Below are 55,980 nucleotides of genomic sequence, written 5' to 3' on the forward strand. Positions count from 1 at the left end.
GAGCGTCTCGACGATCACCCTAAAGAATAGCTTTACGACCATAGAGCGTTGGAACCACCTGATTGATCCCATCCCGAACTCAGTAGTGAAACGATGCATCGCCGATGGTAGTGTGGGGTTTCCCCATGTGAGAGTAGGTCATCGTCAAGCACCTATACCAAACCCCCGATCATCGAAAGGTGATCGGGGGTTTGACTTTGCGCGGATGAAAATCGAGTCGACCTTTCATGCAGCAGGGCCCAGTCGTTAAGTCCTGCACCCCATCCCTTTTCTATGCAACCCAACAGGGCGCCGCTATGATGCCTGCCTCGTAAAGAGGCTGAGCGTTATGTTGAATCTGATACGTCTCCTTCAGGATGGCCAGTTTCATTCCGGAGAGTTCCTGGGGGAGGCGCTTGGCATTTCCCGTGCTGCTGTCTGGAAGCATCTGAAGCACCTTGAGGCTGCTTACGGCCTGGATATCCATAGGGTCCGGGGAAAAGGTTATCGCCTTGCTTCTCCATTCGAGCCTCTTTCCCAGGAGCGTCTTTTCGCCCTAGGTGAGCCGTGGCCAATCTTTATCCATGAGAGCATTGACTCTACAAACGCGGAAGCACTGCGCTTGTTATCCCAAGGCGTACAGGCGCCATTTGTTGTCTTGGCGGAGCACCAGTCTGGTGGGCGCGGTCGTCGAGGGCGAGCCTGGGTGTCGCCCTATGGTGAGAATCTCTATCTCTCATGCGTAATCAGGATAGATGGAGGCGCCAGACAGCTGGAGGGAATGAGTCTGCTGGTTGGTGTTGCCGTGTTGCGGGTTCTTCAGTCGCTAGGTGTGAGTTCCGCGCAGCTCAAGTGGCCCAATGATGTTTTGGTGGCGGAGCGGAAGATTGCCGGAATTCTCATCGAGCTCGTAGGAGATCCAGCTGATATCTGCAATGTCGTTATTGGTGTCGGGCTCAACGTCAATATGTTGAGCCGACAGGCAGAAATTACCCAGGAGTGGACGTCCGTCCGTTCCGAGATTGGATCCCTTCAGGATCGCACGCAAATTGCTGCTGCTCTTCTATGTGAGCTCCGCCGTTGCCTGGGAGAGGGGTTCGCTGCTGTTCGGAGGGAGTGGGAGCTCCATCATGCGTGGACCGGAAGGGAGGTATCCGTACTAACCGCCAGCAAGCGTGTGGACGGTGTGGTTCTTGGTATTGATAAAAGTGGCGCTCTTCGCCTTGATGTGGGGGGCACCGAGTTGCTGCTAAACGGGGGAGAGCTCAGTTTGAGGTTGCGAGATGATTCTAGAGCTTGACTGTGGCAACAGCTTCATCAAATGGCGCCTGCTTGGCACCGACAGTGAAGGAGCGCTCATTTCAGGTGTTGCTGCTGATGGCGACAATGTCATCCAGGCAATTAAGGCCTCCGACTACTCAGGCATTCAGCAGTGCCGATTAGTCAGTGTGCGCTCGGAGGAGGAAACTTCCGCGCTGCTGCAGGCTCTTGAACAAGCGTTTCATGCAAGGCCTCTGCTCGCATCCTCTTCGAAGGTATTGGCGGGAGTCGTTAATGGCTATGAGGATTTCCACAAGCTTGGACTGGATCGATGGCTTGCTGTCGTTGCCGCCTACCACGTCAGCAAGAGCGCATCGCTCGTGCTTGATCTCGGTACGGCGGTAACCTCCGACTTCGTAACTTCCAGTGGCGTGCATCTCGGGGGATATATATGTCCAGGAGTGCCACTCATGCGTAGCCAGCTCAGAACGCATACGCGACGAATCCGGTATGACGACGAAGCTGCCGCTCAAGCGGTGGCGCACATGAAGCCAGGGCGGAACACCGCTGAAGCCGTTGAGCGAGGTTGCCTTTTGATGCTCAAGGGGTTCGTGCGCATGCAATTGGATCTGGCCCGACAACAGTTGGGAGAGGATTTCTGCATTTTTCTCACCGGAGGGGATGCTGCATTGGTAAAAGAGGAAGTGCCCAATGCGAGATTGGCTCCTGATCTGGTTTTCTCCGGGCTTGCGATTGCGTGTCCATTTGACTGAGGTTGTCCATGCGCTGGCTGTTCCTGCTCTTATTGGTGCTGAATCTCTTCTATTACGTTTGGCACCAACAACAGGCCCCTCTCCAGGTCAAAGAAGTCGAGACACTGTCTCTTTACAGGGGGGGGCAGCAAGACATTCGTTTGTTGAGTGAGTCCAAGGAAAATACTGCCCCTCGTGCTCAGCAGCAGTCAGCGCCTTTGCCTGATGCTCAGGTTTGTCTGTTTTTGGGAGGCCTGGATCGTGAGGAACAAGTGAAGGGTGTTGAGCAAAGGCTGCTAGCCCTGAATATCCAGAGCAGCATTCAAAGTGTGGATGCTGCTGCAGGCGTTGACTACTGGGTCTATCTCGCTCCGCTTGCCTCCAGGCAGGCATCTTTGCGGCAATTGAAGGAGCTCCAGGCTCGCAAGATCGACAGCTACCTGATCAGTCAGGGCGACCTGCAGAACGGCATCTCACTTGGGATTTTTCCAAGACTTGACTCGGCCGAGAGTGTAATGACGCGTCTCAAAGATGCGGGGTACGAGCCTCTTATGCGTGAGTTGCCACGCGCTCACCGCGACTACTGGGTTCGCGTGGATGGAGAGGGCCGTCGACTTGTGGATGACGCTTTGCTAGCGACGCTTGTGAAAGATTTTCCGGGTCTTCAGCACAAAATTATGCCCTGCCAGGGTGTTGCATCTCGCGAATAGTTTGCATAGAATAGCGGCCGCTTCGCAGGCAGGCCTAAAGAGATGTTTGCCGAAGCGCTGTCAAAAATAGCTAACCTCAAGATTTTAATGAGAAAAAGCTTGACAGCAGAGGTGGCTACGATGAAAATGCCGCCTCCCGATTGGAGGGATTCCCGAGTGGCCAAAGGGATCAGACTGTAAATCTGACGTCATAGACTTCGAAGGTTCGAATCCTTCTCCCTCCACCAGATTCAAGCGTGAGCACCAGGCTCCGCGGGTATAGTTCAGTGGTAGAACCTCAGCCTTCCAAGCTGATGATGCGGGTTCGATTCCCGCTACCCGCTCCAGGTTTGATGTTTGTGCAATGTGTTTGGCTCATGTAGCTCAGCTGGTAGAGCACACCCTTGGTAAGGGTGAGGTCAGCGGTTCAAATCCGCTCATGAGCTCCATCTTACAAAGGCAGATATGAAAATATCTGCCTTTGTTTTAATGGTGGCGTGACTCGCTCAATTCATTGATGGGAGACGTTTTCGATGGCTAAAGAAAAATTCGAACGTAACAAACCGCACGTCAACGTCGGCACCATTGGTCACGTTGACCATGGCAAGACCACTCTGACTGCTGCCCTGACCAAAGTCTGCTCCGAGACCTGGGGTGGTTCGGCTCGTGCGTTCGATCAGATCGACAACGCTCCGGAAGAGAAAGCTCGCGGTAATCAACACCTCCCACGTTGAGTACGATTCCGCTACTCGTCACTACGCTCACGTTGACTGCCCCGGTCACGCTGACTACGTGAAGAACATGATCACCGGTGCTGCCCAGATGGACGGCGCGATCCTGGTTTGCTCCGCTGCTGACGGCCCCATGCCGCAGACTCGCGAGCACATCCTGCTGTCCCGTCAGGTAGGCGTTCCCTACATCGTCGTGTTCCTGAACAAGGCCGACATGGTTGATGACGCCGAGCTGCTGGAACTGGTCGAGATGGAAGTTCGCGATCTGCTGAACACCTACGACTTCCCGGGCGACGACACTCCGATCGTCATCGGTTCTGCGCTGATGGCGCTGGAAGGCAAAGACGACAACGAAATCGGTGTCTCCGCTGTTCGCAAGCTGGTAGAGACCCTGGACTCCTACATTCCGGAGCCCATTCGTGCCGTTGACCAGCCGTTCCTGATGCCGATCGAAGACGTGTTCTCCATCTCCGGCCGTGGCACCGTTGTGACCGGTCGTGTTGAGCGCGGTATCGTTCGCGTTCAAGAGGAAGTTGAGATCGTTGGTATCCGCGCTACCTCCAAGACCATCTGCACCGGCGTTGAAATGTTCCGCAAGCTGCTGGACGAAGGCCGTGCTGGTGAGAACGTTGGTATCCTGCTGCGTGGCACCAAGCGTGACGAAGTAGAGCGTGGTCAGGTTCTGGCCAAGCCGGGCACCATCAAGCCGCACACCAAGTTCGAGTGCGAAGTGTACGTGCTGTCCAAGGAAGAAGGTGGTCGTCACACCCCGTTCTTCAAGGGCTACCGTCCGCAGTTCTACTTCCGTACCACCGACGTGACTGGCAACTGCGAGCTGCCGGAAGGCGTTGAAATGGTAATGCCGGGTGACAACATCAAGATGGTCGTCACCCTGATCGCTCCGATCGCCATGGAAGATGGCCTGCGCTTCGCAATCCGCGAAGGCGGCCGTACCGTTGGCGCCGGCGTTGTCGCCAAGATCATCGAATAAGTAGTTGATCTTGCGTTATCAGGCCGGCATAATGGTCGGCCTGATTTTGTTACAGGCCAGTAGCTCAATTGGCAGAGCGGCGGTCTCCAAAACCGCAGGTTGGGGGTTCGATTCCCTCCTGGCCTGCCAGATTTCCCGGTCCTGGGATCTGGCAATCTCCACACAAGGTCCTTTCTAATGAATGCCAAGCTTGAAGCCAAAGAAACTCGCTTCGATGCGTTGAAGTGGATCGTTGTGGCTTTTCTGGTTGTTGTGGGGGTTGTGGGCAACCACTACTTCGCTGCTCAGCCGATTATCTATCGCGTCCTTGCTCTCCTGGTTCTGGGTGGTGCTGCCGCTTTTGTTGCGCTGCAGACCGTCAAGGGGCAGGCGTTCTTTTCTCTGGCCAAAGAAGCGCGTGTCGAGATCCGCAAGGTGGTCTGGCCGACTCGTCAGGAAACTACTCAGACCACGCTGATCGTGGTTGCGGTTGTTCTTGTCATGGCGCTGCTCCTGTGGGGCTTGGATTCCCTGCTGGGTTGGCTTGTTTCGATGATTGTTGGTTAAAGGGTGCCCCGTGGCTAAGCGTTGGTACGTTGTTCACGCGTATTCCGGTTATGAGAAGCATGTCATGCGTTCTCTCGTTGAGCGCGTGAAGCTTGCGGGTATGGAGGATCAGTTTGGTGAGATCCTCGTGCCGACCGAAGAAGTGGTCGAAATGCGCAATGGTCAGAAGCGCAAGAGTGAGCGGAAGTTCTTTCCTGGATATGTGCTGGTCCAGATGGAGATGAACGAAGCCACCTGGCACCTGATCAAGGACACTCCCCGTGTCATGGGGTTCATCGGTGGTACTGCGGACAAGCCCGCTCCCATCACTGAGCGTGAGGCTGAGGCGATTCTTCGCCGTGTTGCTGATAGTGGTGACAAGCCGAAGCCCAAAACCCTGTTCGAGCCGGGCGAGACTGTCCGTGTCATTGATGGTCCGTTTGCGGATTTCAATGGTGTGGTTGAAGAGGTTAATTACGAGAAGAGCCGCATTCAAGTTGCTGTGCTCATCTTCGGTCGCTCCACTCCTGTCGAGTTGGAGTTCAGCCAGGTCGAAAAGGTCTAGCTGTAGATGCATCCCATACCCCGCAGCCAATGGTTGCGGGGTTTTGTCGTCACTGGGATAAACGCAATGAAATCGGGGAGCCCTTGGGCGCTTGAACCCGCAAATGGAGTCATAAATGGCTAAGAAGATTCAGGCTTACATCAAGCTGCAAGTGAAGGCTGGTCAGGCCAACCCTTCGCCGCCGGTTGGTCCCGCTCTCGGTCAACACGGCGTGAACATTATGGAGTTCTGCAAGGCGTTCAACGCCAAGACCCAGGGCATGGAGCCCGGTCTGCCCACTCCGGTGATCATCACTGTCTACAGCGACCGTAGCTTCACGTTCGAGACCAAGAGCACCCCGGCTTCCGTGTTGCTGAAGAAGGCGGCTGGCATCACCAGCGGCTCTTCCCGTCCGAACAGCCAGAAGGTTGGCACCGTTACCCGTGCACAGCTGGAAGATATCGCCAAAGCCAAGCAGGCGGATCTGACTGCAGCTGACCTGGATGCGGCCGTGCGTACCATCGCCGGTTCCGCTCGTAGCATGGGCCTGAACGTGGAGGGCGTGTAAATGGCAAAGCTGACCAAGCGCCAAAAGGCAATTGCTGCCAAGGTTGAAGCCGGCAAGCAATATGCATTCGAAGATGCAGCCAAGCTTCTTGCTGAGCTGTCCACCATCAAGTTCAAGGAGTCCGTGGACATCGCCATCAATCTCGGCGTTGATCCTCGTAAATCCGATCAGGTTGTTCGTGGCGCCACTGTCCTGCCGAATGGCACTGGCAAGAGCGTTCGCGTTGCCGTGTTCACCCAGGGTCCTGGTGTCGAAGCCGCTCTGGCTGCCGGCGCTGACAAGGTTGGCATGGACGAACTGGCTGCCGAAATGAAGGCTGGCGACCTGAGCTACGACGTTGTGATCGCATCTCCTGATGCAATGCGCGTTGTCGGTCAACTGGGTCAGGTTCTCGGCCCTCGTGGCCTGATGCCGAACCCGAAAGTCGGTACCGTTACTCCCGACGTGGCTACCGCAGTCAAGAACGCCAAGGCCGGTCAGGTACGCTTCCGTACTGACAAGAACGGCATCATCCATGCTTCCGTTGGCAAGGTTGATTTCGAGCCGGTCAAGCTGAAGCAGAACGTCGAAGCCCTGCTGTCCGACCTGAAGCGCCTCAAGCCGTCCACCTCCAAGGGTGTGTATGTGCAGCGCGTGACCCTGAGCACCACCATGGGTCCAGGTCTGCAGATCGATCAGGCTTCCCTGGAAGCTTAAGGAACAAAGTCGCAGTGGGCCTTGTGCCCGCTGCGCAGGTATTGGGGTCCCTGCCTGGCGGGGGCTATCCAAGACCGTAGGCGGCCATGCCTTAAACCGGGGAGCGATCCTCGAGCCTACGCAGATGGTGCTCCCGATTCGTTTACCGAATCAGACACCAAAACGCCGTCCGGCCTCGGCTGGACGAACCGGTAACATCCAGGAGTGAACCCGTGGCAATTAAACTCGAAGACAAGAAGGCCATCGTCGCTGAAGTCAACGAGGCTGCCCAAGCTGCCCTGTCCGCTGTCGTGGCTGATGCCCGTGGCGTGACCGTGGCTGCCATGACCGGACTCCGTAAAGAGGCCCGCGCGGCTGGTGTTTACGTCAAAGTCGTACGTAACACCCTCGCCCGTCGCGCCGTCGAAGGCACTTCTTTTGAAGTGCTCAGCGACGTGTTCAAGGGCCCGACCCTCATTGCGTTCTCCAACGAGCATCCGGGCGCTGCCGCCCGTATCTTCAAGGATTTCGCCAAGGGTCAGGACAAGTTCGAGATCAAGGCCGCCGCGTTTGAAGGCAAGCTGATCGCAGCCAACCAGATCGACGTACTGGCAACCCTGCCGACCTACGACGAAGCCGTATCCCAGCTGATGAGCGTTATCCAAGGCGCCACCAGCAAGCTGGCTCGTACCCTGGCGGCAATCCGCGACCAGAAGGAAAGCGCTGCAGCCTGATAAGGCCGCGCCCGTCCTTTCGCTTTATTCGATTAATTCGATGGCCGCCTGAGGCCATCCATCAATACAGGAATTAGAGTCATGGCTCTGACCAACGAAGACATCATCAACGCCGTATCCGAAATGTCCGTGATGCAAGTTGTTGAACTGATCAAGGCAATGGAAGAGAAGTTCGGCGTTAGCGCTGCTGCAGCTGTTGCTGCTGGCCCGGCTGCCGCTGCTGCTGTTGTTGAAGAGCAGACCGAGTTCACCATCGTCCTGGCTGAAGCTGGCGACAAGAAAGTGAACGTGATCAAGGTCGTTCGCGAGCTGACCGGTCTGGGCCTGAAAGAAGCCAAGGCAGTTGTTGACGGCGCCCCGGGCGTGGTCAAGGAAGGCGCTTCGAAAGAAGAAGCCGAAGCTGCCAAGAAGGCTCTGGAAGAAGCTGGCGCCAAAGTCGAGCTCAAGTAAGCGACGACCTTGCGTCTACAGCCTGAGCGGTAAGCGAAAGGCTGATGGCTGGTGGCTTAGGCCACCGGCCTTTTTCCGTTCTAGGTGGTCGCCTCGTGGCGGCTACCTGGAATGTGAGGCTCCCACCGACCAAGGTGGCGCAAACCAAGGGGTTTGCACGATTTTCTGGCTACTCCCGTCGGAGGAGCCAAATAAGCAGGTGACCAAGCTGGGGAACGCTGATGGCTTACTCATACACTGAGAAAAAACGTATCCGCAAAGACTTTAGCAAGTTGCCGGACGTCATGGATGTACCCTACCTCCTGGCCATCCAGCTGGATTCGTACCGCGAATTCCTGCAGGCGGGCGCGAGCAAGGAGCGGATCCGTGATATCGGCCTGCACGCGGCCTTCAAGTCTGTATTCCCGATCATCAGCTATTCCGGCAACGCCGCTCTGGAATACGTTGGCTATCGCCTTGGCGAGCCGGCCTTCGACGTCAAGGAATGCGTGCTGCGCGGCGTGACCTTCGCCGTTCCGCTGCGCGTCAAGGTGCGTCTGATCATTTTCGACAAGGAGTCGTCGAACAAGGCCATCAAGGACATCAAGGAACAAGAAGTCTACATGGGCGAAATCCCGCTCATGACCGAGAACGGTACCTTCATCATCAACGGTACCGAGCGCGTGATCGTCTCCCAGCTGCACCGCTCCCCGGGCGTGTTCTTCGACCATGACCGTGGCAAGACCCACAGCTCCGGCAAGCTGCTGTACTCCGCGCGGATCATTCCCTACCGTGGTTCCTGGCTGGACTTCGAGTTCGATCCGAAGGACTGCGTGTTCGTTCGTATCGACCGTCGCCGCAAGCTGCCGGCCTCCGTCCTGCTGCGTGCGCTCGGCTACAGCACCGAGGAAGTGCTCAACGCCTTCTATGCCACCAACGTCTTCCATGTGAAGGGCGAAGGCCTGCACCTGGAACTGGTGCCCCAGCGCCTGCGCGGTGAAGTCGCCGTATTCGACATCAAGGATCCGTCCGGCAAGGTGATCGTGGAGCAGGGCCGTCGTATCACCGCCCGCCACATCAACCAGCTGGAGAAGGCTGGCATCAGCGAGCTGGAAGTTCCGCTGGACTACGTCCTCGGTCGCACCACCGCCAAGGCCATCGTGCATCCGGCCACCGGCGAGATCATCGTCGAGTGCAATACCGAGCTGACCACCGACCTCCTGGTCAAGATCGCCAAGGCACAGGTCGTCCGCATCGAGACCCTTTACACCAACGACATCGACTGCGGTCCGTTCATCTCCGACACCCTGAAGATCGACTCCACCAGCAACCAGCTGGAAGCCCTGGTGGAAATCTATCGCATGATGCGTCCTGGTGAGCCGCCGACCAAGGAAGCTGCCGAGACCCTGTTCAACAACCTGTTCTTCAGCGCCGAGCGTTACGACCTGTCCGCTGTCGGCCGCATGAAGTTCAACCGCCGGATTGGTCGCACCGAGATCGAGGGGGCTGGTGTCCTCAGTCGCGAAGATATCGTCGAGGTCCTCAAGACCCTGGTCGACATCCGCAACGGCAAGGGCATCGTCGACGACATCGATCACCTGGGTAACCGTCGTGTCCGTTGCGTTGGCGAAATGGCCGAAAACCAGTTCCGTGTTGGCCTGGTGCGCGTCGAGCGCGCGGTCAAGGAACGCCTGTCCATGGCGGAGAGCGAAGGCCTGATGCCTCAGGACCTGATCAACGCCAAGCCCGTGGCTGCCGCGATCAAGGAGTTCTTCGGCTCCAGCCAGCTCTCCCAGTTCATGGACCAGAACAACCCGCTGTCCGAGATCACCCACAAGCGCCGCGTTTCCGCACTCGGCCCAGGTGGTCTGACTCGCGAGCGCGCGGGCTTCGAAGTCCGCGACGTACACCCGACCCACTACGGCCGTGTGTGCCCGATCGAGACGCCCGAAGGTCCGAACATCGGTCTGATCAACTCCCTGGCCACCTACGCCCGCACCAACCAGTACGGTTTCCTCGAGAGCCCCTACCGTGTTGTAAAAGGCACCCAGGTGACCGATGAGATCGTCTTCCTCTCCGCCATCGAAGAGGCCGACCACGTCATCGCTCAGGCGTCTGCCACGCTCAACGAGCAGGGCCAACTGATCGATGAGCTGGTGGCTGTGCGTCACCTGAACGAGTTCACCGTGAAGGCGCCGGAAGACGTCACCCTCATGGACGTATCGCCGAAGCAGGTCGTTTCAGTCGCTGCCTCGCTGATCCCGTTCCTCGAACACGACGACGCCAACCGCGCACTCATGGGCTCGAACATGCAGCGCCAGGCCGTGCCGACCTTGCGTGCCGACAAGCCTCTGGTCGGTACCGGCATGGAGCGCAACGTCGCCCGTGACTCCGGTGTCTGCGTCGTGGCCCGTCGTGGTGGTGTGATCGATTCCGTCGATGCCAGCCGCATCGTCGTCCGTGTGAACGACGACGAAGTCGAGACTGGCGAAGCCGGTGTCGACATCTACAACCTGACCAAGTACACCCGTTCCAACCAGAACACCTGCATCAACCAGCGTCCGCTGGTGCAGAAGGGTGACAAGGTTTCGCGCAGCGACATCCTGGCCGATGGTCCGTCCACCGACATGGGTGAACTGGCCCTGGGTCAGAACATGCGCGTCGCGTTCATGCCCTGGAACGGCTTCAACTTCGAAGACTCCATCTGCCTCTCCGAGCGCGTGGTCCAGGAAGATCGTTTCACCACGATCCACATCCAGGAACTGACCTGCGTCGCTCGTGACACCAAGCTCGGCCCAGAAGAAATCACCGCGGACATCCCGAACGTGGGTGAGGCTGCGCTGAACAAGCTGGATGAAGCCGGCATCGTCTACGTCGGCGCCGAAGTACAGGCTGGCGACATCCTGGTCGGCAAGGTCACCCCGAAAGGCGAGACCCAGCTGACTCCGGAAGAGAAGCTGCTGCGCGCGATCTTTGGTGAGAAGGCATCCGACGTTAAGGACACCTCCCTGCGTGTGCCGACCGGCACCAAGGGCACCGTCATCGACGTCCAGGTCTTCACCCGTGATGGCGTGGAGCGCGACTCCCGTGCTCTGTCCATCGAGAAGATGCAGCTCGACGAGATTCGCAAGGATCTGAACGAAGAGTTCCGTATCGTCGAAGGTGCAACCTTCGAGCGCCTGCGTTCCGCCCTGGTCGGCCAGGTTGCCGAAGGTGGCGCCGGCCTCAAGAAAGGCACCGAGATCACCGACGAGTACCTCGACGGCCTCGAGCGCGGCCAGTGGTTCAAGCTGCGCATGGCGGACGACGCTCTGAACGAGCAGCTCGAGAAGGCCCAGGCCTACCTCTCCGACCGCCGCCAGCTGCTGGACGACAAGTTCGAAGACAAGAAGCGCAAGCTTCAGCAAGGCGACGACCTGGCGCCGGGCGTCCTGAAGATCGTCAAGGTGTACCTCGCCATCAAGCGCCGCATCCAGCCGGGTGACAAGATGGCGGGCCGCCACGGTAACAAGGGTGTGGTCTCCGTGATCATGCCGGTCGAAGACATGCCCCACGATGCCAATGGCACGCCGGTGGACATCGTCCTCAACCCGCTGGGTGTACCGTCGCGTATGAACGTCGGCCAGATTCTCGAAACCCACCTGGGCCTTGCGGCCAAGGGCCTGGGCGAGAAGATCAACCGCATGCTCGAAGAGCAGCGCAAGATCGCCGAGCTGCGCAAGTTCCTGCACGAGATCTACAACGAGATCGGTGGGCGTCAGGAGAGCCTGGATGAACTGAGCGATCAGGAAATCCTCGACCTGGCGAAGAACCTGCGCGGCGGCGTGCCGATGGCTACCCCGGTGTTCGACGGTGCCAAGGAGCGCGAGATCAAGGCGATGCTGAAGCTCGCCGATCTGCCCGAGAGCGGCCAGATGCGCCTGTTCGACGGGCGTACCGGCAACATGTTCGAGCGTCCGACCACCGTTGGCTACATGTACATGCTGAAGCTGAACCACCTGGTCGACGACAAGATGCACGCACGTTCCACCGGCTCTTACAGCCTGGTTACCCAGCAGCCGCTGGGTGGTAAGGCGCAGTTCGGTGGCCAGCGTTTCGGGGAGATGGAGGTCTGGGCGCTGGAAGCCTACGGCGCCGCCTACACCCTGCAGGAGATGCTGACCGTGAAGTCCGACGACGTGAACGGCCGTACCAAGATGTACAAGAACATCGTGGATGGCGATCACCGCATGGAGGCCGGTATGCCCGAGTCCTTCAACGTGTTGATCAAAGAGATCCGTTCGCTCGGCATCGACATCGAACTGGAAACCGAATAACACGCGACGCCCAGAACGCTACGGCTGGTCAAGGCCGGTCGTAGCGGGTCCGTGAGGAGGAAAGGCCTTGAAAGACTTGCTGAATCTGTTGAAAAACCAGGGTCAAATCGAAGAGTTCGATGCCATCCGTATTGGCCTGGCCTCGCCCGAGATGATCCGTTCCTGGTCCTTCGGTGAAGTGAAGAAGCCGGAGACCATCAACTACCGTACCTTCAAGCCGGAGCGCGATGGCCTGTTCTGCGCCAAGATCTTCGGCCCGGTGAAGGACTACGAGTGCCTGTGCGGTAAGTACAAGCGCCTCAAGCACCGCGGTGTGATCTGCGAGAAGTGCGGTGTGGAAGTCGCGCTGGCCAAGGTGCGCCGTGAGCGCATGGGTCACATCGAGCTGGCTTCCCCTGTTGCCCACATCTGGTTCCTGAAGTCCCTGCCGTCCCGTATCGGCCTGCTGCTGGACATGACCCTGCGTGACATCGAGCGCGTGCTCTATTTCGAGAGCTACGTAGTGATCGATCCGGGCATGACCACCCTTGAGAAAGGTCAGCTGCTGAACGACGAGCAATACTTCGAAGCCCTCGAAGAGTTCGGTGACGACTTCGACGCCCGCATGGGTGCCGAGGCTGTCCGCGAGCTGCTGAACGCCATCGATCTGGAGCACGAGATCGGCCGCCTGCGCGAAGAGATTCCGCAGACCAACTCGGAAACCAAGATCAAGAAGCTGTCCAAGCGCCTGAAACTGATGGAAGCCTTCAAGGACTCCGGCAACCACCCCGAGTGGATGGTGCTGACCGTCCTGCCGGTGCTGCCGCCGGACCTGCGTCCGCTGGTTCCGCTGGATGGCGGTCGCTTCGCGACCTCCGACCTGAACGATCTGTATCGCCGGGTCATCAACCGTAACAACCGCCTGAAGCGCCTGCTCGACCTGGCCGCTCCGGACATCATCGTGCGCAACGAAAAGCGCATGCTGCAGGAAGCTGTCGACGCCCTGCTGGACAACGGCCGTCGTGGCCGTGCCATCACTGGCTCGAACAAGCGCCCGCTGAAGTCCCTGGCCGACATGATCAAGGGCAAGCAAGGTCGCTTCCGTCAGAACCTGCTCGGTAAGCGCGTGGACTACTCCGGTCGTTCCGTGATCACCGTGGGCCCGACCCTGCGTCTGCACCAGTGCGGTCTGCCCAAGAAGATGGCCCTCGAGCTGTTCAAGCCGTTCATCTTCGGCAAGCTCGAAGCCCGCGGCATGGCCACCACCATCAAGGCGGCCAAGAAGATGGTCGAGCGCGAACTGCCCGAGGTCTGGGACGTTCTCGCCGAAGTCATCCGTGAACACCCCGTACTGCTCAACCGCGCACCGACCCTCCACCGTCTGGGTATCCAGGCATTCGAGCCGGTGCTCATCGAAGGCAAGGCCATCCAGCTGCACCCGCTGGTCTGCGCCGCGTACAACGCCGACTTCGACGGTGACCAGATGGCCGTCCACGTTCCGCTGACCCTCGAGGCCCAGCTGGAAGCGCGCGCGCTGATGATGTCCACCAACAACATCCTGTCGCCTGCCAACGGCGAGCCGATCATCGTTCCGTCCCAGGACGTGGTTCTCGGTCTGTACTACATGACCCGTGAGGCGGTGAACGCCAAGGGTGAGGGTCGCGTCTTCGCTGACCTGCAGGAAGTCGACCGCGTGTTCCGCGCCGGCGAGGCGTCCCTGCACGCCCGTGTGAAAGTCCGCATCAACGAGACCGTGAAGGACAAGGACGGCGGTATCACCAAGAACACCCGCATCGTCGACACCACCGTCGGCCGCGCTCTGCTGTTCCAGGTGGTTCCGGCAGGCCTGTCGTTCGACGTGGTCAACCAGCCGATGAAGAAGAAGGCGATCTCCAAACTGATCAACCAGTGCTACCGCGTGGTGGGTCTGAAGGATACCGTCATCTTCGCCGACCAGCTGATGTACACCGGTTTCGCCTACTCCACCATTTCCGGCGTTTCCATCGGTGTGAACGACTTCGTCATTCCCGATGAGAAGGCGCGCATCATCGATGCCGCCACCGAGGAAGTGAAGGAGATCGAATCTCAGTACGCCTCCGGCCTGGTTACCCAGGGCGAGAAGTACAACAAGGTGATCGACCTCTGGTCCAAGGCGAACGACGAAGTGTCCAAGGCGATGATGGCCAACCTCTCGAAAGAGAAGGTGGTCGATCGCGAGGGCAAGGAAGTCGATCAGGAGTCCTTCAACTCCATGTACATGATGGCGGACTCCGGTGCGCGGGGCTCCGCGGCCCAGATCCGTCAGCTCGCCGGTATGCGCGGCCTGATGGCCAAGCCGGACGGCTCGATCATCGAGACCCCGATCACCGCGAACTTCCGTGAGGGCCTGAACGTACTCCAGTACTTCATCTCCACTCACGGTGCTCGTAAAGGTCTGGCGGATACCGCACTGAAGACCGCGAACTCCGGTTACCTGACCCGTCGCCTGGTCGACGTGGCGCAGGACCTGGTCGTGACCGAGATCGATTGCGGTACCGAGCATGGCCTGCTGATGACTCCGCATATCGAAGGCGGCGACGTGGTCGAGCCTCTGGGCGAGCGCGTCCTGGGTCGTGTCATCGCCAAGGACGTGTTCAAGCCTGGCAGCGACGACGGCGAAGTCATCGTCCCGGCCGGCACCCTGATCGACGAGCAGTGGGTCGAGTTCATCGAGCGTGCGAGCATCGACGAGGTTGTAGTCCGCTCGCCGATCACCTGTGAAACTCGCTATGGCATCTGCGCCAAGTGCTACGGTCGTGACCTGGCACGTGGTCACCAGGTGAACATCGGTGAAGCGGTCGGCGTCATCGCCGCCCAGTCCATCGGTGAGCCGGGTACCCAGCTGACCATGCGTACGTTCCACATCGGTGGTGCGGCCAGCCGTACCTCGGCAGCCGACAACGTCCAGGTCAAGAATGGCGGTACCATCCGCCTGCATAACCTGAAGCACGTCGAGCGTGTCGATGGTGCGCTGGTGGCAGTTTCCCGTTCCGGCGAGCTGGCAGTGGCTGACGAATTCGGTCGCGAGCGCGAGCGCTACAAGCTGCCGTACGGTGCCGTGATCTCCGTGAAGGAAGGTGACAAGGTCGACCCGGGCGCCATCGTTGCCAAGTGGGACCCGCACACCCACCCGATCGTGACCGAGATGAAGGGTACCGTGACCTTCGTCGGCATGGAGGAAGGCATCACCATCAAGCGTCAGACCGACGAACTCACTGGTCTGACCAACATCGAGGTTCTGGATCCGAAGGATCGTCCGGCTGCCGGCAAGGACATCCGTCCGGCTGTGAAGCTGGTCGACGCCAATGGCAAGGAGTTGCTGCTGCCGGGTACCGACGTACCGGCCCAGTACTTCCTGCCGGCGAACGCCCTGGTTGGCGTGGCCGACGGTGCTCAAGTGGGCGTGGGTGATGTTATTGCCCGTATCCCGCAGGAAACCTCGAAGACCCGTGACATCACCGGTGGTCTGCCGCGCGTTGCCGACCTGTTCGAAGCTCGTCGTCCGAAAGAGCCTTCGATCCTGGCGGAAATCAGCGGCACCATCTCCTTTGGCAAGGAGACCAAGGGCAAGCGCCGTCTGGTCATCACGCCGAACGACGGTAGCGATCCTTACGAGGAGCTGATTCCGAAATGGCGTCACCTGAACGTGTTCGAAGGCGAACAGGTGAACCGTGGCGAGGTGATCTCCGACGGTCCGAGCAACCCGCACGACATCCTGCGCCTGCTGGGCGTCAGTGCGCTGGCCAAGTACATCGTCAATGAAATCCAGGACGTGTACCGCCTGCAAGGCGTGAAGATCAACGACAAGCACATCGAGACCATCCTGCGTCAGATGCTGCGTAAGGTAGAGATCGCGGAGTCCGGGGATTCCAGCTTCATCAAGGGCGACCAGATGGAGCTGACCCAGGTGCTGGAGGAGAACGAGCGTCTGGCTGGTGAAGATCGCTTCATCGCCAAGTACGAGCGCGTCCTGCTGGGTATCACCAAGGCTTCGCTGTCCACCGAGTCGTTCATCTCCGCGGCATCCTTCCAGGAGACCACCCGCGTCCTCACCGAGGCGGCGGTCACCGGCAAGCGCGACTACCTGCGTGGCCTGAAGGAAAACGTCGTGGTGGGTCGTCTGATTCCGGCCGGTACCGGCCTGGCCTACCACAGCGAGCGCAAGCGTCAGCGCGAAGCCGGCAAGCCGGTCCGCGTAAGCGCGAGCGAGGTGGAAGCAGCGCTGACCGAAGCGCTGAACTCCAGCGGCAACTAATCAGGCGGGCCCTGGGCGACCTTGTGTTGCTCAGGGCCTTGTCTTGACTGGGGGGTTGAGTCTCTTTAGACTCATGCACCCCTAAATTTGGCAGGGCGCTGAGCTCTGCCATTTTGCTTTAGGGCAATAGCGTCGAAAGACAACAGTGGAGCTTATAGATGGCAACTATCAACCAGCTGGTACGTCAGCCGCGCAAGCGTATCGTCGACAAGTCCGACGTTCCTGCGCTGCAGAACTGCCCGCAGCGTCGTGGCGTGTGCACCCGCGTGTACACCACCACGCCGAAGAAACCGAACTCCGCACTCCGTAAGGTTTGCCGTGTTCGCCTGACCAACGGTTTTGAAGTCACCTCCTACATCGGTGGTGAAGGTCACAACCTGCAGGAGCACAGCGTAGTGCTGATCCGTGGCGGTCGTGTAAAAGACCTCCCGGGTGTTCGCTACCACACCGTTCGCGGTTCTCTGGATACCACTGGTGTCAAAGACCGTAAGCAGGGTCGCTCCAAGTACGGTACCAAGCGTCCGAAGTAATCCGGCGCTTCAACCTGAATTCTTTTTACTGAGTCGATAAGAGTAAGGTCGGCCGTAACCGAATGGTTATCGTGCCGGGCTAACCTGAAGACCGTTTGAGGGCTTATCAATGCCAAGACGTCGTGTAGCAGCCAAGCGTGAGATCCTGGACGATCCGAAATACGGAAGCCAGATCCTCGCCAAGTTCATGAACCACGTGATGGAAAGCGGCAAGAAGGCCGTAGCCGAGCGCATCGTTTACGGTGCCCTGGATACTGTCAAGGCACGCAAGAACACCGATCCCCTGGAGATCTTCGAGAAAGCTCTCGACGCCATCGCTCCGCTGGTCGAAGTCAAGTCCCGCCGTGTAGGCGGTGCTACCTACCAGGTGCCGGTCGAAGTTCGCCCGTCTCGTCGCAATGCGCTGGCAATGCGCTGGCTGGTGGACTCCGCGCGCAAGCGTGGCGAGAAGTCCATGGCCCTGCGTCTCGCTGGTGAGCTGCTGGATGCCTTCGAAGGCAAAGGCGCAGCCGTCAAGAAGCGTGAAGACGTACACCGCATGGCTGAGGCCAACAAAGCGTTCTCGCACTACCGCTTCTAATCACGGCATCAATACTTTTGCGAGGGCTTTATGGCTCGTACCACACCAATTAACCGCTACCGGAACATCGGTATCTGCGCCCACGTTGACGCGGGCAAGACCACCACTACCGAGCGGATCCTGTTCTACACCGGTCTCAGCCACAAGATGGGTGAGGTGCACGACGGCGCTGCTACCACCGACTGGATGGTGCAGGAGCAAGAGCGCGGTATCACCATTACGTCTGCTGCGATCACCACCTTCTGGGAAGGTTCGCGCGGTCAGTACGACAAATACCGTGTAAACGTCATCGACACCCCCGGCCACGTCGACTTCACCATTGAAGTAGAGCGCTCCCTGCGCGTGCTTGACGGCGCTGTCGTGGTGTTCTGCGGTACCTCCGGCGTTGAGCCGCAGTCCGAAACCGTATGGCGTCAGGCCAACAAGTACGGTGTTCCGCGTATCGTCTACGTGAACAAGATGGACCGCGCTGGTGCCAACTTCCTTCGTGTGGTTGGTCAGATCAAGAACCGCCTGGGTCACACCCCGGTTCCGGTTCAGCTGGCTATCGGTGCGGAAGATGACTTCCAGGGGCAGGTCGACCTGCTGAAGATGAAGGCCATCTACTGGAACGAAGACGACAAGGGTACCTCCTACCGCGAGGAAGAGATTCCTGCGGAGCTGGTTGACCTGGCCAACGAGTGGCGCTCCAACATGGTTGAGGCGGCTGCCGAGGCCAACGAAGAGCTGATGAACAAGTACCTCGAGGAAGGTGATCTTTCCATCGAGGAGATCAAGGCTGGTCTGCGTCAGCGCACCATCGCCTGCGAGATCGTCCCGGCTGTCTGCGGTTCTTCGTTCAAGAACAAGGGCGTGCCCCTGGTTCTCGATGCCGTCATCGATTTCCTGCCTGCTCCGACCGAGATCCCGGCCATCCAGGGTATCCACCCGGACCACATCGATCTGGGCGACGAGGCTCCGAAAGACGAGCGTCATGCCGACGACAACGCGCCGTTCTCCGCATTGGCGTTCAAGATCGCTACCGACCCGTTCGTTGGTACCCTCACCTTCGTGCGCGTCTACTCGGGCGTTCTGGAGTCTGGCCAGTCGGTCATCAACTCCGTGAAGAGCAAGAAAGAGCGCGTTGGTCGTATGGTGCAAATGCACGCCAACCAGCGTGACGAGATCAAGGAAGTGCGCGCAGGCGACATCGCGGCTCTGATCGGCATGAAGGACGTCACCACAGGTGACACCCTGTGCGATCCGGACAAACCGATCGTTCTCGAGCGCATGGACTTCCCGGAGCCCGTGATTCACGTGGCTGTCGAGCCGAAGACCAAGGCTGACCAGGAGAAGATGGGTATCGCTCTGGGCAAGCTGGCCCAGGAAGACCCGTCGTTCCGCGTCAAGACTGACGAAGAGTCCGGCCAGACCATCATTGGTGGTATGGGCGAGCTGCACCTGGACATCATCGTCGACCGCATGAAGCGTGAGTTCGGTGTAGAGGCCAACATCGGTAAGCCGCAGGTGGCCTACCGTGAGACCATTTCCAAGGACAACGTCGAGATCGAAGGCAAGTTCGTTCGTCAGTCCGGTGGTCGTGGTCAGTTCGGTCACTGCTGGATTCGCTTCTCGTCGGCTGACGTGGACGAAAAAGGCAACATCACCGAAGGTTTGGTATTCACCAACGAAGTCGTCGGTGGTGTGGTTCCGAAGGAATACATCCCTGCGATCCAGAAGGGTATCGAAGAGCAGATGAAGAACGGCGTTGTTGCCGGTTATCCGCTCATCGGCCTGAAGGCCACCGTATTCGATGGTTCGTACCACGACGTCGACTCCAACGAAATGGCGTTCAAGATCGCGGCCTCCATGGCGACCAAGCAACTGGCCCAGAAGGGCGGTGGTAAGGTGCTTGAGCCGATCATGAAGGTCGAGGTGGTGACCCCCGAGGACTACATGGGCGACGTGATGGGTGACCTGAACCGTCGTCGTGGCCTGATTCTGGGTATGGAAGACTCGGTTTCCGGTAAGGTTATCCGTGCCGAGGTTCCGCTGGGTGAGATGTTCGGTTATGCGACCGACGTTCGCTCCATGTCTCAGGGTCGCGCCAGCTACTCCATGGAATTCTCCAAGTACGCCGAAGCTCCGTCGAACATCGTCGAAGCGCTCGTTAAAAAACAAGGCTAATCCCGCCCTTTAAGTAAGAGGTTTACTGTCGTGGCTAAGGAAAAATTTGAACGTAACAAACCGCACGTCAACGTCGGCACCATTGGTCACGTTGACCATGGCAAGACCACTCTGACTGCTGCCCTGACCAAAGTCTGCTCCGAGACCTGGGGTGGTTCGGCTCGTGCGTTCGATCAGATCGACAACGTGCTGCCCAGATGGACGGCGCGATCCTGGTTTGCTCCGCTGCTGACGGCCCCATGCCGCAGACTCGCGAGCACATCCTGCTGTCCCGTCAGGTAGGTGTTCCCTACATCGTCGTGTTCCTGAACAAGGCCGACATGGTTGACGACGCCGAGCTGCTGGAACTGGTCGAGATGGAAGTTCGCGATCTGCTGAACACTTACGACTTCCCGGGCGACGACACTCCGATCGTCATCGGCTCCGCGCTGATGGCGCTGGAAGGCAAAGACGACAACGAAATCGGTGTCTCCGCTGTTCGCAAGCTGGTAGAGACCCTGGACTCCTACATTCCAGAGCCCATTCGTGCCGTTGACCAGCCGTTCCTGATGCCGATCGAAGACGTGTTCTCCATCTCCGGCCGTGGCACCGTTGTGACCGGTCGTGTTGAGCGCGGTATCGTTCGCGTCCAAGAGGAAGTCGAGATCGTTGGTATCCGTGCTACCTCCAAGACCATCTGCACCGGCGTTGAAATGTTCCGCAAGCTGCTGGACGAAGGCCGTGCTGGTGAGAACGTTGGTATCCTGCTGCGTGGCACCAAGCGTGACGAAGTAGAGCGTGGTCAGGTTCTGGCCAAGCCGGGCACTATCCACCGACGTGACTGGCAACTGCGAGCTGCCGGAAGGCGTTGAAATGGTAATGCCGGGTGACAACATCAAGATGGTCGTCACCCTGATCGCTCCGATCGCCATGGAAGATGGCCTGCGCTTCGCAATCCGCGAAGGCGGTCGTACCGTCGGCGCCGGCGTTGTCGCCAAGATCATCGAGTAATCGACGATCCTGCATCAGAGAAAAGGGCCCTTCGGGGCCCTTTTCTTTTGGATTGGTTAAAAGTTGACACCCCCTGGGGCCGTCCGTACAATTGCGCCTCCTTTTAACAGGCGTAGTCCGTCTGTTGGGGGCAAGCAGAGATAGAGTCTGAGGTCAAAATGCAAAACCAACAAATCCGTATTCGGTTGAAGGCTTTTGACCATCGCCTGATCGATCAATCCACCCAGGAAATCGTGGAAACCGCGAAACGTACTGGTGCTCAGGTGCGTGGTCCGATTCCTCTGCCTACTCGCAAGGAGCGGTATACCGTTCTGATTTCTCCGCACGTCAACAAAGACGCGCGCGATCAGTACGAAATCCGCACTCATAAGCGTGTTCTGGACATCGTCCAGCCGACGGATAAAACCGTTGACGCGCTGATGAAGCTCGACCTTGCTGCAGGCGTGGAAGTGCAGATCAGCCTCGGCTAATGACCTTCGGGTTCTTAGTCGTGTAACGCTCTGAAATGGGCGGCCATAGCGGGTGAAAGCCCCGTACACTCATGAGGTTTACAACATGACTATTGGTGTAGTCGGTCGTAAGTGCGGCATGACCCGCATTTTCACCGAAGAAGGTGTCTCCATTCCGGTTACGGTCATCGAGATCGAGCCGAATCGTGTGACCCAATTCAAAAGCGAAGAGTCCGATGGCTATCGCGCCGTGCAGGTAACTGTCGGTGAGCGTCGTGCCTCTCGCGTAACCAAGGCCCAGGCCGGTCACTTCGCCAAGGCGAGCGTGGCTGCTGGTCGTGGTGTCTGGGAGTTCCGTCTTGAAGAAGGCGAGTACCAGGCAGGCGATCAGATCACCGCCGAGATCTTCCAGGCTGGTCAGCTGGTTGATGTCACGGGTCAGTCCAAAGGTAAAGGCTTCGCCGGTACCATCAAGCGCTGGAATTTCCGTGGTCAAGACAATACCCACGGCAACTCCGTTTCTCACCGCGTCCCGGGCTCCATTGGCCAGTGCCAGACTCCTGGTCGTGTCTTCAAGGGCAAGAAAATGTCCGGTCACCTCGGTGCCGAGCGCGTTACCGTCCAGTCCCTGGAAGTGGTTCGTGTCGATGCTGAGCGCAACCTGCTGCTGGTCAAGGGTGCTGTTCCCGGCGCCACCGGTGGCGACGTGCTCGTGCGTCCGGCTGCCAAGGCTCGCGGTTAAGAGAGGAAGCTGAGATGCAATTGAATGTAAGTGGCGCTCAGGCTATCGAAGTCAGCGAGCGTACCTTTGGTGGTGAGTTCAACGAGACCCTGGTTCACCAAGCTGTCGTAGCCTACATGGCTGGCGGTCGTCAGGGCACCCGTGCGCAGAAGACCCGCTCCGAAGTTTCCGGTGGTGGCAAGAAGCCGTGGCGTCAGAAGGGCACTGGTCGTGCTCGTGCTGGCACCATTCGCAGCCCCATCTGGCGCTCCGGTGGTACCACCTTTGCTGCCAAGCCCCAGGATCACTCCCAGAAGCTCAACAAGAAGATGTACCGCGCAGCTCTGCGCTCCATCCTCTCCGAGCTGGTTCGTCAGGATCGTCTGGTTGTAGTGCCTGAGTTCGCTGTTGAAGCGCCGAAGACCAAAGCCCTGCTGGGCAAGCTGAATGGTCTGGGTCTGAGCGACGTGCTGATCATCTCCGATGACGTCGACCAGAACCTGTACCTTGCCGCTCGCAACCTGCCTCACGTCGATGTGCGTGATGTCCAGGGTTCCGATCCGGTAAGCATGATCGCCTATGACAAGGTGCTGGTCACCGTGTCGGCCATCAAGAAATTCGAGGAGCTGCTGGCATGAACCAGGAACGCGTATTCAAAGTGCTGGTTGGCCCGCACATCTCCGAGAAGGCTACCGTTCTGGCAGATGGCAAGAGCCAATTCGTCTTCAAGGTTGCTTCCGATGCAACCAAGCTGGAAATCAAGAAGGCCGTAGAGAGCCTGTTCAGCGTGAAGGTCGCCGCAGTCAACACCCTGAACGTAAAGGGCAAGACAAAGCGCACCGTTCGTGGTCTGGGCAAGCGCAATGACTGGAAGAAAGCGTATATCGCTCTCCAGCCTGGCCAAGATCTCGATTTCGCCAGCAGCGCTGAGTAAAGGGGTGCATCATGGCAATCGTTAAATGCAAACCGACTTCCGCTGGCCGCCGTTTCGTGGTCAAGGTCGTCAACCAGGATCTGCACAAGGGTGCTCCCTATGCTCCGCTGGTTGAGAAGAAGTCCAAGTCCGGTGGTCGTAACAACAACGGCCGCATCACCACTCGCCACATCGGTGGTGGTCACAAGCAACATTACCGCCTGGTCGACTTCCGTCGCAACAAGGACGGTATCCCTGCCGTTGTAGAGCGTATCGAATACGATCCGAACCGTACTGCGCACATCGCTCTGCTGAAGTACGCCGACGGCGAGCGTCGCTACATCATCGCTCCCAAGGGCGTTGTGGCGGGTGATCAGCTGATCTCCGGCGCCCATGCACCGATCAAGGTTGGCAACACCCTGCAGCTGCGCAATATCCCGGTTGGTAGCACCGTTCACGGTGTAGAGCTGAAGCCGGGTAAAGGTGCTCAACTGGTGCGTTCCGCTGGTGCTTCTGCTCAGCTGGTCGCCCGTGAAGGTGCCTATGTGACCCTGCGTCTCCGCTCCGGCGAAATGCGCAAGATTCTGGCCGAGTGCCGTGCGACCCTGGGCGAAGTCTCGAACTCCGAGCACAGCCTGCGTTCGCTGGGCAAGGCTGGTGCCAAGCGCTGGCGTGGCGTTCGTCCGACCGTTCGTGGTGTTGCCATGAACCCGGTCGACCACCCGCATGGTGGTGGTGAAGGTCGTACTTCTGGTGGTCGTCATCCGGTTTCGCCGTGGGGCTTCCCGACCAAGGGTGCGAAGACTCGCGCGAACAAACGCACTGACAACATGATTGTCCGTCGCCGTAAATAATCGAGGATACGACTGTGCCGCGTTCTCTGAAAAAAGGTCCCTTTATCGATCTTCACCTGTTGAAGAAGGTCGAAGTGGCGGTGGAAAAGAACGATCGCAAACCGGTCAAGACCTGGTCGCGTCGTTCCATCGTTCTGCCGCAGATGGTCGGTCTGACCATCGCTGTACACAACGGTCGCCAGCATGTCCCCGTTCTCGTGAACGAAGACATGGTCGGCCACAAACTGGGCGAGTTCGCCGCTACCCGCACCTATCGCGGGCATGCTGCGGACAAAAAGGCCAAGCGTTAAGGGGTAAGGAAAGATGGAAGTAGCCGCTAAGCTGTCGGGCGCTCGAATCTCCGCCCAGAAAGCCCGCTTGGTCGCCGACCAGATCCGCGGGAAGAAGGTGGGCGAGGCGCTCAACCTGCTGTCCTTCAGCAGCAAGAAAGCCGCTGAAATCATGAAGAAAGTGCTGGAGTCGGCCGTTGCCAACGCCGAGCACAACGAAGGCGCTGATGTGGATGACCTCAAGGTCTCCACCGTTTTCGTTAACGAAGGGCGTTCGCTGAAGCGCATCATGCCGCGTGCCAAGGGCCGCGCTGATCGCATCGTCAAGCGGTCTTGCCATATCACTGTCAAGGTTGCGGACAAGTAACGGAGTCGATCAGATGGGTCAGAAAGTACATCCCACTGGCATTCGCCTGGGAATCGTCAAGGAGCACACCTCCGTCTGGTACGCAGATAAGCGCACTTATGCCGACTATCTGTTTGCCGATCTGAAGGTCCGTGAGTACCTCCAAGACAAACTAAAAAGCGCGTCCGTAAGCCGTATCGATATCCATCGTCCGGCTCAAACCGCACGCATCACCATCCACACCGCTCGTCCCGGCATCGTGATCGGCAAGAAGGGTGAGGATGTCGAGAAGCTGCGCCAGGACCTGACCAAGCAAATGGGTGTGCCTGTGCACATCAACATCGAAGAGATCCGCAAGCCGGAACTCGACGGTATGCTGGTTGCTCAGAGCGTTGCTCAGCAGCTCGAGCGTCGCGTTATGTTCCGTCGCGCCATGAAGCGTGCGGTACAGAACGCCATGCGTCTTGGTGCCAAAGGCATCAAGATCCAGGTCAGTGGTCGTCTCGGCGGTGCCGAGATCGCGCGTACCGAGTGGTACCGCGAAGGCCGTGTGCCCCTGCACACCCTGCGCGCCGACATTGATTACGCAACCTACGAGGCTCACACCACTTACGGTGTGATCGGTGTGAAGGTTTGGATCTTCAAGGGTGAGGTCATTGGTGGCCGCCAGGAAGAGCTGAAGCCCGTAGCGCCCGCTCCTCGTAAAAAAGCTGCTAAGTAAGGAGTACGCAAAATGCTGCAACCCAAGCGTACAAAATTCCGCAAGCAGATGACCGGCCACAACCGTGGTCTGGCTCACCGCGGTAGCAAGGTCAGCTTCGGCGAGTTCGCCCTGAAGGCGGTTTCTCGCGGTCGTCTCACCGCTCGCCAGATCGAAGCGGCACGTCGTGCCCTGACCCGTCACGTGAAGCGTGGTGGCAAGATCTGGATCCGTGTATTCCCCGACAAACCTGTCACCAAGAAGCCCCTCGAAGTTCGTATGGGTAAAGGTAAGGGTGGCGTCGAGTACTGGGTGGCCCAGATCCAGCCGGGCAAAGTGCTCTACGAGATCGAGGGTGTTTCCGAAGAGCTGGCGCGTGAGGCCTTCGCCCTGGCTGCTGCAAAGCTGCCGCTCGCCACCTCCTTTGTTAAGCGGACGGTGATGTGATGAAAGCGAATGAACTTCGTGAAAAAACCGCAGAGCAGCTGAACGAGCAACTGCTCGGTCTGCTGCGCGACCAGTTCAACCTGCGTATGCAGAAGGCAACTGGCCAGTTGGGGCAGTCTCACCTGCTCTCGCAAGTGAAGCGCGACATCGCTCGCGTCAAGACTGTGCTGAACCAGCAGGCAGGTAAGTGATCATGGCTGAAGCTCAGAAAACCGTCCGCACGCTGACCGGCCGCGTCGTCAGCGACAAGATGGACAAAACCATCACCGTCCTGATCGAGCGCCGTGTAAAGCACCCGATCTACGGTAAATACGTGAAGCGCTCGACCAAGCTGCACGCTCACGACGAAACCAACCAGTGCCGCATCGGCGACAAGGTCACCATCCGTGAGACCCGTCCGCTGGCCAAGACCAAGTCCTGGGCGCTGGTGGAAATCGTCGAACGTGCCGTGGAAGTCTAAGGACTAAGGGTCGGAGAAAGATATGATTCAGACTCAATCCATGCTCGACGTCGCTGACAACAGCGGTGCTCGTCGCGTTATGTGCATCAAGGTCCTGGGTGGTTCGCACCGTCGTTATGCCGGTATCGGCGATATCATCAAGGTCACCGTCAAGGAAGCGATTCCCCGTGGCAAGGTCAAGAAAGGCCAGGTGATGACTGCTGTTGTGGTCCGCACCAAGCACGGTGTTCGCCGTCCTGATGGCTCCATCATCCGCTTCGACGGCAACGCTGCTGTTCTGCTGAACAACAAGCAAGAGCCGATCGGTACCCGCATCTTCGGGCCTGTGACCCGTGAGCTTCGTTCCGAGAAGTTCATGAAGATCGTCTCGCTCGCCCCTGAAGTGCTGTAAGGAGAAGCCGTCATGCAAAAGATTCGTCGTGACGACGAGATCATCGTCATCGCCGGCAAAGACAAGGGCAAGCGTGGCAAGGTGCTCAAGGTTCTCGCTGACGACCGTCTGGTCGTCGGTGGGATCAACCTGGTAAAGCGCCACACCAAGCCGAACCCGATGTCCGGCATCCAGGGCGGTATCGTCGAGAAGGAGGCGCCCCTGCACGTCTCCAACGTCGCCATCTTCAATAGCGAAACCAACAAGGCTGACCGCGTTGGCTTCAAGATCGAAGACGGCAAAAAAATTCGTGTCTTCAAGTCCACCCAGAAGCCGGTTGGCGCTTGAGAATCATAGGTAGAACACCATGGCACGACTGAAAGAGATTTACCGGAAGCAAATCGCGCCCAAGCTGAAAGAAGAGCTGAAGCTGGCTAACGTGATGGAAGTTCCGCGTGTTACCAAGATCACCCTGAACATGGGTCTCGGCGAAGCTATCGGTGACAAGAAAGTCATCGAGAACGCAGTAGCCGACCTGGAAAAGATCACCGGTCAGAAGGCCGTCGTGACCTACGCCCGCAAGTCCATTGCCGGCTTCAAGGTTCGCGAGGGTTGGCCGATCGGTGTCAAGGTGACGCTGCGCCGCGATCGTATGTACGAGTTCCTGGATCGCCTGCTCTCCATCTCCCTCCCGCGCGTTCGTGACTTCCGCGGCCTGAATGCCAAGTCCTTCGATGGTCGCGGCAACTACAGCATGGGTGTGAAAGAGCAGATCATCTTCCCGGAAATCGATTACGACAAAATCGATGCGCTGCGTGGTCTGGACATCACCTTGACCACCACCGCCCGCACTGATGATGAAGGTCGCGCTCTGCTGCGCGCTTTCAACTTCCCCTTCCGCAACTGATTGGAGCAGGAATATGGCCAAACAGAGCATGAAGAACCGCGAGCTGAAGCGTCAGCTGACGGTCGCCAAGTACGCCAAGAAGCGTGCTGAGCTCAAAGCTATCATTGCCAACCCGAACTCCACTCCGGAAGCGCGTTGGGAAGCCCAGGTAGCCCTGCAGAAGCAGCCGCGTGACGCCAGCGCATCGCGCCTGCGTAACCGCTGCCGCATCACTGGCCGTCCGCACGGCGTCTACCGCAAGTTCGGGCTGTCCCGTAACAAGCTGCGTGAAGCCGCCATGCGTGGTGACGTTCCCGGTCTGGTCAAAGCCAGCTGGTGATGTCGAAGGTCGACGCCAGTCGTCGGCCTTTCATGGATGTGCCGAATCAAGCCCCGCAAGGGGCTTGATTCGTTTCTAGGGTCTCTCTAGAATATTCGGCTCGCCCGATTCAGGCCTTCTTGTGCCTGGAGCTCGCAGGTGACTCTAGCCGCAAGGCTATTCTTTTGTATTTAGGAGCAACTAGCCCATGAGTATGCAGGACCCGTTAGCGGACATGCTAACTCGTATCCGTAATGCCCAGATGGCTGAAAAGTCTGTCGTAAGCATGCCGTCCTCCAAGCTGAAGGTGGCGGTAGCCAACGTTCTGAAGAACGAAGGTTACATCACGGGATACCAGGTCAGCAGCGATGTTAAGCCTCTGCTGTCCATCGAGCTGAAGTACTTCGAAGGCCGTCCGGTCATTGAAGAGCTGAAGCGCGTAAGTCGTCCTGGCCTGCGCCAGTACAAGTCCGTCGATCAGCTGCCGAAGGTTCGTGGCGGTCTGGGCGTTTCGATCGTGTCCACCAACAAAGGTGTGATGACTGATCGTGCTGCTCGCGCCGCTGGCGTTGGTGGCGAAGTGCTTTGCACTGTGTTCTAAGGGGGTTGAAGCATGTCTCGCGTTGCTAAGAACCCCGTCAAGCTGCCCGCTGGCGTTGAAATCAAGCTGGCCGGTCAGCAACTTTCCGTTAAGGGCGCCAAGGGCACTCTTGAGCTGAAAGTACATCCGTCCGTGGAAATCCTGCAGGAAAACGGCGAGCTTCGCTTTGCCGCTCGCAACGGCGACCAGCAGAACAAGGCCATGGCCGGTACCACCCGTGCGCTGGTGAACAACATGGTCGTAGGCGTCAGCCAAGGCTTCGAGCGCAAGCTCCAGCTGGTCGGCGTCGGCTACAAGGCTCAGGCCAAAGGCCAAGTGCTGTCCCTGGCTCTCGGCTTCTCCCATCCGGTTGACTACGAGCTTCCGCAAGGCGTAACCGCTGAAACCCCCAGCCAAACCGACATCCTGATCAAGGGTATCGACAAGCAGCTGGTCGGTCAGGTGGCCGCCGAGATCCGCGACTTCCGTCCGCCGGAGCCTTACAAAGGCAAGGGTGTACGTTACGCCGATGAAGTCGTGCGTCGTAAAGAAGCTAAGAAGAAGTAGGGCATAGCAAATGAGCGTAAAGAAAGAAACTCGTCTGCGTCGCGCTCGCAAGGCACGCCTGAAAATGCGCGAGCTGGAAGCCGTACGCCTCTGCGTATACCGCTCTTCCCAGCACATCTACGCCCAGGTCATTTCGGCCGACGGCGCCAAGGTCCTGGCCAGCGCCTCGACTCTGGACAAAGAACTGCGTAGCGGTGCCACCGGCAACGTTGACGCGGCCAAGAAAGTCGGCCAGCTGGTTGCCGAGCGCGCGAAAGCCGCTGGTGTTACCCAGGTAGCGTTCGATCGTTCTGGCTTCAAGTACCACGGTCGCGTCAAGGCGCTGGCCGATGCTGCTCGTGAAGGCGGGCTGGAGTTCTAAGTTATGGCGAACAACGAGCAAAAGCGCGACGAAGGCTACATCGAGAAGCTGGTTCAGGTTAACCGCGTTGCCAAGACCGTAAAGGGTGGCCGTATCTTCACCTTCACCGCGCTGACCGTGGTGGGTGATGGTAAAGGTCGCGTCGGTTTCGGTCGCGGCAAGTCCCGCGAAGTGCCTGCTGCAATCCAGAAGGCCATGGAAGCTGCCCGTCGCAACATGATCCAGGTCGAACTGGATGGCACCACCCTGCAGTACCCCATCAAGTCCGCTCACGGCGCCTCCAAGGTGTTCATGCAGCCGGCTTCCGAAGGTACCGGGATCATCGCCGGCGGCGCCATGCGCGCTGTCCTGGAAGTGGCAGGTGTCCAGAACGTCCTGGCCAAGTGCTACGGCTCTACCAATCCGGTGAACGTGGTTTATGCCACCTTCAAGGGCCTGAAGAACATGCAGTCCCCTGAAGCTGTTGCAGCCAAGCGTGGCAAGAGCGTCGAGGAGATTCTCTGATCATGGCTACTGTAAAAGTTACGCTGGTCAAGAGCGTGAATGGCCGCCTGGCCAACCACAAAGCCTGCGTCAAGGGCCTTGGCCTGCGTCGTATCGGTCACACCGTAGAGGTTCAGGACACTCCTGAGAACCGCGGCATGATCAACAAGGCTTACTACCTTCTGCGTGTCGAGGGTTAATCCATGAAACTGAACGATCTGCGTTCCGCGCCGGGTGCCCGTCGCGAGAAGCACCGTCCGGGCCGTGGCATCGGTAGCGGTCTGGGCAAGACCGGTGGCCGTGGTCACAAAGGTCAGACCTCTCGCTCCGGTGGTACCATCGCTCCCGGCTTCGAGGGTGGTCAACAGCCCCTGCACCGCCGCCTGCCGAAGTTCGGCTTCGTTTCCCTGAAAGCCATGGATCGCGCAGAAGTGCGTACCTCCGAGCTGGCCAAGGTGGAAGGCGATGTCGTCACTCTGCAAGCGCTGAAGGATGCCAACGTGATCAACCAGAACGTGCAGCGTGTAAAAGTCATGCTGTCCGGCGAAGTTGCTCGCGCGGTCACCCTGAAGGGCATCGCCGCCACCAAGGGTGCGCGTGCGGCCATCGAAGCAGCTGGCGGTAAGTTCGAGGACTAAATGGCTAAGCAAGGTGCTCTCTCCGCGCTCAGCAATGGCGGATTGTCCGAGCTCTGGGCTCGACTGCGTTTCCTGTTCCTGGCGATCATCGTCTATCGGATCGGTGCGCACATCCCAGTGCCCGGTATCAACCCGGACCGGCTGGCCGAACTGTTCCGGCAGAACGAGGGGACCATTCTTAGCCTGTTCAACATGTTTTCCGGCGGCGCGCTGGAGCGCATGAGCATTTTTGCACTGGGGATCATGCCGTACATCTCGGCTTCGATCATCATGCAGCTCATGACCGCTATCAGCCCGCAGCTGGAGCAGTTGAAGAAGGAAGGTGAAGCTGGCCGTCGCAAGATCAGCCAGTACACCCGCTATGGCACCGTAGCCCTAGCACTGGTTCAGGCCATCGGCATGGCTGTTGGCCTGGCCAGTCAGGGCGTCGCTTTCTCGACTGATTTCGGCTTCCACTTCGTGGCAGTCACCACCTTCGTGGCGGGTGCATTGTTCATGATGTGGCTGGGCGAGCAGATCACCGAGCGCGGTGTCGGCAACGGTATCTCGATGCTTATCTTCGCGGGCATCGTTGCCGGTCTGCCGAGGGCGATCGGGCAGTCTTTCGAGTCTGCTCGTCAGGGCGATATCAACATCTTCGCTCTGATCGCCATCGGCCTCCTGGCTGTTGCGATCATCGGTTTTGTGGTGTTCATCGAGCGTGGTCAACGCCGCATCGCGGTGCACTATGCCAAGCGTCAGCAGGGCCGCAAGGTTTTTGCTGCGCAGAACAGCCACCTGCCGCTGAAGGTGAACATGGCGGGTGTGATCCCGGCCATTTTCGCCAGCAGTATCCTGCTGTTCCCGGCCTCGCTGGGCGCATGGTTCGGTCAGTCCGAGAAAATGGGCTGGCTGCAGGACCTCTCGCAGGCGATCGCTCCTGGTCAGCCGTTGAACATTCTGCTGTTTAGTGCAGGGATCGTATTCTTCTGCTTCTTCTATACAGCGCTGATGTTCAACCCGAAAGACGTGGCGGAGAACCTGAAGAAGTCCGGTGCCTTTATCCCGGGTATTCGTCCTGGTGAGCAGTCTGCGCGCTACATCGATGGCGTTCTGACTCGTCTGACCATGTTCGGTGCCCTGTACATGACGGCTGTCTGCCTGCTTCCCCAGTTCCTTGTGGTTGCGGCAAACGTTCCGTTCTACCTTGGCGGGACCTCGTTGCTGATCGTGGTCGTGGTTGTGATGGACTTTATGGCCCAAGTACAGTCGCACCTCGTTTCGCACCAGTATGAATCCCTCATGAAGAAAGCCAACCTGAAGGGCTACGGCGGCGGAATGCTCCGCTGACGCAGTGCCGTAAGGTTCTAGGAGTTACTGATGAAAGTTCGTGCATCGGTGAAGAAGCTGTGCCGTAACTGCAAGATCATTCGCCGCGACGGTATCGTTCGCGTGATCTGCAGCGCGGAGCCGCGTCACAAACAGCGCCAAGGCTGAGTGTGATTCACGCGTCGTGAGCCCGGCAGCTAGTGTGCTGCCGGGTTGATTATTCGTTATTACAGCGCTAATATCGCGCGCCCTATTTCTTGGCTTCCGGGGCACCGATAGCTGTCAACTGGAGTTTTCATTGAATGGCCCGTATTGCAGGCGTCAACATTCCAGATAACAAGCACACTGTTATCTCGCTGACCTACATCTACGGTGTTGGTCGCACCACCGCGCAGAACATCTGTGCGGCCACCGGCGTCAACCCGTCGGTGAAAATCAAGGATCTGACCGACGAGCAGCTCGAACAGCTGCGTGGCGAAGTGGCCAAGCTCACCACCGAGGGTGACCTGCGCCGCGAGATCAACATGAACATCAAGCGTCTGATGGACCTGGGTTGCTACCGCGGCCTGCGTCACCGTCGTGGTCTGCCTGTTCATGGCCAACGCACCAAGACCAACGCGCGCACCCGCAAGGGCCCGCGTAAGCCGATCCGCAAGTAATTTTGCGCCCGCGAATCGACAGGAATTAAGTCATGGCTAAGCCTGCTGCTCGTCCCCGTAAGAAAGTCAAGAAGACAGTGGTTGATGGGATCGCCCATATCCACGCTTCTTTCAACAACACCATCGTGACCATCACCGACCGTCAGGGCAACGCTCTGTCCTGGGCGACCTCCGGTGGTTCCGGTTTCCGTGGCTCCCGTAAGAGCACCCCGTTCGCTGCCCAGGTGGCTGCCGAGCGTGCCGGTCAGGCTGCTCTGGAATACGGTCTGAAGAACCTCGACGTCAACGTCAAGGGTCCCGGTCCGGGTCGCGAGTCCGCTGTGCGTGCTCTGAACGCCTGCGGCTACAAGATTGCCAGCATCACCGACGTGACGCCGATCCCGCACAACGGGTGCCGTCCGCCGAAGAAGCGTCGCGTGTAATAGGAGACAGTGAGAAATGGCTCGTTACATTGGTCCCAAATGCAAACTGTCCCGTCGTGAAGGCACTGACCTCTTCCTGAAGAGCGGCGCTCGTGCCCTCGAGTCCAAGTGCAACATCGAATCCGCTCCTGGTCAGCACGGTGCCCGTCGTGGCCGTCTGTCCGACTACGGCACCCAGCTGCGCGAGAAGCAGAAGGTCCGTCGTATCTACGGTGTACTGGAGCGTCAGTTCAGCGGTTACTACAAGGAAGCTGCCCGTCGCAAGGGCGCTACCGGCGAGAACCTGCTGCAACTCCTCGAGTGCCGCCTGGACAACGTCGTCTACCGTATGGGCTTCGGCGCTACCCGTTCCGAGTCCCGCCAGCTGGTTTCCCACAAGGCCATCAGCGTGAACGGCCAGACCGTCAACATCCCCTCCTATCAGGTCAAGGCTGGTGACGTAGTCGCTGTTCGCGAGAAGTCCAAGAACCAGCTTCGCATTGCTCAAGCCCTTGAGCTGTGCGCTCAGCGCGGTCGCGTTGAGTGGGTTGAAGTCGACGCCGACAAGAAGTCGGGCGTGTTCAAAAGCGTTCCGGCTCGTACTGATCTGTCCGCCGACATCAACGAAAACCTGATTGTCGAGCTCTACTCCAAGTAAGGGCTAGAAAATAGGTGCATCCATGCAGAGTTCGGTAAATGAGTTCCTGACCCCTCGCCACATCGATGTGCAAGCGGTCAGCACGACCCGCGCCAAGATCACGCTCGAGCCTCTCGAGCGTGGCTTCGGCCATACCCTGGGCAACGCGCTGCGTCGCATCCTGTTGTCCTCCATGCCTGGCTGTGCAGTAGTCGAGGCCGAAATCGACGGCGTACTCCATGAGTACAGCGCCATCGAAGGTGTTCAGGAAGACGTCATTGAAATCCTGCTCAACCTGAAAGGTCTGGCTGTCAAACTGCACGGCCGTGACGAAGTAACGCTGAACCTGGTCAAGAAAGGCCCGGGCGTTGTCACTGCTGCCGATATTCAGCTGGATCATGATGTCGAGATCGTCAACGGTGACCACGTCATCGCCAACCTGGCGGACAACGGCTCGCTGAACATGAAGCTGAAAGTGGCTCGCGGCCGTGGGTACGAACCCGCTGACGCGCGCCAGAGCGATGAAGACGAGAGCCGTAGCATTGGCCGTCTCCAGCTCGACGCTTCCTTCAGCCCGGTCCGTCGCGTTGCGTACGTCGTGGAAAACGCCCGTGTCGAGCAGCGCACCAACCTGGACAAGCTGGTCATCGACCTGGAAACCAACGGCACCCTGGATCCCGAAGAGGCTATCCGTCGCGCCGCTACCATCCTGCAACAGCAGCTGGCAGCGTTCGTGGACCTCAAAGGTGACAGCGAGCCCGTGGTCGTGGAACAGGAAGACGAGATCGATCCGATCCTCCTGCGCCCCGTCGACGACCTTGAGCTGACCGTGCGTTCGGCCAACTGCCTGAAGGCGGAGAACATCTACTACATCGGCGACCTGATTCAGCGTACCGAAGTAGAGCTGCTCAAGACTCCGAACCTGGGCAAGAAGTCCCTGACCGAGATCAAGGACGTCCTGGCCTCCCGTGGTCTGTCCCTCGGCATGCGCCTCGACAACTGGCCGCCGGCAAGTCTTAAGAAGGACGACAAGGCGACTGCCTGATCGTCGTAATCACCGAACGTCTTAGTTTGGTAAGGAATTGAACCATGCGTCATCGTAAAAGTGGCCGTCACCTCAGCCGCACCAGCGCTCACCGCAAGGCCATGTTCCAGAACATGGCGGTATCGCTGTTCGAGCACGAACTGATCAAAACCACCCTGCCCAAAGCCAAGGAACTGCGTCGCGTTGCCGAGCCGCTGATCACCCTGGCCAAGGAAGACAGCGTTGCCAACCGTCGTCTGGCCTTCGACCGTACTCGTTCGAAAGCCATCGTTGGCAAACTGTTCAATGATCTGGGCAAGCGCTACGCCAACCGTCAGGGCGGCTACCTGCGCATCCTGAAGTGCGGCTTCCGCGCTGGCGACAACGCCCCCATGGCGTACGTCGAACTGGTTGACCGTCCGGTCGCTGGTGAAGTCGAAGCCGCTGCCGAGTAATCGGTCGCTGTGAAGAAACCGGGCCTAGTGCCCGGTTTTTTTATGCCCGCGATCTTGTAAGAGTTATTTTCTATTGTTTTGTTACGGTTAATAAATTGGCTCTCTTTCTGATGGCATTCTAATCTTTCCTCCATCGCCGGCACGGGCCGGTGACGACCTGATAAGGAGCGATCACAGATGAGCCAGAAGCCCACGACCCCCGCCCAAGCCAAGTGCCCCTTTTCCGGTGGCGGTGCGCAGCATTCCGCCGGCGGTGGTACGTCCAACCGCGACTGGTGGCCTAACCAGCTGAACCTGAAGATCCTGCACCAGCACTCCAGCCTGTCCGATCCCCTGGACAGCGGCTTCGACTACGCCGAAGCCTTCAAGAGCCTCGACCTGCAGGCCCTCAAGCGTGACCTCCACGCCCTCATGACCGATTCCCAGGACTGGTGGCCCGCAGACTTCGGCCACTACGGCCCGCTGTTCATCCGCATGGCCTGGCACAGCGCCGGCACCTACCGCACGGCAGACGGCCGCGGCGGTGCGGGTACCGGCAACCAGCGTTTCGCCCCGCTCAACAGCTGGCCGGACAACGTCAACCTCGACAAGGCCCGCCGCCTGCTGTGGCCTATCAAGCAGAAGTACGGCCAGAAGATCTCCTGGGCCGACCTGATGATCCTGACCGGCAACGTCGCCCTCGAGTCCATGGGCTTCAAGACCTTCGGTTTCGCCGGCGGCCGCCGCGATATCTGGGAGCCGGAAGAGGACATCTACTGGGGTTCCGAGCGCGAGTGGCTGGCCACCAGCGAGAAGCCCAACAGCCGTTACAGCGGTGACCGTGACCTGGAGAACCCGCTGGCTGCCGTGCAGATGGGCCTGATCTACGTGAACCCGGAAGGCCCGGACGGCAACCCCGACCCGATCGCCGCAGCCCGTGACATCCGCGAAACCTTCGCCCGCATGGCCATGGATGACGAGGAAACCGTCGCCCTGATCGCCGGCGGTCACACCTTCGGCAAGACCCACGGTGCCGGCGACGCCGCCCATGTGGGGGCTGACCCGGAAACCGCCAGCATCGAAGCCCAGGGCCTCGGTTGGCACAGCAGTTTCGGCAGCGGCAAGGGCTCGGACACCATCACCAGTGGCCTCGAGGTCACCTGGACCCAGACCCCGGCCCAGTGGAGCCACTACTTCTTCGAGAACCTGTTCAAGTACGACTGGGAACTGACCAAGAGCCCCGCCGGTGCCCACCAGTGGGTGGCCAAGGGTGCTGATGCGGTCATCCCGGATGCACACGACCCGTCGAAGATGCACCGCCCGACCATGCTCACCACCGACCTGTCGCTGCGCCTGGACCCGGCCTACGAGAAGATATCCCGCCGCTTCCTGGCGGATCCGCAGGCCTTCGCCGACGCCTTCGCCCGCGCCTGGTTCAAGCTCACCCACCGCGACATGGGGCCGCGTGCCCGCTACCTCGGCCCGGAAGTCCCGGCTGAAGAGCTGATCTGGCAAGACCCGATCCCGGCCGTCGACCACCCGCTGGTAGACGCGCAGGACATCGCCCAGCTCAAGGCACGCATCCAGGCCTCCGGCCTCTCGGTCAGCGAGCTGGTGTCCACCGCCTGGGCCTCGGCCTCCACCTACCGCGGTTCCGACATGCGCGGCGGCGCCAACGGTGCCCGCATCCGCCTGGCACCGCAGAAGGACTGGGAAGCCAACCAGCCCGCGCAACTGGCTCGCGTTCTTGGCGTGCTGGAAGGCATCCAGGCCGACTTCAACCGCTCGCAAGCCGGTGGCAAGAAGGTCTCCCTGGCCGACCTGATCGTCCTCGCCGGTGGCGTGGGCATCGAGCAGGCTGCCAAGGCCGCCGGGCAGGCCCTGGAAGTGCCCTTCACCCCGGGTCGCATGGACGCTTCCCAGGAGCAGACCGACGTCGAGTCCTTCGCCGTGCTGGAACCCCTGGCCGACGGCTTCCGCAACTACCAGAAGGCGCGTTTCACCGTGACCGCCGAGGAGATGCTGGTGGACCGTGCCCAGCTGCTGACCCTCACCGCCCCGGAAATGACCGTACTGGTCGGCGGCCTGCGGGTACTGGGTGCCAACGTCGGGCAGACCGCCCACGGCGTACTGACCCAGCGCCCCGGCACGCTCAGCAACGACTTCTTCGCCAACCTGCTGGACATGGGGACGGCGTGGAAGCCCACCAGCGAAGCCGCCGAGCTGTTCGAAGGCCGTGACCGCAGCAGCGGCGCCCTGAAGTGGACCGCCACCCGCGTCGACCTGGTGTTCGGTTCCAACTCGCAGCTGCGCGCCATCGCCGAGGTCTACGCCAGTGCCGACGCCCAGGCGAAGTTCACCCAGGACTTCGTCGCCGCCTGGACCAAGGTGATGAACCTCGACCGCTTCGACCTGGCCTGATCCACCGCTCCACGAAAAAGCCCCGCATCTGCGGGGCTTTTTCGTATCAGGCGCGGTCGCGCTCCAGCAACGGCTTGAGGAAGTGCCCCGTGTGGGACTGCGGCATCGCCGCCACCTCCTCCGGCGTACCGGTGGCGATGATCTGGCCGCCCTTGGAACCGCCTTCCGGGCCCAGGTCCACCAGCCAGTCGGCGGTCTTGATCACGTCCAGGTTGTGCTCGATGACCACCACCGTGTTGCCGTGGTCCCGCAGCCGGTGCAGCACGTCCAGCAGTTGCTGGATGTCGGCGAAGTGCAGGCCCGTGGTGGGCTCGTCGAGGATGTACAGCGTCTTGCCGGTGTCGCGCTTGGACAGCTCGCGGGACAGCTTCACCCGCTGCGCCTCGCCGCCGGAGAGGGTGGTCGCCGACTGCCCCAGGCGGATGTACGAAAGGCCCACGTCCATCAGCGTCTGCAGCTTGCGGGCGATGGCCGGCACGGCATCGAAGAACTGGCGCGCCTCCTCGATGGTCATGTCCAGCACCTCGGTGATGCTGCGGCCCTTGTACTTCACCTCCAGGGTCTCGCGGTTGTAGCGCTTGCCCTTGCACACGTCGCACGGCACGTAGATGTCCGGCAGGAAGTGCATCTCCACCTTGATCACGCCGTCGCCCTGGCAGGCCTCGCAGCGGCCGCCCTTCACGTTGAAGGAGAAGCGGCCCGGCCCGTAGCCCCGCGAGCGGGACTCCGGTACGCCGGCAAACAGCTCGCGGATCGGCGTGAACAGCCCGGTGTAGGTCGCCGGGTTGGAACGCGGCGTACGGCCGATGGGGCTCTGGTCGATGTCCACAACCTTGTCCAGGTGCTGCAGCCCGTCAAAGCTGTCGTGGGGGGCTGCCTCCAGGGTGGTGGCGCCGTTCAGCGCCGTCGCGGTGATGGGGAACAGGGTGTTGTTGATCAGCGTCGACTTGCCCGAGCCGGACACACCGGTGATGCAGGTCAGCAGGCCGACCGGGATCTCCAGGTCGACGTTGCGCAGGTTGTTGCCGCGCGCGCCCTTGAGCTTCAGCGACTTCTTCTTGTCGCGGGGCGTGCGGGTGGCCGGCACCTCGATCTTCACCCGACCCGACAGGTACTTGCCGGTGAGCGAATCCGGGTGGGCCATCACCTCGTCCGGCGTGCCTTCGGCGACGATCCGGCCGCCATGCACGCCGGCACCCGGGCCGATGTCCACCACATAGTCGGCCAGGCGGATGGCGTCCTCGTCGTGCTCGACCACGATCACCGTGTTGCCCAGGTTGCGCAGGTGGGTGAGGGTGGCCAGCAGGCGCTCGTTGTCACGCTGGTGCAGGCCGATGGACGGCTCGTCGAGGATGTACATCACCCCCACCAGGCCGGCACCGATCTGGCTGGCCAGGCGGATGCGCTGGGCCTCGCCACCGGAGAGGGTGTCGGCGCTGCGGTCCAGGGTCAGGTAGTCCAGGCCGACGTTCACCAGGAACTGCAGGCGCTCGCGGATCTCCTTGAGGATCTTCGCCGCGATCTCACCCTTGCGCCCCGGCAGCTCCAGCACGCCGAAGTAGTCCGAGGCCTCGCCCACCGGCAGGCCGGTCACTGCCGGCAGCGTCTTCTCGCCGACCCACACATGGCGCGCCTCGCGGCGCAGGCGGGTGCCGCGGCAATCCGGGCAGGGCTGGGTACTGAGGAACTTCGCCAGCTCCTCGCGCACGGTGTTGGATTCGGTCTCGCGGTAGCGCCGCTCCAGGTTCGGGACGATGCCCTCGAAGGGGTGGGAGCGCTTGACGATGTCGCCACGGTCGTTGAGGTAGCGGAAGTCCACGTCCTCGCGGCCGCTGCCCTGCAGGATCACCCGCTGGTGCTCCGGCGCCAGGTTGTCGAACGGCTCCTCCAGGCTGAAGCCATAGTGCGCGGCCAGGGAGCCGAGCATCTGGAAGTAATAGACGTTGCGCCGGTCCCAGCCGCGGATCGCGCCTTCGGCCAGGGTCAGCTCGCCGTTGACCAGGCGCTTGGCATCGAAGAACTGCTTCACCCCCAGGCCATCGCAGGTCGGGCAGGCACCGGCCGGGTTGTTGAAGGAGAACAGCTTGGGTTCCAGCTCGCTGATGGAGTGGCCGCAATGGGGGCAGGCGAAGCGCGCGGAGAAGATGATCTCCTCGCCCGGCTCGTCGTCCATCGGCGCCACCAGCGCAATGCCGTCGGCGAGGTTGATCGCCGTCTCGAAGGATTCCGCCAGGCGCTGCTGCAGATCGCCGCGCACCTTGAAGCGGTCCACCACCACATCGATGGAGTGCTTCTTCTGCTTGTCCAGCTTGGGCAGCTCGTCCAGCTCGTAGAGGCGGCCGTTGACCCGTGCGCGGACGAAGCCCTGGGCGCGCAGTTCGTCGAACACCGCCAGGTGCTCGCCCTTGCGCTCGCGGATCACCGGCGCCAGCAGCATCAGCTTGCGGCCCTCGGGCATGGCCAGCACCTGGTCGACCATCTGGCTCACGGTCTGCGCCTCCAGCGGCACATCGTGGTCCGGGCAGCGCGGCGTACCGGCGCGGGCGTAGAGCAGGCGCAGGTAGTCGTAGATCTCGGTGATGGTGCCCACCGTGGAACGGGGGTTGTGGCTGGTGGATTTCTGCTCGATGGAGATGGCCGGCGACAGCCCCTCGATGGTGTCCACATCGGGCTTTTCCATCATCGACAGGAACTGCCGGGCATAGGCCGACAGCGATTCCACATAGCGCCGCTGGCCCTCGGCGTAGAGCGTGTCGAACGCCAGGGACGACTTGCCCGAACCGGATAGCCCGGTGATCACGATGAGCTTGTCGCGGGGGAGGGTGAGGTCGACGTTCTTCAGGTTGTGGGTACGTGCCCCACGGATGAGTATCTGGTCCACAGCGGCCTCGCATGGCGAGCGGAAAACGCCCGAGTATACGGGTGCCCCCAGGGGCGCGGCAAAGCGGCACGGCAGTGTCCTGACGGGCCGGGACTGCTAGAATGCGCCGCATTTTTCCGGCGCAGGCAGCAGCCGCGCACCCGGGGACCGGGTGCCAGCGCCCGACGCGGGGCATGACGCATTCCCGCACTTCCTGTCACGAGGCATCTATGCACGATCCCCATTCCGAACGCATGAGCGGTCGCGAGACCCGCGCCGCCTGTGGCCTGGCGCTGGTGTTCGCCTTCCGCATGCTCGGCATGTTCATGGTATTGCCGGTCCTGGCCACCTACGGCCAGGACCTAGCCGGCGCCACCCCGGCGCTGATCGGCCTGGCCATCGGCGCCTACGGCCTGACCCAGGCGGTGCTGCAGATCCCCTTCGGCATCGTCTCCGACCGCATCGGCCGCCTGCCGGTGATCTACATCGGCCTGCTGATCTTCGCCGCCGGTGCCGTGCTGGCCGCCAACGCCGACTCCATCTGGGGCGTCATCGCCGGGCGCGTCCTGCAGGGGGCCGGGGCCATCTCCGCTGCGGTCATGGCGCTGCTCTCCGACCTCACGCGCGAGCAGCACCGCACCAAGGCCATGGCCATGATCGGCATGAGCATCGGCGTCTCCTTCGCCGTCGCCATGGTGGTCGGCCCCTTGGTCACCCGTGCCTTCGGCCTGGCCGGGCTGTTCTGGATCACCGCTGCCATGGCCCTGGTCGGCATCCTGATCATCGCCCTGTTCGTCCCCCGCGCCGCCTCGCCGCTGCAGCACCGCGAATCCGGCGTGGCCCGCCAGGCGTTGCTGCCGACCCTCAGGCACCCCGACCTGCTGCGCCTGGACTTCGGCATCCTCGCCCTGCACGCCGTGCTCATGGCCAGCTTCGTCGCCCTGCCGCTGGCGCTGGTGGAGAAGGCCGGCCTGCCCAAGGAGCAGCACTGGTGGGTCTACCTCACCGCACTGCTGGTGGGGTTCTTCGGCATGGTCCCGTTCATCATCTACGCCGAGAAGAAGCGCCAGATGAAGCGCGTGCTGATCGGCGCCGTCAGCGTGCTGGCCGCCTGCGAACTGTTCTTCTGGGCCTTCGGCGACACCCTGAGCGCCCTGGTCATCGGCACCATCGTCTTCTTCACCGCCTTCAATCTGCTGGAGGCCTCGCTGCCCTCGCTGATCAGCAAGGTCGCCCCGGCCGGCGGCAAGGGCACCGCCATGGGCGTCTACTCCACCAGCCAGTTCCTCGGCGCCGCCCTCGGCGGCATCCTCGGCGGCTGGTTGTTCCAGCATGGCGGCCTGTCCGTCGTGTTCATCGGATGTGCGGCGCTCTGTGCGATTTGGGTCGCCATTGCTGTTACTATGCGCGAACCTCCGTACGTGACCAGCCTGCGCCAGCCGCTCGATGCAGCGGCCCTCGGCGATGCGACGCTGGTCCCGCGTTTGCTGGCTTTGCCCGGAGTGGCGGATGCCGTGGTGGTGGTCGAAGAAGCCGCCATCTATATCAAAGTGGATACCGAAAAACTGGACCGCACGTCCCTGGAGCGCCTGATCAAGCCGGCGCCCGAACGTGCTGAAGCCTAGGAGAACGTTATGGCCCGTGGGGTTAACAAAGTCATTCTGGTCGGCAACGTCGGCGGCGACCCTGAAGTCCGCTACATGCCCAACGGCAACGCCGTGACCAACATCACCCTGGCCACCAGCGAGAGCTGGAAGGACAAGCAGACCGGCCAGCAGCAGGAGCGCACCGAGTGGCACCGCGTGGTGTTCTTCGGCCGCCTCGCCGAGATCGCCGGCGAATACCTGCGCAAGGGTTCCCAGGTCTACGTCGAAGGCAGCCTGCGCACCCGCAAGTGGCAGGGTCAGGACGGCCAGGACCGCTACACCACCGAAATCGTCGTGGACATCAACGGCCAGATGCAACTGCTCGGCGGTCGTCCCGGCAGCGATGGCGACTCCGCCCCGCGCGCCCCGCGTCCGCAGCGCGAGCCGCAGCAGTCCGCCCCGCGCGAGTCCCGTCCGGCTCCGCAGCCGGCCGCCCAGCCGGCCCCGGACTACGACAGCTTCGACGACGACATCCCGTTCTGAGTCGAGCCGTCCGGCACAGACAAAGGCGCAGCCCCCAGGCTGCGCCTTTTTCGTTTCAGGAGGATGAAAAGCGGCGCCTGCCGAAGCGGTTATCCACAGCCGTTCGTCGTCTTTCGGAGAGGCCTGCAGCCCGCGTGGGACGGGACTTTGTGAATGCAAAATCACATTCAGGCCGGGCTCTGGACGCTGGCAAACCGCCTCTATAGGCTTGCCCACCATTCCATCGACCGCCCTCCCGGAACCCACCATGAAACTCAACGGACTGACCGCCGTTCTGCTTCTGGCCGGCCTGCCCCTGTGCAGCATCGCCAGCCCCTACCAGACCCTCGCCCGTGACGCGGAAAGCAGTGCCCGCTGGGGCCTGCTCGGCAGTGCCGCCGAGCAGTACCGCGCCATCCTCGCCGACCCGAGCCTGAGCGCCAGCCACCCCCGCGCGCGCCTGGCCCTGGCCAAGGTCTATGCCGACGCCCTCGACTACCCGGCCGCCAAGGCCGAGCTGGCGCGGCTCAAGCAGGACGCCCCCGACTCCGCGGAGGCCAAGGAAGGCGCCAAGCTGGCCAAGCGCATCGCCAAGAAGCTCAAGACCCACACCTTCGGTGGCCGCGTCGCCGTGGCCCGGGTGCATGACACCGACACCGCCAACGCCAGTGCCGGCATGACCCAGGACCCCTCGTTCGATGACGAGGACGACGAGGACATGGACGACATGGCCTTCGAGGACGACGACAGCCTCGACGACCTGCTCGACGACATCGACCTGGACGAAGACGACCTGGCCGACGACGGCGAAGACGAAGACGACGACACCGCGCCCACCCCGGTCGCCAAGCCCAAGTCCACCGTCCACGACAACCGCTGGCAGGCCGCCGGCAGCCTGCGCTACGGCTACGGCTTCGACGACCGTGGCAGCCGCTGGAACCTCGGCGCCAACATCGCCCAGGCCCGCCAGGACGACCGCGATGAACTCAACCGGCAGACCTGGGCGGTCTCCACCGGCCCCACCTTCGTCATCCCGGCCTGGCGCCTGAAGATCAACGCCGCCGTCACCTACCTGCAGCTCTACAAGGACCACCAGTACGACCTCTCCAGCACCATCTGGTCCCTGGGCGCCAGCCACAAGCTGAACCGCGTGCTGGAGCTGTACACCCGCTACAACTACGAGAACCGTGGCCTGGAGAACGACAGCCCGCTGGACATCGAAGTCGACACCTTCAAGGTCGGCACCCGCTTCAAGCCCACCGGCAAGGACAGCTTCGACCTCAGCTACTCGCCCAAGGTGGAAGACAACGACAAGCGCAACAAGGACAAGGAGCAGGAAGGCTGGAAGATCAGCTACGCCCGCAAACTGCCCTGGGACAGCTTCGCCAGCGTCGCCTACAGCCGCCGTCACACCGACTTCAAGCACGACCCCTCCGGCAAGGAAGAGGACGAGACCAAGCACGTCGTCACTCTCGGTCACAAGCTCACCAAGGACCTGGTGATGACCGTCAGCTACGAGCACAAGGACAAGGACTCCAACCTGCCCGGTCGTGACAAGAACAACGAAAGCACCTCCCTCGGCCTGAGCTACAAATTCTGACCGAAAGCGGCTCGCCGCCCCTCGCGGGCGCGGGCCGCACTGGCGCGCCGGGCCTGCCGCTTGCGCCACCAGATGACCACGCCGGTGACGCTCAGCCCGGCGATGGCCAGCCCCAGCAGCGCGATCACGATGCGCCCCGGCAACCCCGCGATGCGCCCGCCGTGGATCGGCGCCTGCAGCCGGTAGAAGCGCTCACCCGGCGTGCCGCGCCCGGCGACCTCCGCGCCGATCAGGCGGCCGTCGGCCCCATCGAAGAACAGCCACGACTTCTCCAGCGGGTTGGCGTCGTGACCGCCGAACCCCGCCCCGAAGAAGTTGTACTCGACGCTGTAGTACAGCTCGCCGATGCCCCCCTCGATGCCCTGCCGCGCGCCTTCCGCCTGCGCCAGCCGGTACACCTGCTGGTAGTCCAGGCGCGTTTCCCCCAGTGCCTCGCGGGGCATCTGGCTGCGCTGCTGGTAGGTGCTCGGCGGCGCCTCGGAGAACAGCGACACCACCGGCTTGAACACCGGCTCCGGCAGGTTCATCGCCACGCTGCTCACCGCCACCGGCAGGAGCAGCAGCCACAGCCAGAGCCCGCCGGCGCGGTGCTGGTCGAGGGTGCGTCGGTAGCGGCCGGCGCCGCGCTTCAGCGTCCAGGCCGTCCACCATTTCTTCAGGAAGGGCCGCCCACGGGGCAGGGTCAGCCAGGCGCCGGCGAAGCAGTCGATGACCCAGAGGATCGCCACCAGCCCCATCAGGATCAGCCCCCAGTTGCCCGGCAGCGCCAGGGTGTAGTGGAACTCCAGCAGGAAGGGGATGAGGTTCTGCGCCTGCAGGCAGCAGGCGCCCCACTGGCGCATGCCCAGCTCGGCGCCGCTCACCGGGTCCAGGTAGATCACCCGGTGGTGCAAGTCGTAGGGCGCACCGGTGGCCGGGTCGGTACGGGGCACCGCAGCCATCAGCGCCGAGTGGCCGGCTTCGTCCGGCACCTCCATGTACCAGACCTGCAGGCGCGGCTCGGCCTGCTCGATGCGCTGCACCAGCTCGCCCGGCGACAGCAGCGGCCCCCGCGCGGGCGCGTGGTAGAAGGCCGGGTTCAGCCATTCGTCGATCTCGTGCTGGAAGGCCAGCAGGCTGCCGGTGAGCCCGGCGAGGGCGAGGAACAGCGCCGTGGCCAGGCCGAGGTAGCGGTGCAGCAGGACGATAAGGGGGCGCATGGGCGCGTTCCTGTGGCAAGTCTGTCGCGCACATGGACGAGGCCGCCCCGGCGCCGGGGCAGCCTCGTCCAGGCGCCGGTCAGAACTGGTAGCTGAGGGTGGCGGTGACGTTGCGCTGCTCGCCGAAGTAGCAGAAGTCCAGGCTGTAGCACGAGGCCACGTAGTCCTCGTCCAGCAGGTTGTTGGCGTTCAGCGCCAGGTCCATCCCGGGCAGGCCCACCTTGCCCAGGTCGAAGCCGATCAGCGCATCCACCAGCGTGTAGGACGGCACGTGCAGCGTGTTGGCGCGGTCCGCCCAGCTGCGGCCCACGTAACGTGCCCCCAGCCCGGTGCGCAGGCCGTCCAGCGCGCCGGCATCGAAGCGGTACTCACCCCAGATCGAAGCCATGTGCTTCGGCGCCTGGTTCGGCGTGTTGCCCCGGGAACCGTCCAGTGCCTGGGTGTAGGTGATGTCGGTGTAGGTGTAGCTGGCCAGCAGGCGCAGGCGTTCGCTCAGCTGGGCATTGGCCTCCAGCTCCAGGCCCTGGGAGCGCACCTCGCCCACCGACTCGTAGTAGCTGTACTGCGGCAGCTTCGACGCCACGTTCTGCTGGACGATGTGGAACAGCGAGGCGGTGTACAGGCTGTTGCTGCCCGGCGGCTGGAACTTCACCCCGGCCTCCCACTGGGTGCCCTCGGTGGGCTCCAGCGGCTTGCCGCTGGCATCGGAATAGGCGTTGGGGTTGAACGACTCGGAGTAGCTGACGAAGGGCGCCACGCCGTTGTCGAACAGGTACAGCACCCCCGCGCGGCCGGTGAAGCGGCGCCAGTCGGCCTCGCTCCTGGTCCCGCTGGTGCGGTTCTCGTCGGAGACCGACACCCAGTCCTGGCGCATGCCCAGGGAGAAGCGCCAGCGGTCCAGGTCGATCAGGTCCTGCACGTACAGGCCGGTCTGCTCCAGGCGGCGGGAGTGGTTGTCCGGGTACAGGGTGCCCAGCGTCGCGTTGCCGTAGGCGGGGTTGAAGGCATCCAGCGGTGAGACGCTGGCCGAGGTCCAGTCCACGCGCGTCTTGCGATTCTGGTAGTCGAGGCCGGTGAGCAGGGTGTGGCGCGCGCTGCCGGTGTCGAATTCGGCCTGCAGCATGTTGTCGACGATGTAGGCCCGCAGCTTCTCGCTGGCGCCGGAGTAGTAGCGGGTCAGGGTGTTGGCCGTCGGTGCCGTCCACTGGTAGCCGTAGACCTGGGACAGGTCCACGCTGGCGTCCAGCACCCGCAGGTTCTGCCGCGCGCTCCAGACGTCGTTGAAACGGTGCTCCAGCTGGTAGCCGGCCATCCGCTGGGTGCGGTCGAAGTCGTCCAGCCCCGGCTCGCCGTCGAAGAAGTCGCGGTCGATGCGCTGGCCGTTGTGGGGATGCAGCGCCCCGTCGGCCGGCACGCCGCTGTGGTAGCCGCCGTTGGGGTCGTGCTGCAGGTAGCCCAGCAGGGTCAGCGAGGTGTCCTCGCTGAAGTCGATGGAGAGGGACGGCGCGATGGCGTAGCGCTCCTCGCGGGCGTGGTCGAACTGGGTGTCGCTGCCCTTGCCCAGGCCCACCACGCGGTAGGCGATGTGCTGCTCCTCGTCCAGCGGGCCGCTGAAATCGAAGCCCAGGCTCTTCTGGTTCATGTTGCCCACCGAGGCCTGCACCTGGTGGTAGGGCGTGTAGAGCGGCTTCTTGCTGGTCAGCGCTACCAAACCGCCCGGCAGGCTGCGGCCGTAGAGCACGGACGACGGGCCCTTGAGCACGTCGATGCGTTCGAGGAAGTACGGGTCCACCTGCAGCGAGCTGAAGGTGCCGCTGTCGCCCATGGTCTTCAGGCCGTCGAGGAAGACGTTGTCCACGCTGTTGTCGGCGAAGCCGCGCATCACGATGTAGTCGTAGCGGTTCGAGGCGCCTACCTGGCCGGTGAAGATCCCGGGGGTGTAGCGCACCGCCTGCTGCACGGTCTTCGAGCCCTGGTCGTCGATCTGCTCACGGGTCACCACCGACACGCTCTGCACGGTTTCCAGCAGCGGCTTGCTGGTCTTGGTCGCCACATGGCTGTGGGTCGCCTGGTAGCCCTCGGCGCTGCCCAGGGCATTGCCCAGCGCGAACACCTGGGTGCTGCCCAGTTCCAGCGCCGCGTCCGAGGGCGCTTCGCGCAGCACGAAGCGGCCATCCCCCAGGGGCTCGGCCTGCAGCGGCGTGCCTTGCAGCAGGCGGGCGAGCCCTTCCTCCACCCCGAAGTGGCCCGACAGCCCCGCGCTGTTCAGGCCCCGGGTCTGCTCCGGCGTCGCCGACAGGCTGATGCCCGCCTCGCGGGCGAAGCGGTTCAGCGCCTCGGCCAGCGGGCCGGCGGGAATCGCATAGCCCTGGCTGGCGCTGGCCTGGGCGGTCTGCGCCGAGGCGCTGGCGGGCAGCAGGGGCGTGGCGAGGGCGGCGGCGATCAGAGCGCCGCGAACGGCAAGGGCAAGGCGGGAAGGGCAGGAAGCGCGCATGACAGGGTCCGTGGTTGGCAAGGTGAATGGGTGTTATTCCCATTGCCGGGCTTCGCCGGAAAACCCGCCAAAAAAATTCGCAGGGATCATCGGTCGGCTGCTCCGCTCAGGCCCGTGCCTCCACCGTCACCCACCAGCGGGTCCGGTAGCGCAGCTGCACGGGCAGCGTCTGTGGCAGCAGTGCCAGCAGCCGCTCGGTGTCGTCCAGCCGGTACACCCCGGACAGCCGCAGGTCGGCCACGGCCTCGCTGCAGGCCAGGCGGCCGGGGCGGTAGCGGGCCACCTCCGCGACGAAATCCCCCAGCCGCACATCGCGGGTGACGATCAGCCCATCCGCCCAGGCGCCCGGCTCCATGGCCGGCGGCGGCAGCTCGCGGACCTCGCCGGCACGGACTTCGACGGTGCGCCCAGCCCCCACCGTGCGGCCCCCGGTGCCGCCGTGCAGCACCTCCACCTCGCCGCCCAGCACGCAGAGGCGCAGCGCCCCTGCGTCCAGCCGGGCGACGAAGCGCGCGGCCCGGGTACGCAGCCAGCCCTGTGCGCTGCGCAGGTGCAACGGTTCGGCCTGGGGCGCTGCCTCCAGCAGGATCTCGCCCCGGCGCAGGTGCACCTGGCGCTGGCCCGCCGCCATGCGCAGGTCCACCGCCGAGTCGGTGTTCAGCAGCAGGCGGCTGCCATCGGCCAGGCGCTGGCCGTGGCGCTCACCCGTGGCGGTGGCCAGGTCCGCGGTCAGGCGCTCCCAGGGCGTCAGGTCGCGGCTCAGCCAGAGCGCCGCGCCCCCCACGGCCGCCCCGGACAGCAGCTTCAGCGCCTGGCGCCGGCGCAGGCCGGCACGGGCGTCTTCCAGCACCTGGCGCGACTGCGGCAGGGCGCGCAGGCCGACGCCCAGTTCCTGGTCCAGCTGCTGCACCCGCTGCCAGGCCAGTTCGTGGCTGGCGTGCTGGTTGCGCCAGTGCTCGCAGGCCTGCAGCGCGCCAGTGTCGGGCTGGCCGCGCAGGCGCAGCATCCAGGCGATGGCCTGGCGCACCACCTGATCGTCGGGTTGAGCGGGGCGCGGGGTCATTCGGCGAACCGCAGCTGGTAGCAATGGAACAGCGCATCAGCCACGTAGCGCTCCACCGAGCGCAGGGAGATGCCCATGCGCTCGGCCACCTCGCGGTGGGTCAGCCCTTCGCACTGGGCCAGCAGGAAGGCCGTGCGGACCTTGGGCTTGAGGCGGTCCAGCAGCGCCGCGATCTGCTCCAGCAGCTCCAGGACCAGCTCGCGGGTCTCGGGGGAGGGCGCCTCGGCCTCCGGCACCTGGGCCAGGGCCTCGCGGTAGGCCCGCTCCAGCTCCTCGCGACGCCAGTGATCGATCACCAGCCCACGGGCCACGGTGCGCAGGAAGGCGCGCGGGGTGTGCAGCTCCAGCGCCTCGCCCTTGCCCAGCAGGCGCAGGAAGGTGTCCTGCGCCAGGTCGGCGGCATCCGCCGCGTTGCCCAGCTTGCTGCGCAGCCAGGACTTCAGCCAGCCGTGGTGCTCGCTGTACAGCGCCTGGATCGAAAGGGAAGAGGCCATGGGGTCACCGCGAGAAGCAGTATCAAATGAAAATTGATCGCATTTTCTCGGCGGCGAGGGGTTTTGGCAATAACCCGCCCTTGGGGGCGTTGAGGTGCGCCTGGTGGCGCTGGCGCGCGGACGAAAAAAAGGGCGGCCCTGCACGCAGGGCCGCCCTAAATCACGGAGTTGCTTACATCGCGTGGCCGCGATGACTTGCGGCCACGGGTATTGGATTACTTCTCCAGGATTGCAGTCACACCCTGACCGCCCGCCGCGCAGATGGAAATCAGCCCGCGGCCCTGGCCCGCTGCATCCAGCAGCTTGGCGAGGTTGGCGACGATGCGACCACCGGTCGCCGCGAAGGGATGGCCGGCGGCCAGGGAGCTGCCCTTGACGTTCATCTTGCTGCGGTCGATGGCGCCCAGCGGCTGCTCCAGGCCGAGGCGGGTCTTGCAGTACTCGGCGTCTTCCCAGGCCTTGAGGGTGCACAGCACCTGGGCGGCGAAGGCCTCGTGGATCTCGTAGTAGTCGAAGTCCTGCAGGGTCAGCCCGTTGCGTGCCAGCAGGCGCGGCACCGCGTAGACCGGCGCCATCAGCAGGCCTTCCTTGCCGCTGACGAAGTCCACCGCAGCGGCTTCGCCGTCCTTGAAGTAGGCGAGGATCGGCAGGCCGCGTGCCTTGGCCCACTCCTCGCTGGCCAGCAGCACCACCGAGGCGCCGTCGGTCAGCGGGGTGGAGTTGGCGGCGGTGAGGGTGCCGCGCGGGCCGCGCTCGAACACCGTCTTCAGGGTGCCGAGCTTCTCCAGGTTGATGTCCGCCCGCAGGTTCTGGTCGCGGGTCAGGCCGAGGAAGGGGGTCATCAGGTCGTTGTGCCAGCCCTCGGCATAGGCCGCCGCCAGCTTCTGGTGGCTGGCCACGGCGAGCTTGTCCTGCTCGTCGCGGGGGATGGCCCAGGTCTGCGCCATCAGCTCGCAGGACTCGCCCATGGACAGTCCCGTGCGCGGTTCGCCGTTGCGCGGGATGTGCGGCGCCAGGTGGCGCGGGCGCACCTTGAGCAGGGTCTTGATCTTGTCGGCGGTGGTCTTGCCGCGGTTGGCCTCCAGCAGGATCTTGCGCAGCTCCTCGTGCACGCCGATGGGGGCGTCGGAGGTGGTGTCCACGCCACCGGCGATGCCGCTCTCGATCTGCCCCAGGGCGATCTTGTTGGCCACCAGGATGGCCGCTTCCAGGCCGGTGCCGCAGGCCTGCTGGAGGTCGTAGGCGCTGGTTTCCGGCGCCAGGCGCGAGCCGAGTACGCATTCGCGGGCCAGGTTGAAGTCCCGGGAGTGCTTGAGCACCGCCCCGGCGACGAATTCGCCGATGCGCTCGCCGTGCAGGTTGTAGCGCTCCACCAGGCCTTCCAGTGCGCTGGTCAGCATCTGCTGGTTGGTGGCGGTGGCGTACACCGTGTTGGAACGGGCGAACGGAATGCGGTTGCCGCCGACGATGGCGACCCGGCGCAGCTGGGTCATGGGTGACTCCTTGCCTGGGAAATGGATGCGGGGTGCAGCAGGTGGGCACAAGACTAGCCGCCAGGCCATCCCTCGCATTGGCCGCCTTGCCGGCGCGGCGGGCAACGCGGTCAATTGCGGGCCGGCGCTGTCTGCGTAGAGTGGCCCCACTTCTTATGCGTGCAGGAGCCTGCCCCCATGTCCGACCGTTATCTCGCCTTCGCCAACTCCACCACCGGCCGACGCCTGGTCGGCGCCCTCGGCCTGCCCGCGCCGCTGCGCCTGGAGCGCTGGACCGCAGGGCGCGTGCGGCCGGTGGACGGTGCCCTGCTGCTGGGCGGCGAGGGTGCCCTGGCCGACGCCGCCAGCGCCGTGCTGAACAAGCTCACCGACCAGTCCTTCGCCGCCGAGGAAGGCCGCTTCGGCCTGCCGCGCTGGACCGCCGAGCACGGGCCCAAGCTCAAGGCCCTGGTGTTCGACGCCAGCGGGCTGACCCGCTTCGAGCAACTGATCGAGCTGCGCAACTTCTTCCAGCCCACCTTCAAGGGCCTGGGCAAATGCCCGCGCGTGGTGGTGCTGGGGCGCCCGCCGGAAAGCCTCAAGGACCCGATCGCCGCCAGCGTGCAGCGCTCCCTGGAGGGCTTCACCCGCTCCCTGGGCAAGGAGATCCGCCGGGGCGGCAGCGTGCAGCTGGTGTATGTCGGCAAGGGCGCCGAGGACCAGCTCGAAGGCGCGCTGCGCTTCTTCCTCTCGCCCAAGAGCGCCTATGTCTCGGCCCAGGTGCTGCGGCTCGCCGCCAGCAGCGTCCAGGTCAAGGACTGGAGCCGTCCCCTCGGCGGCCAGCGCGCGCTGGTCACCGGGGCCTCGCGGGGCATCGGCGCGGCCATCGCCGAGACCCTCGCCCGGGACGGTGCGGAGGTGGTGCTGCTGGACGTGCCCCAGGCCAAGGACGCCCTCGAAGCCCTGGCCGCCCGCCTCGGCGGCCGCGCGGTGGCCCTGGACATCTGCGCCGAGGACGCCCCCGCGCGCCTGGTGGAGGCGCTGCCCGACGGGCTGGACATCGTCGTGCACAACGCCGGCATCACCCGTGACAAGACCCTGGCGAAGATGAGCGAAGCCTTCTGGGACTCGGTGATCAACGTCAACCTCAAGGCCCCCCAGGTGCTGACCCAGGCCCTGCTGGACGCCGGCAAGCTGCACGACAACGGCCGCGTGGTGCTGATCGCCTCCATCAGTGGCATCGCCGGCAACCTCGGGCAGAGCAACTACGCGGTGAGCAAGGCCGGCGTCATCGGCCTGGCCCAGGCCTGGGCCCCGGCGCTGGCCAAGCGCGGCATCACCATCAACGCGGTGGCGCCCGGCTTCATCGAAACCCAGATGACCGCCGCCATCCCGCTGACCATCCGCGAAGCCGGCCGGCGCATGAACTCCATGAGCCAGGGCGGCCTGCCCCAGGACGTGGCCGAAGCCGTGGCCTGGTTCGCCCAGCCCAGCTCCGGTGGCCTCACCGGCCAGGTGATGCGGGTCTGCGGGCAGAGCCTGCTGGGCGCCTGACCCGCCGGCGGCCGCTTCAGGCCGCCTGTGCCGCCAGCGCCGCGCCCCGTTGGGCGTAGCGCTCGGCCATCACCGAGCAGACGATCAGCTGCATCTGGTGGTACAGCATGATCGGCAGCAGGATCAGCCCCAGCGCGGGGTTGGCGCCGAAGATGATCCCCGCCATCGGCGCACCGGCGGCGAGGGATTTCTTGGTGGCGCAGAACACTGCCGCAATCTCGTCCTCATGGCTGAAATCCATCGCCCGCGCCGCGCGGGTGGTGGACCAGAGCATCAGCGCCAGCACCAGCGCACTGCCTAGGAAGGCGATGGCCAGGGTCTCCGGCCCTTGCTGCTGCCAGATGCCGGCGGCCACCGAATCGCTGAACGAGGCGAACACCAGCAGCAGGATCACCAGCTTGTCGAACACCGAGGTGTAGCGCTTGTAGCGGGCGAAGAAGCGCCCCCACAGCGGGCGCAGCCCCTGGCCCAGCACCAGCGGCAGGAGCAGCAGCAGGCTCAGGTCCAGCAGCGTCTTGCCCAGGTCCATGCCGCCGTTGGCATCGGCCACCAGGCTCACCAGCCAGGGCGTGATGAACACCCCCAGCAGGCTCGACAGGCTGGCGTTGAGGATCGCCGCCGGCACGTTGCCGCCGGCGCTGCCGGTCAGCGCCACCGACGAGGAAATGGTCGAGGGCAGCGCGCACAGGTAGAAGAAGCCCAGCATCAGCGCCGTCGGCAGGTGGGTGCCCAGCAGGCGGTCCGCCGCCAGCCACAGCAGCGGGAAGGCGGCGAAGGTGAACAGCTGCACCATCAGGTGCAGGCGCCAGTTGCCCAGCCCCTTGCGGATCTGCTCGGTGGAGAGGTTGATGCCGTGCAGGAAGAACACCAGGAACACCCCGGCGTTGATCAGGTTCTCCGCGTGCAGCAGGCCGCCGTGGCGGCCCACGTTGGGGAACAGCCAGGCCAGCGCCACGGCCAGCAGCATGCCGCCGAGGAACCAGTCGGTGACCAGGCGCTTGAGGGGTTTGAGGGCAGACATCGGGGGCCTCCGGGGCAGCGGGGGATTGAGGCGGCAGGGTAGCGGGGGCAGAATCCGACCGTCTAACGACAAAGGATCAATCCATGTCGACAAACGGACAGCAGCGCGGCCCCGCCCGGCTGATCCCCACCCTCGATGCCCTGCCGCGCCCGCTCTACGCCCGTGCCGAGAGCCTGCGCGCCGGCTCCTGGACGCCGCGCCACCGCCACGACTGGGTGCAGTTCTCCTACGCCATCAGCGGCGTGCTCGGCGTGCACACCGCCGACGGCAGCTTCTTCGCCCCGCCGCACTGGGCCGTGTGGGTGCCGGCCGGGTTGGAGCACGAGGTGGTCAGCTCCATGCACGCCGAGATGCGCAGCCTCTACGTGCGCCGCGATGCCTGCGCCTGGGCGCCGGAGCAGTGCCGCGTGCTGGAAGTGACCCCGCTGGCCCGCGAACTGATCAAGGCCTTCTGCCTGCTGCCGGTGGAGTACCCCGAGGGCGACAGCGCCGAGGCGCGCCTGGTGGCGGTGCTGCTGGACCAGCTGCGGGCCCTGCCCGAGGCCGGCTTCTCCCTGCCGATGCCGGCCGACGGCCGCCTGCGGGTGCTCTGCGACGAACTGGCCGCGCAGCCCGACCTGGCCCTCGGCCTGGGGGACTGGGCAGCCCGGCTCAACACCTCGGAGAAGACCCTCAGCCGCGCCTTCCTGCGGGAGACCGGCCTGAGCTTCCGCCAGTGGCGACAGCGCCTGCGCCTGCTCGCCGCGCTGCAGCTACTGGAAGGCGGCGCCAGCGTCACCGAGGTGGCCCTGGCCAGCGGCTACGAATCCCCCTCGGCGTTCATCGCCGCCTTTCGCGGGCTGTTCGGCGTCACCCCCGGCGAACTGTTCCGCTGAGCCGCCCGGCGCCCGCCGGGTGGCTAAGCTGAAGCGGTCAAGACCGCGATCCAGGGACCGATCATGCTGCGACTGCTCGGCCGGCTGGTGCTGCTCCTGCTGCTGGGGAGCAGCATCTGCCAGGCCGCCGAACCACTGGAGTTCTCCACCGCCGAAGCCCGCTGGCTGCAGGAGCACGGGCGCATCCGCGTGGGCCTCGAGCGCAAGGGCTGGCCACCGTTCGACCTGATGGGCGAGGACGGCAGCTACCAGGGCATCAGCGCCGACTTCCTGCGCCTGCTCGGCGAGCGCCTCGGGCTCGGCGTGGAGCCGGTCTACTTCGACGACTGGCCCCAGGCCCGCGAGGCCCTGCGCCGGGGCGAGGTGGACGTGGTGCCGTCGGCGGCCAAGACCCCGGAGCGGGAGCGCTGGATGGCCTTCAGCGACCCCTACCTGACCACCACCAGCCTGATCTACTCCCGCCGCGAAACGCCCTACCGCAGCCTGGAGGAACTGGCCGGGCGCCGCGTGGCCGTGGAGCGCGGCTACGCCATGGAAGACCGCCTGCGCCAGCGCAGCCGCGACCTGCAACTGGTGGAGACGAGCGACACCGAGGCTGCCCTGCGGGCGCTCTCGTCCGGCCGGGCCGATGCCTACGTCGGCAACATGATGGCGGCCGGCTACCTGATCCACCGGCTCAACCTGAGCAACCTGGAGGTCAGCGGCGACCCCGGCCTGGCCGGCAGTGCCCTGCACTTCGCCGTGCTCCGCGAACAGGCGATGCTCGCCGAGCTGCTCGACCATGCCCTGGCCAGCGTCACCAACAGCGAGCGCGAGGCCATCCTGGCGCGCTGGCTGCCCCCCGCCGACAGCGTGGACTGGCACGAGCTACTGGCCCTGGGCTGGCCCTACGGGCTCGCCGTGCTGGTGCTGGTGACCTTCGTGCTGGTGTGGAACCGCCGCCTGGCGGTGCAGGTGGTGGAACGCCAGCGCGCCGAAGCCGAGGCCCAGCGCCAGCGCAGCACCCTGCAGGCGCTGGTGGACGCCATCCCCGACCCGATCTGGTTCAAGGACACCGGCGGCCGCTACCTCGGCGCCAACCAGGCCTTCGCCGAACTGATCGGGCAAGACCTCGACGGCCTGGTGGGGCGCACCGACGCCGAGCTGCTGCCCACCGAACGTGCCCGCCTGCGGTTGATCCAGGACCAGGCCGCGCTGGCCATGAGCCGGCCCATGGAAAGCGAGGACTGGGTGCTCCAGCGCGACGGCCGCAAGCTGCTCTACGCCACCGTGCGCGCCACCTTCGACGACGAAGAGGGGCACCTGCTGGGGCTGGTGGGCGTGAGCCGCGACGTCACCGCGCGCAAGCAGAGCGAAGAGGCCCTGGAGCGCGCCAAGGAACTGGCCGAAGAGGCCGCGCGGCTGAAGGCGGACTTCCTCGCCAACATGAGCCACGAGATCCGCACGCCGATGAACGCCATCGTCGGCATGACCCACCTGGCCCTGCGTGCCGGCCCCGAACCGCGCCAGCGCGACTACCTGGAGAAGATCCGCCAGGCCAGCCAGCACCTGATGGGGCTGATCAACGACATCCTCGACTTCTCCCGCATCGAGGCCGGCAAGCTGGAGGTGGAGCAGATCGACTTCGACCTCACCCTGGTGCTGGAGAACCTCGCCGCCCTGGTGGGCGAACGGGCGGCTGACAAGGGGCTGGAACTCATCTTCCGCATCGACCCGCAGGTGCCCCGGCACCTGGTGGGCGACCCGCTGCGCATCGGCCAGATCCTGATCAACTTCGCCAACAACGCGGTCAAGTTCACCGAGCGCGGCGAAGTGGAAGTGGCCGTGCGCGGTGAACCGCGCGATGGCGGCTGGCTGCTGCAACTCTCGGTGCGCGACACCGGCATCGGCCTGGACGCCGCCCAGCAGGCGCGGCTGTTCGAGTCCTTCCAGCAGGCCGACACCTCCACCACGCGGCGCTACGGCGGCTCCGGCCTCGGCCTGGCCATCTGCCGGCGCCTGGCCGAAGCCATGGGCGGTGATGTGGGCGTGGACAGCCAGCCCGGCGAGGGCAGCCTGTTCTGGTGCCGCCTGCTGCTGCCCATCGCCCCCGAACAGCCCCAGCCGGACCTGCTGCGCCCCGACCTGCTCGGCCTGCGTGCCCTGGTGGTGGACGACAACCCCAGCGCCCGGCGTGCCGCCAGCGACCTGCTGGCCAGCCTGGCGCTGCGGGCCGAGCACTGTGGCGATGGCGACACCGCCCTGGTCCGCCTGCAGGAGGC

The 55,980-nt window shown here is 62.7% G+C and carries 55 protein-coding genes, 4 tRNA genes, 1 rRNA gene and 3 pseudogenes (1 of these 63 only partly in view); 56 read left to right on the forward strand and 7 right to left on the reverse strand.

Going from position 1 to position 55,980, the window contains the following annotated elements:
- Positions 1-30 precede the first annotated feature (30 nt).
- From rrf to katG, 50 genes and pseudogenes are all read left to right on the forward strand, one after another.
- Positions 31-150 (forward strand): 5S ribosomal RNA (gene rrf, locus RTK35_RS22890).
- Between the two features lie 178 nt (positions 151-328).
- Complete coding sequence (gene birA / locus RTK35_RS22895) at positions 329-1,279, forward strand: bifunctional biotin--[acetyl-CoA-carboxylase] ligase/biotin operon repressor BirA (RefSeq protein WP_074974303.1); 951 nt, start codon at positions 329-331, stop codon at positions 1,277-1,279.
- Positions 1,263-2,012 carry a type III pantothenate kinase gene (locus RTK35_RS22900; protein ID WP_074974301.1) on the forward strand — a complete coding sequence of 250 codons (750 nt, stop codon included), beginning with the start codon at positions 1,263-1,265 and terminating at the stop codon, positions 2,010-2,012. Before birA ends, RTK35_RS22900 begins: the two co-directional genes overlap by 17 nt.
- Before the next feature lie 8 nt (positions 2,013-2,020).
- Entirely contained in the window at positions 2,021-2,701 is a 681-nt protein-coding gene (locus RTK35_RS22905; RefSeq protein ID WP_044410907.1) for an SPOR domain-containing protein, read from the forward strand.
- 142 nt (positions 2,702-2,843) lie between these two features.
- Positions 2,844-2,928, forward strand: a tRNA-Tyr gene (locus tag RTK35_RS22910).
- 25 nt (positions 2,929-2,953) lie between these two features.
- Positions 2,954-3,027 (forward strand) — tRNA-Gly (locus RTK35_RS22915).
- A gap of 26 nt (positions 3,028-3,053) precedes the next feature.
- Positions 3,054-3,129 (forward strand) — tRNA-Thr (locus tag RTK35_RS22920).
- A gap of 84 nt (positions 3,130-3,213) precedes the next feature.
- Positions 3,214-4,402, forward strand: a pseudogene (gene tuf / locus RTK35_RS22925) (elongation factor Tu).
- A gap of 53 nt (positions 4,403-4,455) precedes the next feature.
- Positions 4,456-4,531 (forward strand) — tRNA-Trp (locus RTK35_RS22930).
- 48 nt (positions 4,532-4,579) lie between these two features.
- Positions 4,580-4,948 carry a preprotein translocase subunit SecE gene (gene secE / locus RTK35_RS22935; RefSeq protein WP_044410913.1) on the forward strand — a complete coding sequence of 123 codons (369 nt, stop codon included), beginning with the start codon at positions 4,580-4,582 and terminating at the stop codon, positions 4,946-4,948.
- A gap of 10 nt (positions 4,949-4,958) precedes the next feature.
- Positions 4,959-5,492 (forward strand): transcription termination/antitermination protein NusG, encoded by a 534-nt coding sequence (gene nusG / locus RTK35_RS22940; RefSeq protein ID WP_044410915.1) that lies wholly within the window; start codon positions 4,959-4,961, stop codon positions 5,490-5,492.
- A gap of 115 nt (positions 5,493-5,607) precedes the next feature.
- Positions 5,608-6,039, forward strand: a complete 432-nt coding sequence (rplK, locus tag RTK35_RS22945) for a 50S ribosomal protein L11 (RefSeq protein WP_044410918.1) — start codon at positions 5,608-5,610, stop codon at positions 6,037-6,039.
- Entirely contained in the window at positions 6,040-6,735 is a 696-nt protein-coding gene (rplA, locus tag RTK35_RS22950; protein ID WP_044410921.1) for a 50S ribosomal protein L1, read from the forward strand.
- 212 nt (positions 6,736-6,947) lie between these two features.
- Entirely contained in the window at positions 6,948-7,448 is a 501-nt protein-coding gene (rplJ, locus tag RTK35_RS22955; RefSeq protein WP_316909090.1) for a 50S ribosomal protein L10, read from the forward strand.
- Between the two features lie 81 nt (positions 7,449-7,529).
- Positions 7,530-7,898 (forward strand): 50S ribosomal protein L7/L12, encoded by a 369-nt coding sequence (gene rplL, locus RTK35_RS22960; RefSeq protein WP_044410925.1) that lies wholly within the window; start codon positions 7,530-7,532, stop codon positions 7,896-7,898.
- 221 nt (positions 7,899-8,119) lie between these two features.
- Positions 8,120-12,193, forward strand: a complete 4,074-nt coding sequence (gene rpoB, locus RTK35_RS22965) for a DNA-directed RNA polymerase subunit beta (RefSeq protein ID WP_316909091.1) — start codon at positions 8,120-8,122, stop codon at positions 12,191-12,193.
- Between the two features lie 67 nt (positions 12,194-12,260).
- Positions 12,261-16,466 carry a DNA-directed RNA polymerase subunit beta' gene (rpoC, locus tag RTK35_RS22970; protein WP_044410930.1) on the forward strand — a complete coding sequence of 1,402 codons (4,206 nt, stop codon included), beginning with the start codon at positions 12,261-12,263 and terminating at the stop codon, positions 16,464-16,466.
- 158 nt (positions 16,467-16,624) lie between these two features.
- Complete coding sequence (gene rpsL / locus RTK35_RS22975; RefSeq protein ID WP_044410932.1) at positions 16,625-16,996, forward strand: 30S ribosomal protein S12; 372 nt, start codon at positions 16,625-16,627, stop codon at positions 16,994-16,996.
- A gap of 109 nt (positions 16,997-17,105) precedes the next feature.
- Positions 17,106-17,576, forward strand: a complete 471-nt coding sequence (gene rpsG, locus RTK35_RS22980; protein ID WP_044410935.1) for a 30S ribosomal protein S7 — start codon at positions 17,106-17,108, stop codon at positions 17,574-17,576.
- Between the two features lie 30 nt (positions 17,577-17,606).
- Complete coding sequence (fusA, locus tag RTK35_RS22985; RefSeq protein ID WP_074974281.1) at positions 17,607-19,742, forward strand: elongation factor G; 2,136 nt, start codon at positions 17,607-17,609, stop codon at positions 19,740-19,742.
- 30 nt (positions 19,743-19,772) lie between these two features.
- A pseudogene (locus tag RTK35_RS22990) lies at positions 19,773-20,732 on the forward strand (elongation factor Tu).
- Between the two features lie 158 nt (positions 20,733-20,890).
- Positions 20,891-21,202 (forward strand): 30S ribosomal protein S10, encoded by a 312-nt coding sequence (rpsJ, locus tag RTK35_RS22995; protein ID WP_003243886.1) that lies wholly within the window; start codon positions 20,891-20,893, stop codon positions 21,200-21,202.
- 85 nt (positions 21,203-21,287) lie between these two features.
- On the forward strand, positions 21,288-21,923 hold the full coding sequence (gene rplC / locus RTK35_RS23000; protein WP_044410965.1) for a 50S ribosomal protein L3: 636 nt from the start codon (positions 21,288-21,290) through the stop codon (positions 21,921-21,923).
- A gap of 14 nt (positions 21,924-21,937) precedes the next feature.
- Positions 21,938-22,540, forward strand: coding sequence for a 50S ribosomal protein L4 (gene rplD / locus RTK35_RS23005; RefSeq protein ID WP_316909092.1), 603 nt, complete (start codon positions 21,938-21,940; stop codon positions 22,538-22,540).
- On the forward strand, positions 22,537-22,836 hold the full coding sequence (rplW, locus tag RTK35_RS23010; protein WP_044410970.1) for a 50S ribosomal protein L23: 300 nt from the start codon (positions 22,537-22,539) through the stop codon (positions 22,834-22,836). Before rplD ends, rplW begins: the two co-directional genes overlap by 4 nt.
- A gap of 11 nt (positions 22,837-22,847) precedes the next feature.
- A complete protein-coding gene (gene rplB / locus RTK35_RS23015; protein ID WP_044410973.1) occupies positions 22,848-23,669 on the forward strand; it encodes a 50S ribosomal protein L2 in 822 nt (273 codons plus the stop codon).
- 14 nt (positions 23,670-23,683) lie between these two features.
- Positions 23,684-23,959: a 30S ribosomal protein S19 gene (gene rpsS, locus RTK35_RS23020; RefSeq protein WP_027590504.1), complete on the forward strand. Its 276-nt coding sequence runs from the start codon at positions 23,684-23,686 to the stop codon at positions 23,957-23,959.
- 13 nt (positions 23,960-23,972) lie between these two features.
- The gene (rplV, locus tag RTK35_RS23025) at positions 23,973-24,305 is read left to right on the forward strand and encodes a 50S ribosomal protein L22 (RefSeq protein WP_044410997.1); all 333 of its coding nucleotides are present in this window, start codon (positions 23,973-23,975) and stop codon (positions 24,303-24,305) included.
- Between the two features lie 13 nt (positions 24,306-24,318).
- Positions 24,319-25,005: a 30S ribosomal protein S3 gene (rpsC, locus tag RTK35_RS23030; protein ID WP_044411000.1), complete on the forward strand. Its 687-nt coding sequence runs from the start codon at positions 24,319-24,321 to the stop codon at positions 25,003-25,005.
- A gap of 12 nt (positions 25,006-25,017) precedes the next feature.
- A complete protein-coding gene (gene rplP, locus RTK35_RS23035) occupies positions 25,018-25,431 on the forward strand; it encodes a 50S ribosomal protein L16 (RefSeq protein WP_044411003.1) in 414 nt (137 codons plus the stop codon).
- Complete coding sequence (rpmC, locus tag RTK35_RS23040; RefSeq protein WP_044411006.1) at positions 25,431-25,622, forward strand: 50S ribosomal protein L29; 192 nt, start codon at positions 25,431-25,433, stop codon at positions 25,620-25,622. The genes rplP and rpmC overlap by 1 nt, the downstream gene beginning before the upstream one ends.
- A gap of 2 nt (positions 25,623-25,624) precedes the next feature.
- The gene (gene rpsQ, locus RTK35_RS23045; RefSeq protein WP_044411009.1) at positions 25,625-25,891 is read left to right on the forward strand and encodes a 30S ribosomal protein S17; all 267 of its coding nucleotides are present in this window, start codon (positions 25,625-25,627) and stop codon (positions 25,889-25,891) included.
- 22 nt (positions 25,892-25,913) lie between these two features.
- Positions 25,914-26,282, forward strand: a complete 369-nt coding sequence (gene rplN, locus RTK35_RS23050) for a 50S ribosomal protein L14 (protein WP_003448734.1) — start codon at positions 25,914-25,916, stop codon at positions 26,280-26,282.
- 12 nt (positions 26,283-26,294) lie between these two features.
- Positions 26,295-26,609 carry a 50S ribosomal protein L24 gene (gene rplX / locus RTK35_RS23055; protein WP_069562478.1) on the forward strand — a complete coding sequence of 105 codons (315 nt, stop codon included), beginning with the start codon at positions 26,295-26,297 and terminating at the stop codon, positions 26,607-26,609.
- A gap of 19 nt (positions 26,610-26,628) precedes the next feature.
- Positions 26,629-27,168: a 50S ribosomal protein L5 gene (gene rplE, locus RTK35_RS23060; RefSeq protein WP_316909093.1), complete on the forward strand. Its 540-nt coding sequence runs from the start codon at positions 26,629-26,631 to the stop codon at positions 27,166-27,168.
- A 13-nt stretch (positions 27,169-27,181) separates the two neighbouring features.
- A complete protein-coding gene (rpsN, locus tag RTK35_RS23065; protein WP_044411017.1) occupies positions 27,182-27,487 on the forward strand; it encodes a 30S ribosomal protein S14 in 306 nt (101 codons plus the stop codon).
- A gap of 187 nt (positions 27,488-27,674) precedes the next feature.
- A complete protein-coding gene (gene rpsH, locus RTK35_RS23070; protein ID WP_069565396.1) occupies positions 27,675-28,067 on the forward strand; it encodes a 30S ribosomal protein S8 in 393 nt (130 codons plus the stop codon).
- A 12-nt stretch (positions 28,068-28,079) separates the two neighbouring features.
- Positions 28,080-28,613: a 50S ribosomal protein L6 gene (gene rplF / locus RTK35_RS23075; RefSeq protein WP_044411021.1), complete on the forward strand. Its 534-nt coding sequence runs from the start codon at positions 28,080-28,082 to the stop codon at positions 28,611-28,613.
- 10 nt (positions 28,614-28,623) lie between these two features.
- Entirely contained in the window at positions 28,624-28,974 is a 351-nt protein-coding gene (rplR, locus tag RTK35_RS23080) for a 50S ribosomal protein L18 (RefSeq protein WP_044411023.1), read from the forward strand.
- Positions 28,975-28,977: 3 nt separating this feature from the next.
- Entirely contained in the window at positions 28,978-29,478 is a 501-nt protein-coding gene (gene rpsE / locus RTK35_RS23085; RefSeq protein WP_044411025.1) for a 30S ribosomal protein S5, read from the forward strand.
- A gap of 2 nt (positions 29,479-29,480) precedes the next feature.
- On the forward strand, positions 29,481-29,657 hold the full coding sequence (rpmD, locus tag RTK35_RS23090; protein WP_036991154.1) for a 50S ribosomal protein L30: 177 nt from the start codon (positions 29,481-29,483) through the stop codon (positions 29,655-29,657).
- A gap of 3 nt (positions 29,658-29,660) precedes the next feature.
- Complete coding sequence (gene rplO, locus RTK35_RS23095) at positions 29,661-30,095, forward strand: 50S ribosomal protein L15 (protein ID WP_069562476.1); 435 nt, start codon at positions 29,661-29,663, stop codon at positions 30,093-30,095.
- On the forward strand, positions 30,096-31,424 hold the full coding sequence (secY, locus tag RTK35_RS23100) for a preprotein translocase subunit SecY (protein WP_044411046.1): 1,329 nt from the start codon (positions 30,096-30,098) through the stop codon (positions 31,422-31,424).
- A 30-nt stretch (positions 31,425-31,454) separates the two neighbouring features.
- Positions 31,455-31,571 carry a 50S ribosomal protein L36 gene (gene rpmJ / locus RTK35_RS23105; RefSeq protein WP_003093693.1) on the forward strand — a complete coding sequence of 39 codons (117 nt, stop codon included), beginning with the start codon at positions 31,455-31,457 and terminating at the stop codon, positions 31,569-31,571.
- Positions 31,572-31,705: 134 nt separating this feature from the next.
- Positions 31,706-32,062: a 30S ribosomal protein S13 gene (gene rpsM / locus RTK35_RS23110; RefSeq protein WP_044411054.1), complete on the forward strand. Its 357-nt coding sequence runs from the start codon at positions 31,706-31,708 to the stop codon at positions 32,060-32,062.
- A gap of 32 nt (positions 32,063-32,094) precedes the next feature.
- On the forward strand, positions 32,095-32,484 hold the full coding sequence (gene rpsK / locus RTK35_RS23115) for a 30S ribosomal protein S11 (RefSeq protein ID WP_003093689.1): 390 nt from the start codon (positions 32,095-32,097) through the stop codon (positions 32,482-32,484).
- A gap of 16 nt (positions 32,485-32,500) precedes the next feature.
- Entirely contained in the window at positions 32,501-33,121 is a 621-nt protein-coding gene (gene rpsD, locus RTK35_RS23120) for a 30S ribosomal protein S4 (RefSeq protein WP_044411057.1), read from the forward strand.
- 22 nt (positions 33,122-33,143) lie between these two features.
- Entirely contained in the window at positions 33,144-34,145 is a 1,002-nt protein-coding gene (locus tag RTK35_RS23125) for a DNA-directed RNA polymerase subunit alpha (RefSeq protein WP_044411060.1), read from the forward strand.
- 44 nt (positions 34,146-34,189) lie between these two features.
- Complete coding sequence (gene rplQ / locus RTK35_RS23130) at positions 34,190-34,579, forward strand: 50S ribosomal protein L17 (RefSeq protein ID WP_016490551.1); 390 nt, start codon at positions 34,190-34,192, stop codon at positions 34,577-34,579.
- 177 nt (positions 34,580-34,756) lie between these two features.
- The gene (katG, locus tag RTK35_RS23135) at positions 34,757-36,979 is read left to right on the forward strand and encodes a catalase/peroxidase HPI (RefSeq protein ID WP_236214739.1); all 2,223 of its coding nucleotides are present in this window, start codon (positions 34,757-34,759) and stop codon (positions 36,977-36,979) included.
- Positions 36,980-37,025: 46 nt separating this feature from the next.
- Here the strand turns inward: katG and uvrA are convergent, their stop codons facing one another.
- Positions 37,026-39,860, reverse strand: coding sequence for an excinuclease ABC subunit UvrA (gene uvrA, locus RTK35_RS23140; RefSeq protein WP_316909094.1), 2,835 nt, complete (start codon positions 39,858-39,860; stop codon positions 37,026-37,028).
- Between the two features lie 209 nt (positions 39,861-40,069).
- Between uvrA and RTK35_RS23145 the strand changes: the two genes are divergently transcribed.
- The 3 genes from RTK35_RS23145 (at position 40,070) to RTK35_RS23155 (ending at position 43,547) form a co-directional block, all read left to right on the forward strand.
- Positions 40,070-41,464 carry an MFS transporter gene (locus tag RTK35_RS23145; RefSeq protein ID WP_316909095.1) on the forward strand — a complete coding sequence of 465 codons (1,395 nt, stop codon included), beginning with the start codon at positions 40,070-40,072 and terminating at the stop codon, positions 41,462-41,464.
- A 9-nt stretch (positions 41,465-41,473) separates the two neighbouring features.
- Positions 41,474-41,968 carry a single-stranded DNA-binding protein gene (locus tag RTK35_RS23150; RefSeq protein WP_044411072.1) on the forward strand — a complete coding sequence of 165 codons (495 nt, stop codon included), beginning with the start codon at positions 41,474-41,476 and terminating at the stop codon, positions 41,966-41,968.
- Positions 41,969-42,215: 247 nt separating this feature from the next.
- A complete protein-coding gene (locus tag RTK35_RS23155) occupies positions 42,216-43,547 on the forward strand; it encodes a hypothetical protein (protein WP_160158610.1) in 1,332 nt (443 codons plus the stop codon).
- On the opposite strand, the gene RTK35_RS23160 is transcribed toward RTK35_RS23155, so the two are convergent.
- The 5 genes and pseudogenes from RTK35_RS23160 to RTK35_RS23180 all read right to left on the reverse strand — a co-directional run bounded on the left by RTK35_RS23160 (position 43,535) and on the right by RTK35_RS23180 (position 50,290).
- On the reverse strand, positions 43,535-44,746 hold the full coding sequence (locus tag RTK35_RS23160; RefSeq protein WP_222900885.1) for a PepSY-associated TM helix domain-containing protein: 1,212 nt from the start codon (positions 44,744-44,746) through the stop codon (positions 43,535-43,537). The genes RTK35_RS23155 and RTK35_RS23160 overlap by 13 nt on opposite strands.
- 79 nt (positions 44,747-44,825) lie before the next feature.
- On the reverse strand, positions 44,826-47,240 hold the full coding sequence (locus tag RTK35_RS23165; protein WP_316909096.1) for a TonB-dependent siderophore receptor: 2,415 nt from the start codon (positions 47,238-47,240) through the stop codon (positions 44,826-44,828).
- A 106-nt stretch (positions 47,241-47,346) separates the two neighbouring features.
- Positions 47,347-48,303 (reverse strand): FecR family protein, encoded by a 957-nt coding sequence (locus tag RTK35_RS23170; protein ID WP_316909097.1) that lies wholly within the window; start codon positions 48,301-48,303, stop codon positions 47,347-47,349.
- Positions 48,300-48,803, reverse strand: a pseudogene (locus tag RTK35_RS23175) (sigma-70 family RNA polymerase sigma factor); the annotation flags it as partial. The pseudogene RTK35_RS23175 and the gene RTK35_RS23170, both read right to left, overlap by 4 nt.
- Before the next feature lie 209 nt (positions 48,804-49,012).
- Entirely contained in the window at positions 49,013-50,290 is a 1,278-nt protein-coding gene (locus tag RTK35_RS23180; protein ID WP_044411084.1) for an acetyl-CoA C-acetyltransferase, read from the reverse strand.
- Between the two features lie 177 nt (positions 50,291-50,467).
- On the opposite strand from RTK35_RS23180, the gene RTK35_RS23185 reads away from it, so the two are divergent.
- Positions 50,468-51,823: a 3-oxoacyl-ACP reductase gene (locus tag RTK35_RS23185; protein WP_182851639.1), complete on the forward strand. Its 1,356-nt coding sequence runs from the start codon at positions 50,468-50,470 to the stop codon at positions 51,821-51,823.
- Positions 51,824-51,839: 16 nt separating this feature from the next.
- On the opposite strand, the gene RTK35_RS23190 is transcribed toward RTK35_RS23185, so the two are convergent.
- Positions 51,840-52,844, reverse strand: a complete 1,005-nt coding sequence (locus tag RTK35_RS23190; RefSeq protein WP_172432541.1) for a bile acid:sodium symporter family protein — start codon at positions 52,842-52,844, stop codon at positions 51,840-51,842.
- Positions 52,845-52,927: 83 nt separating this feature from the next.
- On the opposite strand from RTK35_RS23190, the gene RTK35_RS23195 reads away from it, so the two are divergent.
- Positions 52,928-53,719, forward strand: a complete 792-nt coding sequence (locus RTK35_RS23195; RefSeq protein WP_316909098.1) for an AraC family transcriptional regulator — start codon at positions 52,928-52,930, stop codon at positions 53,717-53,719.
- Positions 53,720-53,782: 63 nt separating this feature from the next.
- A protein-coding gene (locus RTK35_RS23200; RefSeq protein ID WP_316909099.1) for a response regulator crosses the window boundary here: on the forward strand, positions 53,783-55,980 show its 5' portion. The gene runs 1,294 nt beyond the window's last position; 2,198 of the gene's 3,492 nt are visible here — the first part of the coding sequence; the start codon lies at positions 53,783-53,785; its stop codon lies beyond the right edge, outside the window.

The sequence above is a fragment of the Pseudomonas sp. zfem003 genome (assembly GCF_032621675.1).
Lineage (GTDB): Bacteria > Pseudomonadota > Gammaproteobacteria > Pseudomonadales > Pseudomonadaceae > Metapseudomonas > Metapseudomonas otitidis.

Excerpts from the sequence above, each read along its gene's own strand:
- birA (WP_074974303.1), top strand. The coding sequence starts at position 329 with ATGTTGAATCTGATACGTCTCCTTCAGGATGGCCAGTTTCATTCCGGA.
- RTK35_RS22900 (WP_074974301.1), top strand. The coding sequence starts at position 1,263 with ATGATTCTAGAGCTTGACTGTGGCAACAGCTTCATCAAATGGCGCCTG.
- RTK35_RS22905 (WP_044410907.1), top strand. The coding sequence starts at position 2,021 with ATGCGCTGGCTGTTCCTGCTCTTATTGGTGCTGAATCTCTTCTATTAC.
- secE (WP_044410913.1), top strand. The coding sequence starts at position 4,580 with ATGAATGCCAAGCTTGAAGCCAAAGAAACTCGCTTCGATGCGTTGAAG.
- rplK (WP_044410918.1), top strand. The coding sequence starts at position 5,608 with ATGGCTAAGAAGATTCAGGCTTACATCAAGCTGCAAGTGAAGGCTGGT.
- rplA (WP_044410921.1), top strand. The coding sequence starts at position 6,040 with ATGGCAAAGCTGACCAAGCGCCAAAAGGCAATTGCTGCCAAGGTTGAA.
- rplL (WP_044410925.1), top strand. The coding sequence starts at position 7,530 with ATGGCTCTGACCAACGAAGACATCATCAACGCCGTATCCGAAATGTCC.
- rpoB (WP_316909091.1), top strand. The coding sequence starts at position 8,120 with ATGGCTTACTCATACACTGAGAAAAAACGTATCCGCAAAGACTTTAGC.
- rpsL (WP_044410932.1), top strand. The coding sequence starts at position 16,625 with ATGGCAACTATCAACCAGCTGGTACGTCAGCCGCGCAAGCGTATCGTC.
- rpsG (WP_044410935.1), top strand. The coding sequence starts at position 17,106 with ATGCCAAGACGTCGTGTAGCAGCCAAGCGTGAGATCCTGGACGATCCG.
- fusA (WP_074974281.1), top strand. The coding sequence starts at position 17,607 with ATGGCTCGTACCACACCAATTAACCGCTACCGGAACATCGGTATCTGC.
- rpsJ (WP_003243886.1), top strand. The coding sequence starts at position 20,891 with ATGCAAAACCAACAAATCCGTATTCGGTTGAAGGCTTTTGACCATCGC.
- rplC (WP_044410965.1), top strand. The coding sequence starts at position 21,288 with ATGACTATTGGTGTAGTCGGTCGTAAGTGCGGCATGACCCGCATTTTC.
- rplD (WP_316909092.1), top strand. The coding sequence starts at position 21,938 with ATGCAATTGAATGTAAGTGGCGCTCAGGCTATCGAAGTCAGCGAGCGT.
- rplW (WP_044410970.1), top strand. The coding sequence starts at position 22,537 with ATGAACCAGGAACGCGTATTCAAAGTGCTGGTTGGCCCGCACATCTCC.
- rplB (WP_044410973.1), top strand. The coding sequence starts at position 22,848 with ATGGCAATCGTTAAATGCAAACCGACTTCCGCTGGCCGCCGTTTCGTG.
- rplV (WP_044410997.1), top strand. The coding sequence starts at position 23,973 with ATGGAAGTAGCCGCTAAGCTGTCGGGCGCTCGAATCTCCGCCCAGAAA.
- rpsC (WP_044411000.1), top strand. The coding sequence starts at position 24,319 with ATGGGTCAGAAAGTACATCCCACTGGCATTCGCCTGGGAATCGTCAAG.
- rplP (WP_044411003.1), top strand. The coding sequence starts at position 25,018 with ATGCTGCAACCCAAGCGTACAAAATTCCGCAAGCAGATGACCGGCCAC.
- rpmC (WP_044411006.1), top strand. The coding sequence starts at position 25,431 with ATGAAAGCGAATGAACTTCGTGAAAAAACCGCAGAGCAGCTGAACGAG.
- rpsQ (WP_044411009.1), top strand. The coding sequence starts at position 25,625 with ATGGCTGAAGCTCAGAAAACCGTCCGCACGCTGACCGGCCGCGTCGTC.
- rplN (WP_003448734.1), top strand. The coding sequence starts at position 25,914 with ATGATTCAGACTCAATCCATGCTCGACGTCGCTGACAACAGCGGTGCT.
- rplX (WP_069562478.1), top strand. The coding sequence starts at position 26,295 with ATGCAAAAGATTCGTCGTGACGACGAGATCATCGTCATCGCCGGCAAA.
- rplE (WP_316909093.1), top strand. The coding sequence starts at position 26,629 with ATGGCACGACTGAAAGAGATTTACCGGAAGCAAATCGCGCCCAAGCTG.
- rpsN (WP_044411017.1), top strand. The coding sequence starts at position 27,182 with ATGGCCAAACAGAGCATGAAGAACCGCGAGCTGAAGCGTCAGCTGACG.
- rpsH (WP_069565396.1), top strand. The coding sequence starts at position 27,675 with ATGAGTATGCAGGACCCGTTAGCGGACATGCTAACTCGTATCCGTAAT.
- rplF (WP_044411021.1), top strand. The coding sequence starts at position 28,080 with ATGTCTCGCGTTGCTAAGAACCCCGTCAAGCTGCCCGCTGGCGTTGAA.
- rplR (WP_044411023.1), top strand. The coding sequence starts at position 28,624 with ATGAGCGTAAAGAAAGAAACTCGTCTGCGTCGCGCTCGCAAGGCACGC.
- rpsE (WP_044411025.1), top strand. The coding sequence starts at position 28,978 with ATGGCGAACAACGAGCAAAAGCGCGACGAAGGCTACATCGAGAAGCTG.
- rpmD (WP_036991154.1), top strand. The coding sequence starts at position 29,481 with ATGGCTACTGTAAAAGTTACGCTGGTCAAGAGCGTGAATGGCCGCCTG.
- rplO (WP_069562476.1), top strand. The coding sequence starts at position 29,661 with ATGAAACTGAACGATCTGCGTTCCGCGCCGGGTGCCCGTCGCGAGAAG.
- secY (WP_044411046.1), top strand. The coding sequence starts at position 30,096 with ATGGCTAAGCAAGGTGCTCTCTCCGCGCTCAGCAATGGCGGATTGTCC.
- rpmJ (WP_003093693.1), top strand. The coding sequence starts at position 31,455 with ATGAAAGTTCGTGCATCGGTGAAGAAGCTGTGCCGTAACTGCAAGATC.
- rpsM (WP_044411054.1), top strand. The coding sequence starts at position 31,706 with ATGGCCCGTATTGCAGGCGTCAACATTCCAGATAACAAGCACACTGTT.
- rpsK (WP_003093689.1), top strand. The coding sequence starts at position 32,095 with ATGGCTAAGCCTGCTGCTCGTCCCCGTAAGAAAGTCAAGAAGACAGTG.
- rpsD (WP_044411057.1), top strand. The coding sequence starts at position 32,501 with ATGGCTCGTTACATTGGTCCCAAATGCAAACTGTCCCGTCGTGAAGGC.
- RTK35_RS23125 (WP_044411060.1), top strand. The coding sequence starts at position 33,144 with ATGCAGAGTTCGGTAAATGAGTTCCTGACCCCTCGCCACATCGATGTG.
- rplQ (WP_016490551.1), top strand. The coding sequence starts at position 34,190 with ATGCGTCATCGTAAAAGTGGCCGTCACCTCAGCCGCACCAGCGCTCAC.
- katG (WP_236214739.1), top strand. The coding sequence starts at position 34,757 with ATGAGCCAGAAGCCCACGACCCCCGCCCAAGCCAAGTGCCCCTTTTCC.
- RTK35_RS23145 (WP_316909095.1), top strand. The coding sequence starts at position 40,070 with ATGCACGATCCCCATTCCGAACGCATGAGCGGTCGCGAGACCCGCGCC.
- RTK35_RS23150 (WP_044411072.1), top strand. The coding sequence starts at position 41,474 with ATGGCCCGTGGGGTTAACAAAGTCATTCTGGTCGGCAACGTCGGCGGC.
- RTK35_RS23155 (WP_160158610.1), top strand. The coding sequence starts at position 42,216 with ATGAAACTCAACGGACTGACCGCCGTTCTGCTTCTGGCCGGCCTGCCC.
- RTK35_RS23160 (WP_222900885.1), bottom strand. The coding sequence starts at position 44,746 with ATGCGCCCCCTTATCGTCCTGCTGCACCGCTACCTCGGCCTGGCCACG.
- RTK35_RS23165 (WP_316909096.1), bottom strand. The coding sequence starts at position 47,240 with ATGCGCGCTTCCTGCCCTTCCCGCCTTGCCCTTGCCGTTCGCGGCGCT.
- RTK35_RS23170 (WP_316909097.1), bottom strand. The coding sequence starts at position 48,303 with ATGACCCCGCGCCCCGCTCAACCCGACGATCAGGTGGTGCGCCAGGCC.
- RTK35_RS23180 (WP_044411084.1), bottom strand. The coding sequence starts at position 50,290 with ATGACCCAGCTGCGCCGGGTCGCCATCGTCGGCGGCAACCGCATTCCG.
- RTK35_RS23185 (WP_182851639.1), top strand. The coding sequence starts at position 50,468 with ATGTCCGACCGTTATCTCGCCTTCGCCAACTCCACCACCGGCCGACGC.
- RTK35_RS23190 (WP_172432541.1), bottom strand. The coding sequence starts at position 52,844 with ATGTCTGCCCTCAAACCCCTCAAGCGCCTGGTCACCGACTGGTTCCTC.
- RTK35_RS23195 (WP_316909098.1), top strand. The coding sequence starts at position 52,928 with ATGTCGACAAACGGACAGCAGCGCGGCCCCGCCCGGCTGATCCCCACC.